Origin of the sequence: Trichococcus flocculiformis, from assembly GCF_900113645.1 — a bacterium.
Lineage (GTDB): Bacteria > Bacillota > Bacilli > Lactobacillales > Aerococcaceae > Trichococcus > Trichococcus flocculiformis.
This window is the reverse complement of sequence record NZ_FOQC01000007.1, coordinates 1-57,671: the sequence shown is the minus strand read 5'-3', so window position 1 is coordinate 57,671 and position 57,671 is coordinate 1. Positions and strand designations below refer to the sequence as shown.

51 protein-coding genes and 1 riboswitch (1 of these 52 running past the window's edge) are annotated in these 57,671 nt (G+C 45.5%); of the genes, 4 read left to right on the top strand and 47 right to left on the bottom strand.

Annotated elements, in window-relative coordinates; all coding sequences use genetic code 11:
- Together clpX and tig are read right to left on the bottom strand one after the other, a co-directional pair.
- Nucleotides 1-105, bottom strand: the beginning of a protein-coding gene (gene clpX / locus BMZ71_RS04760; protein WP_086988625.1) for an ATP-dependent Clp protease ATP-binding subunit ClpX. The gene continues 1,149 nt to the left of window position 1, outside the view; 105 of the gene's 1,254 nt are visible here — the first part of the coding sequence; it begins with the start codon at nt 103-105; the stop codon falls past the left edge of the window.
- A gap of 248 nt (nt 106-353) precedes the next feature.
- Nucleotides 354-1,634: a trigger factor gene (gene tig, locus BMZ71_RS04755; RefSeq protein ID WP_086988626.1), complete on the bottom strand. Its 1,281-nt coding sequence runs from the start codon at nt 1,632-1,634 to the stop codon at nt 354-356.
- 225 nt (nt 1,635-1,859) lie between these two features.
- On the opposite strand from tig, the gene recU reads away from it, so the two are divergent.
- Both recU and BMZ71_RS04745 read left to right on the top strand, forming a co-directional pair.
- Complete coding sequence (gene recU / locus BMZ71_RS04750; RefSeq protein WP_086988627.1) at nt 1,860-2,474, top strand: Holliday junction resolvase RecU; 615 nt, start codon at nt 1,860-1,862, stop codon at nt 2,472-2,474.
- 17 nt (nt 2,475-2,491) lie between these two features.
- The gene (locus BMZ71_RS04745; RefSeq protein WP_086988628.1) at nt 2,492-5,056 is read left to right on the top strand and encodes a PBP1A family penicillin-binding protein; all 2,565 of its coding nucleotides are present in this window, start codon (nt 2,492-2,494) and stop codon (nt 5,054-5,056) included.
- 79 nt (nt 5,057-5,135) lie between these two features.
- Here the strand turns inward: BMZ71_RS04745 and nth are convergent, their stop codons facing one another.
- From nth to BMZ71_RS04655, 18 genes are all read right to left on the bottom strand, one after another.
- Entirely contained in the window at nt 5,136-5,783 is a 648-nt protein-coding gene (gene nth / locus BMZ71_RS04740; RefSeq protein WP_086988629.1) for an endonuclease III, read from the bottom strand.
- A 12-nt stretch (nt 5,784-5,795) separates the two neighbouring features.
- On the bottom strand, nt 5,796-6,503 hold the full coding sequence (locus BMZ71_RS04735; RefSeq protein ID WP_086988630.1) for a DnaD domain protein: 708 nt from the start codon (nt 6,501-6,503) through the stop codon (nt 5,796-5,798).
- Between the two features lie 107 nt (nt 6,504-6,610).
- The gene (gene asnS, locus BMZ71_RS04730; RefSeq protein ID WP_086988669.1) at nt 6,611-7,894 is read right to left on the bottom strand and encodes an asparagine--tRNA ligase; all 1,284 of its coding nucleotides are present in this window, start codon (nt 7,892-7,894) and stop codon (nt 6,611-6,613) included.
- 43 nt (nt 7,895-7,937) lie between these two features.
- Nucleotides 7,938-9,128, bottom strand: a complete 1,191-nt coding sequence (locus BMZ71_RS04725) for a pyridoxal phosphate-dependent aminotransferase (protein ID WP_086988631.1) — start codon at nt 9,126-9,128, stop codon at nt 7,938-7,940.
- Nucleotides 9,129-9,143: 15 nt separating this feature from the next.
- Nucleotides 9,144-9,620, bottom strand: coding sequence for a cell wall elongation regulator TseB-like domain-containing protein (locus BMZ71_RS04720; RefSeq protein WP_086988632.1), 477 nt, complete (start codon nt 9,618-9,620; stop codon nt 9,144-9,146).
- A gap of 97 nt (nt 9,621-9,717) precedes the next feature.
- Nucleotides 9,718-12,465: a helicase C-terminal domain-containing protein gene (locus tag BMZ71_RS04715; RefSeq protein ID WP_086988633.1), complete on the bottom strand. Its 2,748-nt coding sequence runs from the start codon at nt 12,463-12,465 to the stop codon at nt 9,718-9,720.
- Nucleotides 12,466-12,740: 275 nt separating this feature from the next.
- A complete protein-coding gene (locus BMZ71_RS04710) occupies nt 12,741-13,217 on the bottom strand; it encodes a hypothetical protein (protein WP_086988634.1) in 477 nt (158 codons plus the stop codon).
- 111 nt (nt 13,218-13,328) lie between these two features.
- A complete protein-coding gene (locus BMZ71_RS04705) occupies nt 13,329-14,894 on the bottom strand; it encodes a CCA tRNA nucleotidyltransferase (protein WP_086988635.1) in 1,566 nt (521 codons plus the stop codon).
- On the bottom strand, nt 14,891-15,679 hold the full coding sequence (gene dapB / locus BMZ71_RS04700; protein ID WP_086988636.1) for a 4-hydroxy-tetrahydrodipicolinate reductase: 789 nt from the start codon (nt 15,677-15,679) through the stop codon (nt 14,891-14,893). Before dapB ends, BMZ71_RS04705 begins: the two co-directional genes overlap by 4 nt.
- 63 nt (nt 15,680-15,742) lie before the next feature.
- On the bottom strand, nt 15,743-16,294 hold the full coding sequence (locus BMZ71_RS04695; RefSeq protein ID WP_086988637.1) for a YpiB family protein: 552 nt from the start codon (nt 16,292-16,294) through the stop codon (nt 15,743-15,745).
- 31 nt (nt 16,295-16,325) lie between these two features.
- Nucleotides 16,326-17,609, bottom strand: coding sequence for a tetratricopeptide repeat protein (locus BMZ71_RS04690; protein WP_086988638.1), 1,284 nt, complete (start codon nt 17,607-17,609; stop codon nt 16,326-16,328).
- 202 nt (nt 17,610-17,811) lie between these two features.
- Nucleotides 17,812-18,087 (bottom strand): HU family DNA-binding protein, encoded by a 276-nt coding sequence (locus tag BMZ71_RS04685; protein ID WP_068560639.1) that lies wholly within the window; start codon nt 18,085-18,087, stop codon nt 17,812-17,814.
- 203 nt (nt 18,088-18,290) lie between these two features.
- A complete protein-coding gene (gene der, locus BMZ71_RS04680) occupies nt 18,291-19,604 on the bottom strand; it encodes a ribosome biogenesis GTPase Der (protein ID WP_086988639.1) in 1,314 nt (437 codons plus the stop codon).
- Nucleotides 19,605-19,781: 177 nt separating this feature from the next.
- A complete protein-coding gene (gene rpsA / locus BMZ71_RS04675) occupies nt 19,782-21,053 on the bottom strand; it encodes a 30S ribosomal protein S1 (RefSeq protein WP_086988640.1) in 1,272 nt (423 codons plus the stop codon).
- Between the two features lie 157 nt (nt 21,054-21,210).
- Nucleotides 21,211-21,894: a (d)CMP kinase gene (gene cmk / locus BMZ71_RS04670; protein WP_086988670.1), complete on the bottom strand. Its 684-nt coding sequence runs from the start codon at nt 21,892-21,894 to the stop codon at nt 21,211-21,213.
- 73 nt (nt 21,895-21,967) lie between these two features.
- On the bottom strand, nt 21,968-22,558 hold the full coding sequence (locus tag BMZ71_RS04665) for a LysM peptidoglycan-binding domain-containing protein (protein WP_086988641.1): 591 nt from the start codon (nt 22,556-22,558) through the stop codon (nt 21,968-21,970).
- 65 nt (nt 22,559-22,623) lie between these two features.
- Nucleotides 22,624-24,048, bottom strand: a complete 1,425-nt coding sequence (locus BMZ71_RS04660) for a RecQ family ATP-dependent DNA helicase (RefSeq protein WP_177187493.1) — start codon at nt 24,046-24,048, stop codon at nt 22,624-22,626.
- Between the two features lie 7 nt (nt 24,049-24,055).
- Nucleotides 24,056-25,126 carry a YpbB family protein gene (locus tag BMZ71_RS04655; protein WP_086988643.1) on the bottom strand — a complete coding sequence of 357 codons (1,071 nt, stop codon included), beginning with the start codon at nt 25,124-25,126 and terminating at the stop codon, nt 24,056-24,058.
- A gap of 37 nt (nt 25,127-25,163) precedes the next feature.
- On the opposite strand from BMZ71_RS04655, the gene BMZ71_RS04650 reads away from it, so the two are divergent.
- Complete coding sequence (locus BMZ71_RS04650; RefSeq protein ID WP_086988644.1) at nt 25,164-25,400, top strand: ferredoxin; 237 nt, start codon at nt 25,164-25,166, stop codon at nt 25,398-25,400.
- A gap of 113 nt (nt 25,401-25,513) precedes the next feature.
- On the opposite strand, the gene BMZ71_RS04645 is transcribed toward BMZ71_RS04650, so the two are convergent.
- The 15 genes from BMZ71_RS04645 to dnaE all read right to left on the bottom strand — a co-directional run bounded on the left by BMZ71_RS04645 (nt 25,514) and on the right by dnaE (nt 42,557).
- Nucleotides 25,514-26,086 carry an ECF transporter S component gene (locus BMZ71_RS04645; RefSeq protein WP_086988645.1) on the bottom strand — a complete coding sequence of 191 codons (573 nt, stop codon included), beginning with the start codon at nt 26,084-26,086 and terminating at the stop codon, nt 25,514-25,516.
- 123 nt (nt 26,087-26,209) lie between these two features.
- A riboswitch (FMN riboswitch) is annotated at nt 26,210-26,337 on the bottom strand.
- A 110-nt stretch (nt 26,338-26,447) separates the two neighbouring features.
- Nucleotides 26,448-28,208 (bottom strand): sensor histidine kinase, encoded by a 1,761-nt coding sequence (locus BMZ71_RS04640; protein WP_177187492.1) that lies wholly within the window; start codon nt 28,206-28,208, stop codon nt 26,448-26,450.
- Between the two features lie 35 nt (nt 28,209-28,243).
- The gene (locus BMZ71_RS04635; RefSeq protein WP_086988647.1) at nt 28,244-28,966 is read right to left on the bottom strand and encodes a response regulator transcription factor; all 723 of its coding nucleotides are present in this window, start codon (nt 28,964-28,966) and stop codon (nt 28,244-28,246) included.
- Between the two features lie 31 nt (nt 28,967-28,997).
- Nucleotides 28,998-29,735, bottom strand: coding sequence for a pseudouridine synthase (locus BMZ71_RS04630; RefSeq protein WP_068560620.1), 738 nt, complete (start codon nt 29,733-29,735; stop codon nt 28,998-29,000).
- A gap of 34 nt (nt 29,736-29,769) precedes the next feature.
- The gene (scpB, locus tag BMZ71_RS04625; RefSeq protein ID WP_068560618.1) at nt 29,770-30,390 is read right to left on the bottom strand and encodes an SMC-Scp complex subunit ScpB; all 621 of its coding nucleotides are present in this window, start codon (nt 30,388-30,390) and stop codon (nt 29,770-29,772) included.
- Nucleotides 30,383-31,156, bottom strand: a complete 774-nt coding sequence (locus BMZ71_RS04620; protein WP_086988648.1) for a segregation/condensation protein A — start codon at nt 31,154-31,156, stop codon at nt 30,383-30,385. The genes scpB and BMZ71_RS04620 overlap by 8 nt, the downstream gene beginning before the upstream one ends.
- Nucleotides 31,153-31,545: a GNAT family N-acetyltransferase gene (locus BMZ71_RS04615; RefSeq protein WP_086988649.1), complete on the bottom strand. Its 393-nt coding sequence runs from the start codon at nt 31,543-31,545 to the stop codon at nt 31,153-31,155. The genes BMZ71_RS04620 and BMZ71_RS04615 overlap by 4 nt, the downstream gene beginning before the upstream one ends.
- A 35-nt stretch (nt 31,546-31,580) precedes the next feature.
- The gene (locus tag BMZ71_RS04610) at nt 31,581-32,399 is read right to left on the bottom strand and encodes a purine-nucleoside phosphorylase (protein WP_086988650.1); all 819 of its coding nucleotides are present in this window, start codon (nt 32,397-32,399) and stop codon (nt 31,581-31,583) included.
- Nucleotides 32,400-32,413: 14 nt separating this feature from the next.
- Nucleotides 32,414-33,583 carry a phosphopentomutase gene (gene deoB / locus BMZ71_RS04605; protein ID WP_086988651.1) on the bottom strand — a complete coding sequence of 390 codons (1,170 nt, stop codon included), beginning with the start codon at nt 33,581-33,583 and terminating at the stop codon, nt 32,414-32,416.
- A 45-nt stretch (nt 33,584-33,628) separates the two neighbouring features.
- Nucleotides 33,629-34,519 (bottom strand): site-specific tyrosine recombinase XerD, encoded by an 891-nt coding sequence (gene xerD, locus BMZ71_RS04600; protein WP_086988652.1) that lies wholly within the window; start codon nt 34,517-34,519, stop codon nt 33,629-33,631.
- 29 nt (nt 34,520-34,548) lie between these two features.
- The gene (gene fur / locus BMZ71_RS04595; protein ID WP_068560606.1) at nt 34,549-35,004 is read right to left on the bottom strand and encodes a ferric iron uptake transcriptional regulator; all 456 of its coding nucleotides are present in this window, start codon (nt 35,002-35,004) and stop codon (nt 34,549-34,551) included.
- Between the two features lie 33 nt (nt 35,005-35,037).
- Nucleotides 35,038-35,904, bottom strand: a complete 867-nt coding sequence (locus tag BMZ71_RS04590; protein ID WP_086988653.1) for a CvfB family protein — start codon at nt 35,902-35,904, stop codon at nt 35,038-35,040.
- A gap of 221 nt (nt 35,905-36,125) precedes the next feature.
- Nucleotides 36,126-37,883, bottom strand: a complete 1,758-nt coding sequence (gene pyk / locus BMZ71_RS04585) for a pyruvate kinase (protein ID WP_086988654.1) — start codon at nt 37,881-37,883, stop codon at nt 36,126-36,128.
- Nucleotides 37,884-37,934: 51 nt separating this feature from the next.
- Nucleotides 37,935-38,897 carry a 6-phosphofructokinase gene (gene pfkA, locus BMZ71_RS04580; protein ID WP_086988655.1) on the bottom strand — a complete coding sequence of 321 codons (963 nt, stop codon included), beginning with the start codon at nt 38,895-38,897 and terminating at the stop codon, nt 37,935-37,937.
- Nucleotides 38,898-39,218: 321 nt separating this feature from the next.
- A complete protein-coding gene (dnaE, locus tag BMZ71_RS04575; protein ID WP_086988656.1) occupies nt 39,219-42,557 on the bottom strand; it encodes a DNA polymerase III subunit alpha in 3,339 nt (1,112 codons plus the stop codon).
- A gap of 143 nt (nt 42,558-42,700) precedes the next feature.
- Here dnaE and BMZ71_RS04570 point away from each other — a divergent pair, with 143 nt between their 5' ends.
- A complete protein-coding gene (locus BMZ71_RS04570; protein ID WP_068560596.1) occupies nt 42,701-42,880 on the top strand; it encodes a YjzD family protein in 180 nt (59 codons plus the stop codon).
- Between the two features lie 99 nt (nt 42,881-42,979).
- On the opposite strand, the gene queA is transcribed toward BMZ71_RS04570, so the two are convergent.
- The 12 genes from queA to BMZ71_RS04510 all read right to left on the bottom strand — a co-directional run bounded on the left by queA (nt 42,980) and on the right by BMZ71_RS04510 (nt 57,247).
- Nucleotides 42,980-44,008, bottom strand: coding sequence for a tRNA preQ1(34) S-adenosylmethionine ribosyltransferase-isomerase QueA (gene queA / locus BMZ71_RS04565; protein WP_086988657.1), 1,029 nt, complete (start codon nt 44,006-44,008; stop codon nt 42,980-42,982).
- Between the two features lie 16 nt (nt 44,009-44,024).
- Nucleotides 44,025-45,038, bottom strand: a complete 1,014-nt coding sequence (gene ruvB, locus BMZ71_RS04560) for a Holliday junction branch migration DNA helicase RuvB (RefSeq protein ID WP_086988658.1) — start codon at nt 45,036-45,038, stop codon at nt 44,025-44,027.
- A gap of 5 nt (nt 45,039-45,043) precedes the next feature.
- Nucleotides 45,044-45,655, bottom strand: coding sequence for a Holliday junction branch migration protein RuvA (ruvA, locus tag BMZ71_RS04555; RefSeq protein ID WP_086988659.1), 612 nt, complete (start codon nt 45,653-45,655; stop codon nt 45,044-45,046).
- Between the two features lie 166 nt (nt 45,656-45,821).
- Nucleotides 45,822-46,247 carry a peptide-methionine (R)-S-oxide reductase MsrB gene (gene msrB, locus BMZ71_RS04550; RefSeq protein ID WP_086988660.1) on the bottom strand — a complete coding sequence of 142 codons (426 nt, stop codon included), beginning with the start codon at nt 46,245-46,247 and terminating at the stop codon, nt 45,822-45,824.
- Between the two features lie 107 nt (nt 46,248-46,354).
- Nucleotides 46,355-46,960, bottom strand: a complete 606-nt coding sequence (locus BMZ71_RS04545) for a DUF937 domain-containing protein (protein ID WP_086988661.1) — start codon at nt 46,958-46,960, stop codon at nt 46,355-46,357.
- A 74-nt stretch (nt 46,961-47,034) separates the two neighbouring features.
- Entirely contained in the window at nt 47,035-49,065 is a 2,031-nt protein-coding gene (gene mutL / locus BMZ71_RS04540; RefSeq protein ID WP_086988662.1) for a DNA mismatch repair endonuclease MutL, read from the bottom strand.
- 5 nt (nt 49,066-49,070) lie between these two features.
- Complete coding sequence (gene mutS / locus BMZ71_RS04535; RefSeq protein ID WP_086988663.1) at nt 49,071-51,665, bottom strand: DNA mismatch repair protein MutS; 2,595 nt, start codon at nt 51,663-51,665, stop codon at nt 49,071-49,073.
- Nucleotides 51,666-51,698: 33 nt separating this feature from the next.
- Nucleotides 51,699-52,073 carry a YlbF family regulator gene (locus tag BMZ71_RS04530; RefSeq protein ID WP_177187491.1) on the bottom strand — a complete coding sequence of 125 codons (375 nt, stop codon included), beginning with the start codon at nt 52,071-52,073 and terminating at the stop codon, nt 51,699-51,701.
- On the bottom strand, nt 52,070-52,876 hold the full coding sequence (locus BMZ71_RS04525; RefSeq protein WP_086988665.1) for a TIGR00282 family metallophosphoesterase: 807 nt from the start codon (nt 52,874-52,876) through the stop codon (nt 52,070-52,072). Before BMZ71_RS04525 ends, BMZ71_RS04530 begins: the two co-directional genes overlap by 4 nt.
- Nucleotides 52,877-53,018: 142 nt before the next feature.
- On the bottom strand, nt 53,019-54,578 hold the full coding sequence (rny, locus tag BMZ71_RS04520) for a ribonuclease Y (RefSeq protein ID WP_068560578.1): 1,560 nt from the start codon (nt 54,576-54,578) through the stop codon (nt 53,019-53,021).
- 236 nt (nt 54,579-54,814) lie between these two features.
- Nucleotides 54,815-55,885 carry a recombinase RecA gene (gene recA, locus BMZ71_RS04515; protein WP_068560577.1) on the bottom strand — a complete coding sequence of 357 codons (1,071 nt, stop codon included), beginning with the start codon at nt 55,883-55,885 and terminating at the stop codon, nt 54,815-54,817.
- 105 nt (nt 55,886-55,990) lie between these two features.
- Complete coding sequence (locus tag BMZ71_RS04510) at nt 55,991-57,247, bottom strand: competence/damage-inducible protein A (protein WP_086988666.1); 1,257 nt, start codon at nt 57,245-57,247, stop codon at nt 55,991-55,993.
- Nucleotides 57,248-57,671: the final 424 nt, after the last annotated feature.

Sequence of the window (57,671 nt, the reverse complement as noted above, 5' to 3'; positions counted from 1 at the left end):
AATATATACATCCGGCCCCGCAATGATCTTTTTCACTTGGTCCTGAGATTTTCCGCAGAATGAACAATGTATTGTCCCGACACTTTCATCATGGAACACAATCATTCTCCTCCCTAAATACTTACTTTCCGATCCAGCAGAACTTACCAGAATCCGCCATTTTCAGTAGCGCGGCAATCCGGTTGACCGCTTTCGAACGGTTTACATCTTAACACAGAAAGGAAAAATTGAAAAAGAATATGATTCGTTTACCTAGTGGGGGTTACAGCCCGAATATATCCCTGAATATAAACAGATGGGACACTGACTATGGAAGACAATGTCCCGATCTCTTTATTCTGTTTCAACTTTTCTTATTCTTCGATTGCTGAATCAGTGATGATGCTCATCGCTTTCTTCATTTGGATATCGTTAGTCAACATATCAGAGCTGACCAATCCGCGGACACGGTCTGCATCCATGTTGTATTGTTTCGCCAACTCTTCGATTTCTGCAGCGATTTCTTCTTCAGAAACGACGATGTTTTCATCTTTGATGATTTGTTCCAACACTAGAGATGTTTTCGTGCGTACATCTGCATCAGCTTCCATTTGAACGTGCAAGTCGTGTTCTGTAGTACCTGTGATTTGGTAGTACAATTCAGGAGAGATTCCTTGACGTTGCATATCATTCAGGAAAAGATCCATTTGACGGTGTACTTCATCGTGAACCATTACGTGCGGCAATTCAACGATTTCAGCATTGTCCACGGCTTGTCTCAAAGCTAAATCCTGAACAGCTTCGTCAGCTGCAGCATTTTTGCTTTCTTCCAATTCCTTGCGGATTTTTTCTTTCAATTCGTCCAATGACTCTACTTCTTCGTCGACATCTTTTGCGAATTCGTCATCCAAAGCCGGTAATTGTTTTGTTTTGATTTCGTGTACAACTACTTTGAAAGTAGCTTCTTTTCCTTTAAGATCTTCAGCTTGATAGTCTTCAGGGAAAGTCACGACAACCTCTTTTTCTTCTCCAGCTTTTACGCCGACCAATTGCTCTTCAAAGCCTGGGATGAATTGCTTAGAACCCAACTCTAAAGAATGGTTTTGATCTTTGCCGCCTTCAAAAGCCACACCGTCAACGAATCCTTCGTAGTCGATCACAGCTGTGTCGCCAAGTTCTGCGCCTTCTTCTTTAAGCACCAATTCAGCTTGACGTTCTTGTTTTTCTTTCAAGTTGTTTTCAACATCCTCATCGGTAACGACGCGGTCTTGTTTTTCAACTTTAAGGTTTTTGTATTCTCCAAGCTTCACTTCAGGTTTCACTGTAACTTCAGCAGCGATAACCCAAGGCTGGCCTTTTTCCATGCTCTTGATGTCAATTTTTGGTTGAGAAACAGGATCCAGTCCAGCTTCTTCGATAGCTTGCGAATAAGCAGCCGGCAAAGCGCCGTTCAATGCGTCTTCGAATAAAGACTCTTCACCATAAATATTGTTGAAAACGTGACGAGGAACTTTACCTTTACGGAATCCAGGAACAGAAACGTTCTTTTTCACTTTGTTGAAGACTTTATCCATTTCTTGTTTGATGATTTCTTCTGAAATTTCAAATGTTAAGACACCATCGTTAGTGCCTGTTTTTTCCCAGTTTGCAGTCATTTACTTTCCTCCAAAAATATTGATTTTATTGCAATTAATTTGATATTGCACACTCTCCAATACTACACTAGAAAAGTGATGTTGTAAACATAAAGTGCTTAATTATTCCGTTTTCGTCCAAAAAAGACACCTGTTATCCACGCTTCAACCAATGATTTTTAACGCTTTCTTAGATTTCTTTCACCGTGTGTTTTTGGTATAATCATTCAATGGGGGTGATTGCCAGTGGCCGTAAATTATCCGAACGGCAAAAAGTTCCATGCCGAGTCGCGGTTACCGAAAACTGCAAAGAAAAAAGAATTCATATACAGCAACCGGGGTATGACGCTTGAAGAAGAAATCAACAGCAGCAATGAGCATTACCTTTCATCAGGAAAAGCTGTCATCCATAAAAAACCGACGCCTATCCAAGTCGTAAAGGTGGATTACCCCAAAAGAAGTGCCGCCGTCATCAAAGAAGCCTACTATCGTCAGTCCTCCACTACCGACTATAACGGTGTTTACAAGGGGCTATATCTGGACTTTGAGGCTAAAGAAACAAAAAACAAGACAGCCATACCCTTGAGCAACTTCCACGAGCATCAAATCGTCCATATGAAAAGGTGTATCCAACAGCGAGGAATCACGTTCGTACTGATCCGGTTTTCTGTCTTCAACCGTGTCTTCTTACTGAACAGTTCCTATTTGATTGACTTTTGGGAGAATACATTGAATAATGGCCGTAAATCGATCCCTTTGGTTTTTATTGAGGAAAACGGGATAGAAGTGGCATACGGGTTCAATCCCCGATTGGATTATCTGGATGCAGTGGACAAAATGCTTGAACGCACTATCAAATAACTTAAGAGGTGAACCACATGCCGAATGAAGGCAATCATACAAGATCACGCGCAAACAACAAACAGAAAAACGGAAAACCAAAAAGCCCTCGCAAAAGTACTGTGAAAGCAACAAAGAAAGCGAAGAAAAACGGGATGCCGCTCTGGAAAAAAATTATCTTCGGTATTTTTGCCCTAGGTATCATCGGACTCGCTTCGGGCGCTGGCCTGTTCTTCTACTACGTCTCTTCCGCCCCCGAACTGACCGAGGAGAAATTGGCCGGACCAGCAGCATCAGTTATCCTGGGTCTCGACGGCGAGGAAATCAAGACGATCGGCGGCAGCGAACAGACCCGCACGGTCGTGACAGCAGAGGAGATTCCGCAAGTTTTGAAGGATGCCATCGTATCGATAGAAGATCAACGCTTCTACGATCATAAGGGTGTCGATCCGATCCGAATCCTCGGTGCGCTGTTCGCGAATCTTCAGCAGGGCGGGATCTCGCAAGGCGGAAGCACCATCACCCAGCAATTGATTAAATTATCCTTTTTTTCAACCAGTTCCGAAGACCAGACACTGGAGCGGAAGGCTCAGGAAGCTTGGATGTCCATGCAGCTGGAACGGGAATATACAAAAGACGAAATTTTGGCGTTCTACATAAACAAAGTCTATATGTCAAACAACGTGTATGGCATGGGCACGGCCGCTGAATACTTTTTCGGCAAATCCATCACCGATGTGACGCTTGCTGAAGCAGCCACTTTGGCGGGCATGCCGCAAGCTCCTTCACTGTATGACCCAATCAACAATTCAGAGGATACGCAAGCCAGACGCGACCTTGTTCTGGACATGATGGTCGAGAACGAAAAAATTACCGCCGAAGAAAGCGCCGAGGCGAAGACAGTCCAAATTCAGGGCAGCATACTCGATCACTCCGGTGACGTCAATACATCACTGGTGATCGATCCATATATTCAGCTCGTCATCGATGAAGTCAAGGAGAAAACCGGCCTGGACGTTTACGAAGGCGGACTGACAATCACAACCAACCTCGATATGGATGCCCAGCAACGTTTGTACGATATCGTGAACACCTACGATTACATCGAATTCCCGGATGATCTGCTGCAGACCGGCGTTTCAATGGTAGATGTCAACACCGGCGCCATCCAGGCAGTCATCGGCGGACGCAACCAGAATGTGCAGCTAGGGCTCAATCGCGCCTCCACCCTCGAACGCAGTATCGGTTCGACGATGAAACCATTAGCTGTCTACGGACCGGCCATCGAATACCTGGATTACTCTACCGGTACATTGGTCGTTGATGAAGCATATAGTTACTCGGACGGCAGTGAAATCAACAACTACGACAACAAGTACAAAGGTGATCAGACTGTCCGCGAAGCATTGGTTGATTCGCGCAACATCCCAGCACTGAAGACTTTCCAGGAAGTCGGTGCGGATAATGCCTTTTCTTTTCTGCAGAAATTAGGCATTACGATCACGAACGATGGCCAAGAGTATTTGGTCGAATCCAATGCCATCGGTGGTGAAGCGACACCGATTGAGCTTTCCGCGGCTTATGCAGCCTTCGCCAACGGAGGCACATACTACGAGCCTTATACGGTTCAATCCGTAACGACTGCGGAAGGAGAAGAATTCACCTTCGAACCGAACGGAACGGAGGCGATGAAAGAGTCCACAGCCTACATGATCACCGATATGCTGAAGGACGTCATCACTGAAGGGACAGCAAAGAACGCCCAGATATCCGGTTTGCCTCAGGCCGGCAAAACAGGGACAACCAACTACACAGATGAGGAGTTGGTCGCAGTCGGCGGGACAAACGTGCCTTATGCTGCTCCGGATGCTTGGTTTGCCGGCTATTCTACAAGCTACTCCATTTCGGTTTGGGTCGGTTATGACAATTCCAAGGAATACGGAAACTTTTTGGATTACGAGACGCAAAGTCTGACGCGTGATATTTATCGTGAGTTGATGTCCTACGTATCCGAGAACACCGATTATGCCGATTGGACGCTGCCCACATCAGTCAGTCAAGTCTCGATCGAAAAATACACGGATCCGATCATGAAGCCCGGTCCAAATACGCCGAGCAACCTGATTGCCACAGAGCTTTTCGTAAAAGGAACAGAACCTACTGCCATTTCCAAGAAATATGGCGTGACATTGTTGGCGCCATCCGGCTTGAAAGCCAGCTACAATGCAGATAAAGACGAACTGACCATAGAATGGGATAAATACTCAGCCAGCGGCATCGATTCCAATGCACAAGCACAATACACAGTGACGGCAGGCGGTGCTTCCGAAGCGACAACAGATACCAAAGTCGTCATTGCTAATCCTGATAAAGGCACAATTACGATTTCCCTGATTGTTAAAGTCGGTTCAAGCACCTCACCGGCTTCTTCCATCCAGTTGACCATCGCCGATCCGGCGCAAGAATCATCCGAAGAGGATGACCAAGATGAAGACAAGGCATCAAGCGACTCCTCATCATCTTCATCATCCAGCTCTTCAGCGGAAAACGATCAAGCATCCTCCGATGCACAAGATGACGAAGAAACAAACCAGAATCCATAAAAAAAACAGCCAGCTCCCGATTTGATAAAGGAGCTGGCTGTTTTTTTGTTCCGGATGCCGAAAGCTACTCGGATCCGTTTCATTTCAAACCCAAACGCTTCTGCCCTTCCTGGCACATCGAAAGCAGGGGGCAAACTTCACACTTAGGATTTCGGGCTGTGCAATGGTACCTGCCGAAGAAAATCATCTGGTGATGGGCATCAGACCAGCGTTCCTTCGGAATCTTCTTCATCAGTAACTCTTCCACTTCCAAAACCGATGCTTTCTGAGGAGCTATGCGCAGACGTTTCGATATCCGTTCCACATGGGTATCCACCGCGATTGCTGGGATATGGAATCCGACACTCATGACGACATTTGCTGTTTTGCGCCCCACTCCGGGCAACTTGGTCAGTTCCTCAAGCGTGCGCGGCACTTCGCCGCCGAAGTCCTCCAGCAGCATTTTGCAGCATTTTTGGATATTGGCAGCTTTGGTCCGGTATAAACCGATTGTCCTGATTTCTTGCATGATCGACTCGAGCGGGGCCGCAACGAAAGCCTCGGGCGTGGAGAAGCGGTCGAACAGGCTTGGCGTAACTTTGTTGACGGAAACATCTGTTGCCTGGGCGCTGAGGAGTGTCGCAATCAACAGCTGAAACACGTTCCGGTGCAGCAATTCACATTGCGCATTCGGGAACAGCACCGCCATTTCATCCAGCGCTTCTACCGTCTTTCTTTTCGATAACATATTTCACCCCATCTATGCGTCCGCGTCAGTGTCCAGCCAATTGTACAACGGCACTTCCATCGGTGCATCCGTTCTCGCTTTTTCATCAAACTTATCCTGATTGCTTTGAGGCCGCGTCGATTGCTGTTGGACCAAATCTTTTACGCTTTTGATGTTTTTCTTCTCCCAAGCCAATAGAATGCGGTCGATGTATTTCAGGCTGTAAACGCGATTCAATACCGCTTCTTTTAGAGCTGATTCGATCAATTCGAGCGGATAGTGGTCCATATCGATCCAGCTTGCAATGGTCTGCATCTCGATGGGCGATAAGTTCCGCCCGAATTCCTGCTCGAACATGGTCATGATATTCTTCTCCTGCTGCTGGATGGGCTGCTTTTTCTCGGAACGTTCCATCAATTGAAATAGCCGTTGATAGATCGGATCCAAGGAATAGGAGTCCTCCACTTTGCCGGCGAGATCATTTTTCGTCTCCATCAAAATCATTTGCTTCTGCATCAGATTATGCAGCAAGGAAAAGACATCCTTTTCGGCAATACCCATATTTTCAGCAATCAACGCCAGATTCGGAAACGGGATGTTCTTATCGATGTAAGCTTTCAGCTGGAGCACAAAAATGAATTCTGTATCGGTAAGCCCGATCCTTTTGTAATTCTGCAGCAAAAAATTTGGAATCAGCGTCTGGCCAGATTCGATCCATTTGGTTAATTCGTTGTATGACATTATATTGATAAACTCCTTCAGAGTAAAAGGAAGCGGAACAAATAGCTGCTATTTGCCCCACTCCCATTCTGTTTTGATTGCATTCAGACTCGTGACATCCCCTGTTATTATGGGTAGATTCTGTTCAGTAGACGAGGGAACGGAATCGACTCACGGATATGTTCGGTTCCGGAGATCCAGGTAACCATTCTTTCGAGTCCCAATCCGAATCCGGAATGCGGTACTGAACCGTATTTGCGCAGATCCAGGTACCATGAATAGTCTTCCTTGCTCAGGCCGAACTTTTCTATCTGTTCGCTTAAGCGCTGATAGTCCACTTCACGTTCGCTGCCGCCGATTATTTCACCGTACCCTTCCGGAGCGATCATATCCGCGCACAGAACGACTTCCGGACGATCCGGATGTTCTTTCATGTAAAAAGGCTTGATTGCTTTCGGGTAATTTAGGATGAATACAGGTCTATCAGACTGATTTGCGATAAAGGTTTCGTGAGGCGAGCCGAAATCGTCACCCCAGACGATATCATCAAATCCGTTTGCGTTCAATAAAGCTACAGCATCGTCGTAGCTGATGCGCTCATAAGGTAATTGTGTATATTTTTTCAGCAATTCTTTGTCGCGCTCCAGCGTATCCAAGTAGATATCACAATTATCCAGCACCGACTGGACCAGATAAGCGACATATTTTTCTTGGACTTCCAGACTTTGGTCCTGATGCATGAAGGCCATTTCCGGCTCCATCATCCAGAATTCGATCAGATGGCGGCGTGTCTTCGATTTTTCGGCCCGGAAAGTCGGCCCGAATGAAAATACTTTTCCGAAGGCCATTGCAGCTGCTTCCATATACAACTGCCCACTCTGGGACAAGTAAGCTTCCTCATCAAAATACTTGGTGTGGAACAGCTCGGTCGTCCCTTCCGGCGCACTGCCGGTCAGAATCGGCGGGTCCACCTTGATGAATCCTTCTTGATTAAAGAATTCATAAGTTGCGCGGATGATTTCATTACGGATCTTCATGATGGCGTGCTGTCTGGATGAACGCAGCCATAGATGACGATGGTCCATCAGGAAATCTGTTCCGTGCTCTTTAGGCGTGATCGGATAATCTTGGCTTTCTCCCAGCACTTCGATGCCGGTTACGAGCAATTCGTATCCAAGCTTCGAGCGGGTATCTTCCTGGATAATGCCTTTGACGATCAAAGAAGTTTCTTGCGTCAGTGATTTTGCTACGTCGAACAATTCTTGGCCGACATCGTTTTTCAAAACGATGCCTTGGAAATAATGGGAGCCGTCACGAAGTTGCAGGAAAGCGATTTTCCCGCTGCTTCTTTTGTTGGTTACCCAAGCACCGATGGAAATCTCTTGCCCTACATATGCTTTCGCTTGGTCCATTGTGATAAGTGTCAATATGGTCTACTCCTTTTCCCAAAAAAGGTTACTTTTTATGGGTTTCGATAAATTTTTTGATGCGATCTACTGCTTCTGCAAGTAGTTCTTCCCTGACAGTGTAACTTATTCTGGCGTAATCAGGGTATCCAAAACCATCACCTGAAACCAACGCGACATTTGCTTCCTCGATCAGAGCCAATGTAAAGTCTTTGACTTCTTTAAACCCGCACATTTCGGCGGCTTCCTTCACGTTCGGGAACAGGTAAAAAGCTCCTTGAGGTTTGGTTACCTTAAACCCAGGGATGCTCGCTACGAGCGGATAGAAGAAGTTCAGGCGTGCTTCGAACGCTGCGCGCATTTCCTCTACAAAGTCTTGCGGTCCGGTTAATGCAGCCAACGCGCCATATTGGCTCGGTCCGGCAGGATTGCTTGTCGAATGACTGGATAGCTCAATCATTTTACTGATGATTTCCGCATTTCCGATTGCATATCCGATTCTCCAGCCCGTCATGGCGTAGGTTTTGGATATACCGTTGATGATGATGGTCTGGTTCTTGATTTCTTCTGAAAGTGAAGCGATTGAGATGGCGTTGTTCCCGTTATAAGTCAGTCGGTAGTATATTTCATCGGCAATGATCAAGACGTCGTGTTCAACCGCCCACTCGCCGATCGCCTTCAATTCTTCAGGCGTGTAGATCATACCGGTCGGGTTCGACGGCGAATTTAAAAGCAAAGCAACCGTTTTTTCGGTGCGATGTTTTTCCAGATCTTCCACAGTGAGTTTAAAGCCTTTTTCAGGTGCTGTTTCGACAAGAACGTTGACGCCGCCAGCCAGTTTGATCTGTTCGGTATAACTTACCCAGTATGGCGCAGGAACGATGACTTCATCTCCGGGATTAAGAATGACTTGGAATAAAGCAAACAAAGCATTTTTGGCCCCTTCAGTCACGATGACCTGATTGACGGCGTAAGTGACTCCGTCATATTTCTGATGATAATCCACAATCGCTTGACGCAATGGCAGGATACCGGCAGTCGGGGTGTAGTGGTTTGCTTTGTTTGATTGGATTGCTTCTACTGCGGCATTCAGAATGGAAGCGTGCGTATCGAAGTCTGGTTCTCCTACTGTCAAGTTAAGGATATCCTTTCCTTGCGCTTTCATGACGTTGACTTTAGCTGACGTCGCCAATGTAGGGGATTCGCTTATTTTATTCATTCTTTCAGAAATTTTTACCATCTCAATCACTCCAATTTATATGTTTTCTATATCTTTGAGCCATTTACCAGAAATAGCGGATATCAAATAGTACCCAATCGTATCATTTGCATTTTTGTAGGTGACTTCCCATACCGGTTCTTCGTTCTCTATCCCCAGTCTTGCCTCCAGAATCCGTTCAGGCTTCTTATCCGCCTGAGTGATTGATTTAGCTTCACTTTCGGTGACGACTTCCGCAGTGTTCAGGACAGTGGTTTCACCGCCGTCTTTTTTAATGATGACATATAATTCTTCATTGTTGCCATCGATGCCAGCCAGTGTAAAATACGTCTCTGATCCATTGTACCAATAAAAATCTTGGACTTTTTGGATGTTGGCGTTCTCCTCGGCAATGGCGGTTGCTTCTTTCTGCGCCTGCAGCATCGGTTGCTGGCTTCGGTAAAATATCGTGTAGGAACTGACGATCATCAGGAAAAGAATCACAATCGCCCCAACAATGATATTCTTCTTCACATCTTCCACTTCCTTATCTTTGTTTGAAACCTTATTGCAATCTCACCTAATTATTAATGATACCTTAAACTGCAAGCTGAGGGAATATCCCACCGCATTATTTTTTCAGAAATTCCTGAATTTCCGTCTTTATTTCATCATGATCGGCTACTTTGATCCCTACGCCCTCCGGAAGCATTAGTTGCATACGTTTGGAATAATTACTTTTGATCAATCTGTCGTCCAGGCAAATGACGACACCTCTGGCATTCCTGGAGCGCACGAGTCTGCCGATACCCTGTTTCAGACGGATCATCGCTCGCGGCAGAAATTCTTCATAGAACGCCTTCTTTCCTTGATCCTGATGGTAGGCTTGAAACGCAACACTTTCAGGGCGATGCGGGGGATCGAACGGCAGTCTGGTGATCACCAGAATTTCGACTGCCTGATCTGAAAAATCTATGCCTTCCCAGTACGAAGCCGAGCCCAGCAAGATTGCCGCATCGGCTGACATGAATCGATTGTGCATCCTTCTTCGGCTACCGGAAAATCCTTGAGCCAGTATTTCCGTCCCAGCAAATTCAGCAGATACAACATTTTTGAGTTGGTTATGGACCTCTTCGAGCAAGCGGTTGGATGTAAACAGAACTAAAGCTTTGCGCTGTTGCGGGAGTACGATTTCCCGCAACGTTAAAACAATCTGGCTGGCTGCTCGTTTATCATCCAAGCACGTAATGGCTGTAATGTCATCCGGAAGGAAAATCCGCAACCGCTCACTTAAGTTATAGGGTGAATCAAAATGCCCTTCCTGCAATTCAGCTTCACCGATTTTGTTCTTGAAATAATCAAGCGATTTATCCACTTTGAGTGTCGAACTTAAATATACTGTCCTTTTGAATCGGTCCTTGATTTTAGAATGGATTTCTCCGGAATAATCAATCTGGTTTGTTTCGATTTCCAGTGAAAGCAGATCCTTATCCCAAGCAAAGTGCAGCACATGATACGTACCTGCGCGCTCTTGGAAAAAATATTGCAGATTGACCTGTACCGTGTCCAAGTCATCCAGCAACGCCTTTGCGCGCGGCCACATGACCGGATCATTCCTCAAGCAGGATTTGTCCAGGCAACGCATCGCAGCTAGTCTGGCCTCCAGTATGTACCGGTGAATTTTCTTGTATATATTCTTCGTTCCGTTCTCAAGTTGAAAATTCTCATCAAGATAAACTTCGCCTTTTTCTCCAACCTCGTGGATAAGCGAACGCATCAATACTTCTTCTGAATAGGCACATTCCTGGTACAGTTGATCGATCGCGAATTCCAGATTGAACAAATCATAGTCCAAAGAATCGCCATTGGCATCCTTTTCTATCGCCTCCCGAAAGTCCCTCAGGAAGTAGCCGAATCGCTTCAAACGGCGTTTCAGAATGGACAAGGCTACCGTTTTTTTGTGTGCATCTTGGTAGACGCGCGGAAACTGATGCGCTTCGTCGAGAATCAAGTCTATGGACTCAGTTTGGTCAAAAATAGCCAAATCATCGATGTGATGACTCAAAAAGGAATGGTTCGTGACGATCAGACTGGATTGTTCTGCTTTTTTGTTATTGAAGGCGAAGAAATCATCATTGGCCCATTTCCCTTTTAAAGGGGCCTCGTGGCTCTCAAATGTCAGTTTTTCCCATAAGAAGTCAAAATTCTGTGCTTGGCTCAATTCGCTGATATCGCCGGATTCCGTTTCGGTCAACCAGACAAAGACACTCATCATGATCAACGATTCTCTTTTGGTGAGAGACCCTAAAGCCAAAGCAGCTAATTTCTCCAGATGGATGATATTCGTCTTACCCTTCAATGAGCTGACCTGCAACTCGAAGGGCAGCATTTTGCGCAAACGGGTTATTTCGTCATCCATGATCTGTTCTTGCAAAAGCAACGTCGAGGTACTGATGAGCACTTTGTTTTTTGGTGTAGCCTGATAAGCTGCAGGCAATAGATAGGCCAAGGTTTTTCCGATGCCAGGCGCAGCTTCGATCGCCAGATTTAGGGCTGTTTCTGCCTGGTGGAAGCTAAAAAGTGATTGCATCATCTCTAGCTGCTCCGCACGAATTTCCAGCCCTTGATTTTCCATCAACCTTACGGCCACTTTAGAGAAGTCAGTCACTTCTTTTTCTCTGTAAGCAGTCTGTTCCGAGAGTATTTCCTTTTCCTTTAACGCTAATCCATTTTTGACGTAGATTTGCTGCGGGAGCGGAGAGCGTATCTCTTTGGCGGTCTCATAACTTTCATGGAAAAAGGAGTCGTTGTCCACCTGACAATGCGCTGACAAAAAATTTAATTTTTCCAGTGTGACCAACGGTAAGTTATTGGCTTTTTTTTTCAATTGTAAAAAGAGTTCCGCAGTGGCGTGAGCATCGCTTGCGGCATCGTGGGCATTATCATGCGTCAGAACGAAGTAGTTCGATAAGTCTCCTAACCGATAGCTGGACAAGGTTGGATAAAGGATCTTCGTCAACTCTACTGTATCCATTGCGGGCAGCGAGAGCGGCGGCATACCGACTTCCCGAAGAGAACTGTCCAAAAAATGGTAATCAAAATGTACGTTATGCGCCACAAAGATGCAACCCTCCAACGTGTTGTAGATGAAGTCACATACATCTTCAAAATAAGGGGCCTCTTTTACATCCTTATTCTTGATTCCGGTCAACTTCTCAATGATATCCGGTATTTTCCTGCCGGGATTGATGGTTATATTGATTTCCTGAATTATTTCGTCGGCCTGAAGCAAGGTGCATCCGAATTGAATGATCCGATCCCCTCGTTTGAAGCTGGATCCCGTTGTCTCAAGATCGACAATGGCATAGGTTTTCTTCATAAAAATAATCTCCTAAATAAACAGAAGCTTCTCCTGTTCCGGTATTTCTTTCTGCAAGACTTTCCCTGATAATATCTCTTGATAAAAACACGAGCCTTTCCGATCGAGTCGTGCTTTGTATGCAGCTTAACCCATTATATCCTATGTCGCGGGTAATGTTACCGCATAAACGACAATTATCGGATTTTTTTGATGGCCTGCCAGGGCAGATTAGCTGTCAGATATCAAAAAAAGGACCCTTGCTTTGCCGGCAAGGACCCATTTTGTTGGATGCATTAAACGATGTCAGGATAAATGTCTTTCACATTTTTTTCCGGATCGATTACGATATATAATTTGTTTTCGGATGAAACGAATGAAGATTGGTATTCATTGTCGAATCCGTCAGTGTCCAATGCTTTGTAAGGGAAATAGATGCGGTCGACTTCAACGATGACGTCGGATTTTGGGTGATCCTCATCTTGGTACAGGATATCCATTTTTTCGATGTCTTGATGGCTAGCAACGCGATCGAACATGCCTTGCTCAAGTCCGCCCAGATTGATGTCACTTGTGTTGACGTGATCTGCTTCTTGGTGGATTTCGATACGCAAAGATTCGCAAGGATGGATTTCTTGGAAATCACTGTTTCCGATTCGACCGTAGCTCGTTGTGACTTGCTTGATCCATAAATCTCCGATATATTCACGCTTGATTGTCCATGTTTCGCCGTTTCTGAAAATAAATCTCAAACCTGTCATTACTTTTTTCATCGAAATCACTCCTGATATATTTACTTTTTGAATATATAACTATTTTATCATATTTTTTATAAAGTAGGTACAAATACCTTTCTAATGACGGAAAAAAAGTAAGTCGAGCTGCTAAAGGCTCTCCATGAATTCATTCGCGTTGACGACGGCCCTCGTGTGCTTCGCTGATGCAATTTCTTGGCCTTGTGAACGGGCTGCGCATTCGAAGAAATATTTATTTCCTCTATGTTCCGTCACTCTGACCGTCACTGTTATCTCTGCATTGACTGGAGAGGCTTTTTTATGATGCAGATCACAGTGTATCCCTACTGTGGTATCCCCTTCTGCGAGGTGCTCCTTCACGATCCCCATACAAGCATTTTCGATCATGGCCAATAATGCCGGTGTAGCCAAAACAGGCAACGTACCCGAACCGACTTCAATCGCTAAATCTTTTTTCCCGACGGTATAGTCAACTTCGAATGTCTCATCCAAATAAATCATCCTTCTTTTTGTAATGAAGTCCCTTAGTGCGAATGGGGTATTCTCCAGTCTATTGGCCAAGACCAGCGTTTTCAATTCTTCGAATATTTCACCGACGAAAGGACCGCCACGTTGGATACCCAATAATGAAAGCAACTCTTTTCCGTCCAGTGCCAAGTCTTTCAGCGTATGGATCGGCATGGAAACATTCAATTCGATCAGATTTTCACTTTGGTTCGGCAAGCCGAACCCCTCGATAATGGCTTCTATCTCCAGGGCAATTTCGATCCCTGTTTCGAACAGAAGTGGATAGTCCCAAAATTGTTGCAGCCGTTTTTTCAACGCCTGCACACCAACACGAATGTCCATGATTTCCTTACGGGAACACTTCCATTGGCGTAAAAAGGGCTCGATCATTTCATCCTTGAGATCAAGAAAATGGATCAATACAGTCCAAGCAATCGTTGTACCTTTGAATTGCAGCGGAAACAAGGCCAGGTCGATCAATGCTTTTTCCCTATTTTGTAAGCCCGGACACATCTGGAATAGACGCGTTTCCACAAAAAACTTGATCCCACCTTTGCGGTTCCTTCCGATCAGGAGTTTGTTCCACTCTTCACGCACACGCTCCACCGCGATTTTTGAAAGCAGCGGGTGGTACTCGACAATGGCTTCCTTCGTCGCCTGTTCGATTTCAAAATCCAACTGGCTGACAAATCTGGCTGCGCGCATCATGCGCAAGGCATCCTCTCTGAAGCGTTCTTCCGGATTGCCGACTGCCCTGATTAATTTGTTGGCCAAGTCCTCCTGCCCACTGAAGAAGTCTTTAATATTTCCGTGCCGATCGATCGCTATGGCATTGATCGTAAAGTCGCGCCTTTTCAAGTCGTCCTGCAGGCTGCGCACATACTCGACTTTTTCCGGTCTGCGGAATTTTTCATACTTCGATTCTGTCCGGAAAGTTGTTATTTCGTAAGTCTCCCGCTCATGTAAAACCAACACCGTTCCATGTTGGATGCCTACATCAAAAGTGATCGGAAAAATACGCTGAATTTCTTCAGGCATTGCGCTTGAGGCGATGTCGACATCCGAAATATCCAGGTGCAGCAGCGCGTCACGTACACTTCCTCCAACAAAGTAGGCTTCATATCCAGCCCGTTCAATGGCTTCAATGATCGGTATCGCTTTTTGAAATTCCGGTGCTTCTATAATCATAGGAAGTTTTCCAATCCGTAGATCAGGCGATCGATTTCCATTACTTTTCTGCAGGATAGCGCAACACCGTTCATGAAGGAGTCGCGGTCATAAGAATCATGACGGATGATCAAACCTTCTCCGGCACTGCCGAATTGCACTTGCTGATGCGCGACTAAGCCCGGCAAACGGACGCTGTGGATTTTCATGCCATGGTAATCAGCCCCTCTTGCACCTTCAATCAATTCTTTTTCTTCTGGATGACCTTGTGGATGGTCGCCTCTCACTGCGTAGATCAATTCGGCTGTTTTGATGGCTGTGCCGCTTGGCGCATCCAATTTGTTCTCGTGATGCAATTCCATGATTTCCACATCCGGGAAATACTTTGCTGCTTTTGCTGCGAATTCCATCATCAAAACAGCGCCGATCGCAAAATTCGGGGCAATCAAGCCGCCCAGACCCACTTCTTTAGAGTAGTTGGTCAATTCTTCTAGTTGTTCCGTGGAAAAGCCGGTAGTACCGATTACGGGGCGCATACCGTTTTCAAGTGCGAAACGTGTGTTGTCATAGGCTGCATCCGGTCTGGAAAAGTCAATCCATACATCAGCTTCAACTTCCTTTACCAGGGTCGCTTTGTCCCGGAATACTCTCACAGGATTACCGGCATATTGCGGCAATTCATCCAGTTGCTTTTCTGTTGCGAAAGGATCATATACAGCGACCAAAGTAAAGTCTTCCTGGCGCAGGACCATATTTGTGCAGGCGGTCCCCATCTTGCCTTTAAATCCCGAAACTACAATTTTCATTCTACACGTTCCCTTCCGTTTAACGCTGCCGGCACAATTATGCCGCGCCATATCCGCGTTTTATCAGATCATATTTTTTTCTTCCAAGTCTTTCAATTCTTTCGTGAACTTCCTGAAGCTGTTTTCATCGTATTGGATAAGCGCGATATCGATCTGCTTTTTCAGATAATGGATGCGATCCTTCACCGCCAATTTTTCCAGGGATTTGTCTACGATTTCTTCCAGATCCTTATCAAAAATTTCGGATTCTTGGAGATATGGATTGTCCTCCAAAACCCCAAAAAATGAGAGCACCTGGTAAGACTGATCAAAGAACAACTCCAGATAAAAGTCCTCTTTCCAATTCAAGCGCAAGTCATGGAATGCCTGTTCGGGATCTTCGAATGTCTTTCCGTCCTTATAGTACATGAAGGCCTCTTTCGGATTTCCGACTACCGCAAACCCCATTCCTCTGTTCGTTGTATGAACTTCCTCAATCAGATGGATATTCTTCAATAAAATCTCATGATTGAGCAGATAATTGAGTATCCAAAGAGACTCTCTGCGCTTCAATTGATAATTCTGAATAAACCAAGAAATAAAATTTTTTTTCTCCTCCAAAGTAGGATTCATCATTTTAAAACCTCCTATCCGATGGGTTGACGACTTATTGATCGAAATGATGCAGTTCATCATGGAGTTGAAGCAACTCCATATTAGTAGGGTAAAGCGCCAAACCTTGGTGAATGACTTCACTCAACTTATCCCGGTTTCCTTCTTCTCTCAGGAACGCTGCATACCCCAGCAAAAACGCCTCATTATCAGCAAAATGCGGATAAGCCGCTTCATATTCTTTGTTTGCCGAAGCGTAGTCCTCCAAGGCATTGTGGCTCGCTGCAAGCAACCAATTGTATTGCGGATCGTTGTCTTCCTGTTCTGCACGGTCAGCAATGTACGTTATCAATTCTTCGAACCTTTCTTGCTTCAGCAACAAGTTGCAAAAGGCCAAATGGATACTGGAAAGGTCCGGCTCAAGCGCTGCCGCTTCCAGCAAATTACGTTCCGCATCTTGCTCCCTGTTCAATTTCAATTGCAACTTGGCCGCTGTCGTGAAAAATTCATGCTGATAAGGGTTCATCCTGATGGCTTGTTCCACCACAGCAAGCGCTTCTTCCAACTCCAATTCGGCCTCAAGCGCATTTGCCAAGTACAAATACGCACTCAGGTAAGCATTATCCGTTTCGAGCAATTTATTAAAAATGCTGATGGCACGCGCGTATTCCTTGAGTTGGAAATAAGTGAAGCCGAGTTGGAAATAGCTGTCCGGAAAATGTTCATCAGCCGGTATGCGCTCCAGGTACTGGAGCGCCGTTTCGAATTCGCCGATAGCATTGTGACAATCGCCCAGGAAAAAATGCAACTGCGTTGCGGATGCGATTTCCCCGTTCCCGAATGCAAGCTCCTCATAAATCGGAATCGCCTTCTTGTACTCCCCGATTGAGTGGTAAAGCTGTGCCAGTGCATAATCCAATATCGGTTCATCCGGCAACAACGCCATCGCTTCAAATATTTTCTTTTCGCTGACTTCATACAAGCCCTGTACTTGGTAAGCATCAGCCATCGTCAACAAAGCCTGCGGGTACACATCACTTTCTTTATCGATCGTGAGCAGAATATCCAAAGCTTTGTCGTAGTCATCCTCATCGATGGCGATCTCTGCTAAAGCGATATTCCACTCTTGTATTTGCGGTGCTAGGTAATTCAATGCGCCATATGCCTCTTTTGCTTCACTCAAGAAGCCTAAGGCGTGCATCGTTTCTGCCAATTCGGCTAAATCAGCGCTGTTGTTCTCCAGGACGGATTGTTCAACTGATTGTTTGAACAGTTGGACAGCCGCCTCCAATTCATTCTGTTGAATGGCTTCTATCATTGCCTGTGCTTCTTTATTCATTCGTCAACTGCTCCTTCAATACGCTCTTCTTGCTAGTGCTCTTCTTTTACATTTTATCATAAAGTTCGACATCTGTATCTATTTGTTCCTCGGACCTTTCTCTGTCCAACACAGCGAACACCCTGCCCAGATTACTATCATCATTTTCCGCCAAAAAAAATAAAGCTGAGGCCCCATAAGGCCCCAACTTCATTTTCACGAATTATTTAACTGCATCTTTCAATGCTTTACCTGGTTTGAATGCAGGAATTTTGCTTGCTTCGATTTGGATTTCTTCCCCAGTTTGAGGATTACGTCCTTTACGAGCTGCACGATCACGAACTTCAAAATTACCAAAACCGATAACTTGAACTTTTTCACCATCTTTTAATGCTTCTTGAATCACTTCAAATAATGCATCAACGCTTGCTGTAACATCCTTTTTAGTCAAGTTTGTTTTTCCAGCAACTCTTTCGATTAACTCAGCTTTGTTTGCCATGTTGTCCTTTCACCTCCTTTAAAGAAGAAGAATACATGCTTTCTTTGATAACACAACAAAACATGGGAAAACTATTTTTGAGTGGTCCAAAAATAGTTCTGAAATACCGCAGTCAAATTGAAAAGATATTTCTAATAAAGAATAGCACACAAACCGTGCTACTGCAACGATTATAGTGGATTTAATGCCTTTGTGAAGGTAATTTATTTTTTTTGTCTAGCTATCAAGTGAAATGGTGTTCCTTCAAAATCGAACGAATCACGGATTCTGTTCTCAAGGAAACGCTCATATGAGAAGTGCAGTAATTCTGGATCGTTGACAAAAACAACAAATGTCGGCGGTTTTACAGCTACCTGCGTCATATAGTATATTTTCAGACGACGACCTTTGTCAGTCGGCGTTGGATTGTGTGCGACAGCATCCATCAGGACATCATTCAACAAGGATGAAGAAATACGGCGATTCTGATTTTCGCTGATTTCCTTGATTTTAGCAGGGATAGTAGATAATCTTTGTTTCGTCACAGCGGAAACATACATGATCGGTGCATAAGAGAGGTACTGGAATTCCTTACGGATTTTTTCCTCGAACTCCTTCATTGTATGATTATCTTTTTCTAAAGTATCCCATTTATTAACCAGTATGATGATTCCTTTGCCTGCTTCATGTGCATACCCGGCAACTTTTTTGTCTTGTTCCTGGATACCCTCTTCCGCATTCAGTACGACCATGACGATATCCGAACGCTCGATGGCACGGATTGCACGCATGACGCTGTATTTTTCTGTGGATTCATAGACTTTGCCTTTTTTCCGGATTCCGGCTGTATCGATCATCCGGAATTTCGTGCCTTCTTCATCAACGAACATCGTATCGATAGCGTCACGGGTTGTACCGGCAATATTAGAAACGATTACGCGCTCTTCCCCCAAAATGGCATTCACTAAAGATGATTTGCCGACATTCGGACGGCCGATGAAGCTGAAGTTGATGATATCTTCTTCTTCCGCATTCTCGTCTTCGGATGGAAAATTCGCTACAACCGAATCAAGTAGATCTCCAAGACCTAAGCCATGGCTTCCTGAAACAGGATAGGGTTCGCCCAATCCCAAACTGTAAAAATCGAATATCTCGGCGCGCATTTCCGGATTGTCCACTTTATTTACCGCCAATATGACAGGTTTATCGGATTGGTAAAGGATTCTTGCGACGTTCTCATCTGCATCCGTCACACCTTCTCTGACGCTTGTCAAAAAGATGATGACATCCGCTTCCTCAATTGCTACTTGCGCTTGCAATTTGATTTGGCTCATAAAAGGTTCATCAGTGATATCGATTCCGCCTGTATCGATGATGTTGAATGTCTTGCCAAGCCACTCTCCTTTTGCATAAATTCTGTCGCGCGTAACACCAGAGACATCATCTACGATGGATATTCTCTCTCCTGCCAGTCTGTTGAATATTGTTGATTTTCCTACGTTTGGTCTGCCTACTATGGCTACTACTGGATTTGGCATCTAACCTCCGCCTTTCTTTTCCTCTACATCACAAAACTTTTTGGGTATTTGCTCACTGTATCTGGTCTTATCAATGTTTTCATCCATGTCATTTATAACATACATCCATCAATAATAACAACAAAAAAAGGGCATGGATGGAATTCCATGCCCTCACATGTTCACTTTCCTTGCTGATTAGGCTTCAGAATCGTCTTTCAAACCCGAAAGTTTGTCGCCTAATAAATCTGCTAATGTGAAGTTTCCGTCTGAATCATCAGCTACGTATTCTTCAACTTTTTTATCTTTTTTCTCTTTTTTCTCTTTTCTTTCATCATCTGCTGGTGATCCATTAGCAGCTTTTTCTTCCAAAGCTTTGATGCTTAGAGACAGACGTTGCTCGTCTTCTTTTGCATCCAATACTTTAACTTGAATTTCCTGGCCTTCTTGAAGCACTTCATGCGGAGTCGCAATGTGTTGGTGTGAAATTTGAGAAATATGCACCAAACCTTCAACACCCGGGAAAACTTCCACAAATGCCCCAAAGCTTGTCAAGCGTTTGACAACACCAGTCAATACAGCACCGATCGGAGCTTTTTCAGCTATCGCATCCCAAGGACCAGCTAACGTGTCTTTGATGCTTAACGATACACGGCCATTTTCTTTGTCGATTGATAAGATTTTGACTTTGACCGATTGCCCGATCGCCAAAACATCTCCAGGATTCTTCACGTGCTCGTGAGCAATTTGAGAGATGTGGACCAAACCATCCACGCCACCAAGATCAACGAATGCACCAAAGTTGGTCAGACGAGCGACTGTCCCTTCGACAATGTCTCCGGCTACCAATTCATCCATCAGTTTACCTTTATTAGCTTCTTTTTCGGTTTCTACAACCGCTTTATGTGATAAAATCAAGCGGTTTTCGCTAGGTTCAAGTTCAACAATTTTGAATGTCATTACTTTACCTTTATATGAACTGAAATCTTCAACAAAATGATCTTCAACCATTGACGCCGGAACAAAACCTCTAACGCCGACATCAACAACCAATCCGCCCTTAACGACGTCTTTGACTGGCGCTTCGATGATTTCGTTGTTTTCAAATTTATCTTGGATATCTTTCCAAACGATTTTAGCATCAATGCGACGCTTCGAAAGCAAGAAACTTCCGTTTTCTTTGTCTTTTATTTGTTTGATGACAACCAGGTCCACAACGTCACCTACGTTTAGGATTTCTGTAACTTCATCGAATGGTTTTGCGGATAATTCGTTGTAAGGAATAACCCCTTCAACTCCGCCCCCGATGATTCCTACGATGGCTTGTCTATCTTGGATGCTTAAAACTTCTCCCTTGACAGTATCACCCACTTCAATGGATAATGCTTCATCCAACACATCTTGCATAGTCTGTTCAACGTTGTTGGACTCTTCTTCATTTAACTCTGGGTTTTCAATGTAATCTGACATGTAACTATTCCTCCTAAAAGTCTGCGGCAACCGATTGGCTAGGCTCCTTAACTCCCTCGCCTTCCGGCTTAGGAACTAATCCTTGACTCCATATTTTTGAAAGCGTAATACTGCATATAATCATTCTAACATTTTTGCTTAAAATCGTCTAGTATTGTTAATCCAATGTTTGTAAGGGGTTTAGTCTCACTTCGATAATGCCGAGAATCTGCTTAACGACTTCGTCGATTTCCAAATGTGTAGAGTCCAGAACGATGGCATCTTCCGCCTTTTTCAATGGTGAAACCGACCTTGTGCTATCCAAATGATCGCGGCGCTTCATGTCTTCCGTCAGTTCTTCCAAGGAAGTGGTCATACCCTTCGCTATGTTTTCTTTATATCGTCGCAGCGCTCTTTCCTCTGCAGTTGCTGTCATGAAAATCTTGACTTCCGCATCAGGCAATACGACGGTACCTATGTCCCTGCCGTCCATTACGACCCCGCCGGAGCGTGCGATACTCTTTTGGCGAGCAACCATCTCTTCACGCACTTTCGCAAACGAGGAAACCAAGGAGACGTTTTGGGTCACTTCCTCCGATCTGATCGAATCGGTCACGTCCTCATCATTCAAAAACACGCGTTGCATTTCGTTTCCGGCAGTCAAAAAAGTTATCCTGATCCCTTTCAATAACGTATGCAATGCCTCTTCATCCTGGAGATCGACTTCGTTGGATAAAGCTGCATAAGTCAACGTTCGATACATCGCACCTGTGTCCAGATAGATGTATCCCAATTGTTCCGCAACTTTCTTCGCGATGGTACTTTTACCGGCCGATGCGGGACCATCTATGGCAATATTCATTTTTTTCACATTAAACCTCCGACTTTGTTCTATCTGATTTCATTGAAAAAGCCGCCTTATCAGACGGCTTCCATTATTTAACGTTCAATACCATACCGATTTGCGCTTCTGTGCTGCTCAAACCGTTAGCCTGCATCAACTCATCCAATGTCATATTATGGTTCACAGCAATCCGATAAAGGTTATCGCCTGCTTTGATGGTGTAGGAATTATTGTACGCTCCGTTTGTTGTTGCGGGTTCTTCGACTGTTTCAACAGGCGTTTCGACCACTGGGGGTACAGTGCTGGAACTTGGCGTTTCCACAATCGTTGATTCCGGTTCTGCTTCGCTCTCAGCGACTTCACTGGATGCTTCGGGCTCTTCAGAAGATACTTCTTCGCTGCTCTCGACACTGGAACTGGCTACTCTTTTGTTGATCATCACTTGTTCAGCGCTCTTGGGTACGGGAGTATTTTGATTCTGGTTATTATAATAGATGGTTGCAAAAGGAATAATCAGAATAGCCAAAAAGAGAAACAGCAATACTTTTAATAGAGGTGCTACTTCTTTATTTTTTGTATTTCTGGCCGAACGCGAATACTGCCGGCTCTTCAGATTTTCATCTTCGCCGAATTTACGTGACCAAGGCTCTCCATTATTGCGATTGCGATTCTTTTTATCCATTCGGGTTCCTCCTATAAGTGATTCATGCTAATTGTAGCACATTTCCGTAATTTTGGGGTTAAATTTTATAAAAGAAAAAGGTCAGAAACGATTTTTTCCCAGTGTGGGACTGCCTTCGTTGGAAACGCATTCCCAAAAATTATGGTACCCACTAAAGGCGGTTCTTCTATGCCACAGTTGTCACAGCAGTGGCTAGGTTTGACCAGACTGCTTTTCCCGAAATAAGCGGAGATGTACGCACGTCTGCAATTATCGGTCTCGGCGAACCCCTTCATGCGCTTCAACAAATTTTGCTTCAATTCTCGCCGGGCCGCTATAAATTGCTTCGCTTCCTCCTTCGTGAGCTGCTGACGCAAGATGTGCTGCAGCAACGTTTGCTCAGTCGGACTGCCATAATCGGGATTGACTGCTTTATTTTTGATTGCACTCTCAATCGTAAAATCGCTAGGAAAATCACCTTGCAACATCTTCACTTTGAAGTTGTAGTCCGTTTCCGAATACAACAGGACAGCCGTACTCTGTTGTCCGTCGCGCCCTGCTCTGCCTATCTCCTGCACATATTCTTCCAACGAATTCGGCATGTGGTAATGAATCACATAGCGAATGTTCGCCTTATTGATTCCCATTCCGAAGGCACTTGTGGCGCAAATGAGGTCCAACTCATCCTGAAGGAATTGATGTTGGATGGTGATTCTGTCTTCATTTGTCCGGTCGGCATGATAGGCTTCTACGCGCAAACTTGTTTTTTTTCGGATCATGAAAGCTACCGCATCAGCTTGTGCCTTACTGGAGAAGTAAACAATACCTGGAGATGGGTATCTCTTCAAAAGCTCAAGGAGATGTTCATTTTTCTCTTCTGGAGGCATTGCAGCGACCTTATAATAAATGTTGGCACGGTCTACCGGTCCTTCAAATACGTTCAAAGCGTTCCCATCGATATGCAAAGATCCGATGATGTCACCCATCACGGCTGATGTCGCTGTAGCGGTGAGCGCCAACGTCAATGGATTGCCCAAGGCTTGTCTTGCTGCTCCCAGAAAAAGATAGTCGGAGCGGAAATCCAATCCCCATTGGGAAATACAGTGCGCTTCATCGACCACAAACAAAGCAAGCGGAATCTGTTTGAGTTGGTTCATTACGAATTGGTTCTGAAGCATCTCCGGAGAAAGAAACAAAAACTTGATTTGATCCAGGCTGCTCAGTAATTTTTGCCTTTCTTCGAACTGCAGCATGCTGTTTAATGAGGCCGTCCTTTTTTCACCCATGAATTTCAGCTGGGCGACCTGGTCTTCCATCAAGGACAACAATGGCGAAACGATAACGACCATTCCATCCAAAAGATAGCCGCTCAGCTGGTAAATCAACGATTTTCCTGTTCCCGTCGGCAATGTGGCCAACGTATGTTTGCCGGCCAAAACTGATAGAATGGGATCCAATTGGCCCTCTTTGAATGCCGGGTAGCCGAAGTATTTCTGTAGTTCTGATTTCAATTGTGCTTCATCCATATTTAACCGCAACCTCACTTCTTATTTGTATCAGCCTGGACTCGAAAAAGGTGATTTCGGGAAATACTTTTTGGATTTCCCGGTAATCAACACGTACCTTGTGTTCCACGAGTTGCTGCAGATACTGCATCTTCTCCTTATCCAAAAATCTTTGTGTAGGGAATTCCGGATAGATCAGGGCGATTTCGGCAAAGTGATCTTGGATCGTGCTCTGTTTCAATCCCCGCATCGAAATGATTTCCGCCATGCCATGCCCGTGCATGAAATATCCCATGGTCGTTTCGGCGCTGGCGGAAGCCAAGCCGTTTTCCTTTATCGTCATCTGCATGACAGAAGCAAGGACAGGAAAATTTTCCGGTTCTTTTTCCAAAGTGCCGTACAACCTCAGCCAATTTTGGTGCAGCAGTATTTTCACTTCGGCTTCCTCGAACGATAACAGTCCAGCCATTTGACCGGTCGTTTTCCTCAAGTGGTCAGCGCCTTCAAATTGCAGCACAAAGAGCCCGGCATCCCTTTCAGGCAGCCGTGACAAATAGCTACGCCATTCTTCCCCATAAGCGCGTGCAAAAGCGGCTTTATCTCCGGCCTGCTGCGTCAACAAGCGCTTCATCCACAGCTGCTCCTTCGCTTCCCGCTCAACAGGATAGTAATGTTTATTTTTGTGCAGCATTTCGGAAAGGACTTGGATCAGAAACAGCATCCGACGACGCAAAACACTCTGAACGAGGGCAAATTCCAGTTGGCTTCCTAAAGAAAAATGCGCGTGACGGCTGAAAAACTCAGCTTTCTTCGCGCTTCCTGCTTCGCTGAGCAGAAAGCCCTCGCCCTCGTTTCCGCTGATCAGTCCATCCGAAACCAAACGCTCAAGACCCTTTTTCAAGGCTGTCAGTTTCATGCCCGGCATGACAGTGAAATAGGCTTCCAGATCATATTGGCGGCACTGGAGCATGGTGGACACGGTCCGTTTGCCGATCAGGGTATAAAAAAGAGTCGCTTCCTTGATGGGGCGCCCGGTTGAAATACAATCCAAAAAAAGATACTCTATGTATGTCAAATCTTTCATATCATCACCACCAAATTTTTGTAAAGAAGGTTACTGTATGTATTATACCAAAGTAAATCAGGATAACTGCATCGCTTGTGGACTTTGCCAAATAATTTCACCGGATCTCTTCGACTACACTTCCGAAGGGATAGCTTTTACGAAAATGGATGCGAATGCGGGAAATGCTCCGATACCTGCCGAACGCTTCGAAGCGTTTCTGGCTGCCTATCGCAAATGCCCAACCGGTGCCATCTTGCGTTCAGAATCACCTTTCCCTGCAACAGAACAGTGATTCTGAACTCTCTTTGCTGCAGGGATAATCGAAAAGAGGCTGCACCCGGAATCATCACTGATTCGGATGCAGCCTCTTTTTCTTGGAAAAGCAAAATCATAAACCGCAAATTCTTACTGGGCAAACGGAACTTTATTATGCGCCAACCAAGGTTTCAACTTCGGCATCACCAAAAGGATGACCGCACTTGCGACAAGTCCTTTGATGATATTGAACGGCAAAATACCAGCCAATACTAATTCTTTGACGGATCCCATCTCAAAGTTCAAAAGATACATATATAAAGGAGTGATGATGAACCAATTGGCTATTGATAAGACAACCGTCAACACCAAGGTGCCTGTCAATAGCGCCATAATAACGGCTGTTTTTGTTTTAGCTTTATTCAATAGGTAGTAGACAGGCAAAGTGTAAGAGAGCGTCGCCAACAGACTTGCGAAGTCCCCGATTGGATAGCCCATATCCCCGCCTGTTTGAAGGTAGTGCAAAATAGATCGGATGACAGCGGAGATGATTCCGCCGGCTGGACCGTAAAGGAAAAATGAAAGCAGAATCGGTAAGTCGCTGAAGTCGATCTTCAGATACGAAAATGCTGGAATTACCGGAAAAGCGATGAACATCAGCACAAATGCCAATGCCCCAAATAGTGAAATACCGACCAATCTTTTTGTTTTGTTTTGTTGCATGTTAATAAATCCTCCCTGTTGACTGTCTCAGAGATGGGTTTCTCCAAATAGAAAAGACCCTATTCTTATCATCCTCAAATGGACACATAAAAATAGAGCCTTTGAAATTGCAATTCAAAGAAACCCCATCTTCTCCCATCCAGACTGTACTGTCGGTACTGGAATTACACCAGTTCAGCCCGCAATGTAACACTGCGAGGTCGTGGACTTTCACCACCGGTCGGGAATTTCACCCTGCCCTGAAGACGAATCATATTTATATTTGTTATTACATAAACTATAAGCGATGCAAGAGCGCTTGTCAAGCACGTTATTACGGTTTCGAGATGTTTTTTTTGAGAGTATTATCCGGCCACTCTTCTCAAACAGCGTGGAATGGAAGCCGCACCAAGAAAGTCGTCCCTACACCGGGCTCACTATGGACCTCAATTTCTCCATCATGCGCTTCCACAATTGTTTTCACGATTGAAAGTCCGATGCCAGTCCCTTTTTGCTTCGAATATGTCCGAGATTTATCATTTTTGTAAAATCGCTCGAAAATGAACGGCAGACTTTCCGCTTGGATACCGATCCCGTTATCGCTGACTTCAAAGATGACGTTGTCCAACACATCATCCATGCGGATTGTGATATGTATGAATTTTTGCCTGCGTTTGCCGATTTCGGCCGAATATCGTACCGCATTATCGATCAGATTGTAAAATACTTGATTCATTTTCTCTTCGTCGAAAGCATAAGTTTTGATGCCATCTGCAAGCTCATAAGTGAATTGGATAGCGGCTTCTTTAAAACTGTTCTCGAACCTACTTGCCAAATGATCGAAGAAATCCGCGAGATCGACATTCTGCCTGTTCAGATCAACATAACCCGCTTGCATACGAGATAGATCCAGAAGATTGTTCACCATCTTGTTCATTTCGGTCGTTTCATCCAAAATGATTTGAGCCATTTCTATCTTTTCGTCATTGCTTTCAGCGATATTGTCGATAATGGCTTCGCTGTAGCCTTTGATCATCTGCAAAGGTGTCCGCAAGTCGTGGGATACATTCGTGATGAAATCTCCGCGGATAATATCCAATTGCCTTTCGTTCGTCACATCCTGCAGCACGATCAGCACCCCAGTGGTTTTTTGCAGATCCGCTTGGATGACCGGTGTCACCTTGACGTTATAATGCCGCTGTGACCAACTGAGATCCGCTCCCGACCCGGCTGTTGTTTTGAAAGCGTACTGCACCATTTCTTTGAACTGATGCGGCATCGCTTTAGCCTCGGCATCCGGGTCAACTCTTCGCCAAAAATCCAGAAAATCTTGCCCTGGTCCGTTAACTAATTTCAATTGGAAATTCTGGTCAAAGTAGAGGATTCCAGAAGGCAACGAGTCAAACAGATGATTCAACAGTTCGCGTTCTTCCCTGTTCATCAGCATCGTAGCCTGAAGGGTCTTTCCCAACTTGTTCATGGCAGTTCCTAAACCAGAAATCTCGTCATAAGATTCGAACGTAATCCGCTTAGAAAAATCATTCCGTGAGTATTTGAAGGCGATATCCGTCATAATCCCCAACGGCTCAGCAACATTCCGGATCAGGTGCTGATAATAGATGATTGTCCCCATCAAATATACGGTCAACAGCAGTAGCGTGATACTTTTAGCGTTCAGTTGGTAGGTCTGAAATTCATCTAAATCATAACCGATGACGAGCATTCCGGATTGTCCCTGCAGCTCAAATTTATGAACAAAAACCATCAGAAGTAAAGGATTGTTTTCCTCGTCTTTGATGGTGATTCTGCTGAAATCATCTACGTTACTGTCGATTGCATCCAGAATTTGATCATTCATTAAAATATTCTCCAGAAGCAATTCGGACTGCCCTTGCAGTTCCGGGTTTTGTATGACGAAACGGCTCTGATCTGCTATTTTGATGTAATAGGACATTTCAGGATCAAACGATTGCCCAGCACTGGCTTGCGTGAGATAACCTTCAGGATCGGACATGATCGAGTCCTTATATGCGGTGATCTTTTCCTGCAGTAGTTTATTATAGGTATCTTCGATTGAGTTCACACTGATGATTGCGTGGCCGATATACATCAAAGTCATGATGGTTACAGTCAAAAAAGTCAAAAGGACCCATGATTTGAGGAATATGCTCGTCCTTCTCATTGTGCATCGTTTGCCGCATGGTCATCATTCGGAGAGAATTTATAACCCATCCCCCAAACGGTGACTATCATTTTCGAAACAGGTTTAGATTGCTTCAACAGTTTCTCGCGCAACCGCTTGACGTGCGTATCCACCGTACGTAGATCGCCGAAAAATTCGTATTTCCAGACTTCTTTCAAAAGAACTTCCCTCGTGAAAATTTTTTCCGGGGACTTCGAAAGATAAAGCAGCAACTCAAATTCTTTTGGAGTCAAATTGATGGCCACTTCGTCTACCAAAACTTTTCTGGCATCAGGAAAAATCTTCAGCATTGGGTATTCGATTGTGCTCGATTCCGATTCTGAAGGCTTGGTCCGCTTCAGGATGGCAGCGACGCGCAGCATGACTTCCCTTGGGCTGAACGGCTTCACAATGTAATCATCCGCTCCGGACAAAAAACCTTCTACGCGATTGTTTTCTTCGCCGCGGGCAGTGATCATCATGATCGGTATTTCTTTTTCCTTACGGACAACTTTCGCTACTTCAATGCCAGTCATCCCAGGAAGCATGATATCCAACAAAACCAAATCGTAATGGTTATTCAGGATCATTTCCACCGCAGTTGTACCATCCTCTGCTTCGGCTGTTTCGTAGCCATCCTTTTCCAGATAGAGTTTCAGCAGTCTTCGGATGCGCTCTTCGTCATCCACAATCAATATTTTCCCGCTGGAATTTGTCATCGTGATCATCCTCTCCCGTTGTGTAAGAAAACTACCTTTTTGATGCCTTTTCGTTGGCAAGAGCCATATTCTTAAGCTTCTCTATTTCGAACGCCTTCAGCTCTCTGTGTTGCCCAGGTTTTAGATCACCGAGGGTAAGGAATCCAAATGACTCCCTTTTCAGTTTTTCGACAGGGCAACCGATTTTTTCAAACATTTTTTTTACTTGATGATTCCAACCTTCATGAATGGTCAATTCAACGATTGCTGTATTTTTTTGGGAATTGGCCGAAATCAACTTAGCCCGCGCTTTAGATGTTTTTTTCCCGTCGATCAGTACCCCGTTCTCCAATTTGTTCAGATCAGAGCGCGTAGGGATAGAACCAACTTTAGCGACGTAAGTTTTGTCGATGTGGTATTTCGGATGAGTCAACAGGTTCGCAAACTCACCGTCATTGGTCAAAAGAAGCAGTCCAGTTGTATCATAGTCCAATCTTCCGATGGGATAAATCCGCTCCTTAACATCGAAGAAATCGGTAACAACAGTCCGATCCTTATCATCTTTCACGGATGAGAGAGTATTCTTGGGTTTGTAGAACAAGTAGTAAACAGGCTGCTCTCGATAGATCGGCATGCCGTTCACTTCGACCCTGTCATTTTTTGAAACTTTGACCCCTAATTCTGTCACCTTGTTCCCGTTTACGCTGACTGCACCAGAAGTGATCAGTTCTTCGGCTTTTCGTCTTGATGCTATTCCTGCATGAGCAATAACTTTTTGTAATCTTTCCATTTATTCACCTATTATTCTTATTTGTTTTTGTCGGTCATTCTTGTTCCGGTATGACGGAATCTGCTTTGAAAAAAGCAAGTTGGCTATCTTGATTTTCATCAATAGGAAAATCAAAAAGATCAAAAGATTCATTATCCTGCATTTGGAATAATTCATCCACATTCGGCAGATCATCAATTGTGGTCAGTCCGAAATAATTCATGAAATAGTCGGTCGTTCCGTAAATGATCGGTCTTCCCGGTGTTTCGGAACGTCCGATTTCCTTTATCAAGCCTCTCAGCAACAACCTTTGGACCAGTCCTGCTGACTGCACGCCGCGGATCTGATCGATTTCCATCCGCGTCAAGGGTTGCTTGTATGCGATGATCGCCAGCGTCTCCAGGGCAGCTTGCGATAAGTGGGTCGCGAATGGCGAAACAGCGTACATTTTGATGAGTTCCGCATACTCTCTTTTTGTGGCGAGTTGGTATCTTTTGCGGGTTTCAATGAGCGTCAAACCGGAATGGATGTTGTCGTTATGACTCGCCCGCATTTCGGTCAACAAATTTTGCGCTTCCAATGGGGTGGTCTCCAATAAAGAGGTGATCTCATCCATACTCAAGCCATCATCCCCTGCCACAAACAGCAGACTCTCCAGTGCCCCTTTTTTATTCATTTGCTAAAACTCCCATATTACGTAATATATAAATGTCTCCATAGGTGCTTTCCTGCGAAAAATTGATTTTTCTTTCTTTGACCAATTCCAGCATCGCCAAAAATGTATTCACGATCTGCGCTTTGGTCTGCACTTCAAAGAAATCCGTAAAGGGCAGCCTCTGGTCAGAATCATGCGGCAGGTTGTCCAACTTCTCCATGATCCAAGTCATCGTCTGATCCACCGTATATTGTTCCTGCTCCATTCTGGCCTGCAGCGGCTTCTTTTTTTGCAATTTCTGATACATTTTCTGAAGTGCAGCGATAAGGTCTGCAGCTGAAACTTCGCCCGGGGCAAGCGGAATCGCTTGTTGAAGCTCCTCCAGGTCCGTTGCGGGCTTCGTGAAATATAAGCCGCGCTCCTCTTCCATCGTTTTAAGCGCTTTGGCGGCTTCCTGAAATTGCTTGTATTCCACCAATTGTTGGATCAGGCTTTCCCTTGGATCTTCACCCTCTTCGTAAAATTCCTCTTCGAAAGTCACTTCTTTTTTCGGAAGCAACATACGGCTTTTAATTTCCAACAATGTCGCAGCCATCAACAAATAATCGCCGGCGATATCTAATTTCATCTCCTGCATCGTGTCTAAGTAACGCAAATATTGAAAAGTCACTTCCGTAATCGGAATATCAAAAATATCAACTTTGAGCTCTTTGATTAAGTGCAGGAGGAGATCCAATGGTCCCTCAAAATCCGGCAATATGAGGGTGAGTTCATTTTGTTCGCTCACAATGATCCACTCGATTCCTCATCACTTCGGTTCAGTTGTTTCTGGTTCCACTTGGCGATGAACGGCGCGGTTTCCAGCGTGCCATTGATTGTGCTTGTAGGGTAGTGTTGTTGCAGACCATCCAACAGCCGATGAACAATCCCTTCATTACGAAATGAAGGGGAAACGGCAATATGACGGACGAGCACCATTGCCTCGCTTATTTCCACACCTATCAGAGCAACAATATTATCAGTCACTTCATCTTTCCACAAGAAGAGCTTCCTATCAACATTTTCGATGTAGCTTTCCATTTCTGGCTTCAGCCTCGCCACATTTTTTAGATCTGTTACATAAGAAAGTAGTCCCATAGCTATTTTTTCATATGATTGATTATAAGAAATGAACACTTCGATCTCCTTCTCACTTTGTATTTACCCGTTTGTTACAGAGCAGTCAACGTATTCTTCAATAATGTTTTGAATGTTTCTTTGACTCGGGTGGTCGTTTCGACGACTTCTTCATGATTCAGGGTTGCTTGCATGCCTGAAGCTAAATTAGTTATACAGGAAATACCGAAAATGCGCAAACCTGCATGACGAGCCACAATGGCTTCCGGCACGGTGGACATACCGACAGCGTCTGCCCCGAGTACACGGCACATCCGGATTTCTGCTGGTGTTTCATAAGTCGGACCTGTCAGTCCGAGGTAAACACCTTCCTTCAAATCCAATCCCATCTGCGAAGCGACTTGTTTTATTTTCGCTTGATATTCGGCATCATAGGCTTGGCTCATGTCTGTGAAACGCGGTCCTTGCTCGGGGTCATTCGGTCCGATTAAGGGGTTTTGGCCCGTCAGATTGATGTGATCCGTGATCAGCATCAGATCTCCTGGTGTAAAGGCATAACTGATGCCACCTGCGGCATTTGTCAGCGCCAACGAGTGAACGCCCAGTTGCTTCATTACCCTTATCGGAAAAGTAACTGCTTCGAGCCCGTACCCCTCATAGAAATGGAAGCGCCCCTGCATCGCGATGACTTTTTTCCCGCTCAGATTTCCATAAACAAGTTGGCCTTTGTGCCCTTCAACTGTCGAAATCGGAAAATAAGGAATTCCTTCATAAGGAATCGCAATTGCATCTGTGATTTCTTCGGCCAACTCGCCTAAGCCTGAACCCAAAATTAAACCGAATTCAGGTTCCAATAAACCTTTTTCTTCTAAAAATTTGGCGGCTATTCGTATATTATTTTGATTATTTGTCATATCCACACACCTCACTAGTTCAATTCATCCAAAAAACTACGGCCATTTTGAGTAGCGGACACCTGAAAATTATCGGATACGGTCGCTCCGATATCCGCAAATTTGCCTTGATTCATCTTGCCGCGACCCGCCATTTTTTTCGAATAAGCCAACAATGGAACATATTCGCGCGTATGGTCTGTCCCTGGGAATGTTGGATCGTTACCATGATCTGCGGTGATCAACAGCAAATCATCATCCGCTAAAGCAGTCACTATTTCAGGGATACGCCCATCAAAGTCTTCGATTGCCTTAGCGTAACCATTCACGTCTCTGCGGTGTCCGAAGAGCGCATCAAAGTCGACAAGATTCAGGAAACTCAAACCCCGAAAATCTTTTTCCATGACTTTCAGCAACTGGTCCACGCCGTCCATATTACTTTTCGTACGGACATATTCCGTTATGCCTTGGCCGTTGTAGATATCATTGATTTTACCGATGGCAATGACATCATAACCCGATTCCTTCAAGTAATCCAGCGTTGTTTTCCCGAACGGATCCAAGGCGTAATCGTGTCGATTGCTTGTGCGGGTAAAATGTCCGGGAGTTCCGATATACGGTCTGGCGATGATCCTTCCGATCATGTAGGGATCCTCTAATGTAATCTCTCTGACATATTCGCAGATTGCATACAATTCCTCAAGCGGAATGATGTCTTCGTGGGCGGCAATCTGCAACACCGGATCCGCTGATGTGTAGACGATCAGATCGCCGGTCTTCATTTGGTGCTCACCAAACTCATCCAGAATTTCGGTCCCGCTGGCCGGTTTGTTTCCGATAATTCTCCGGCCTGTGTGAGATTCGATTTTCTGGATTAATTCTTGCGGAAAACCTTCAGGAAAAACGCGGAATGGAGACTGGATGTTCAGTCCCATGATTTCCCAGTGGCCTGTCATGGTGTCTTTACCGACGGACTCCTCCTCGAGTTTTGTATAGTAGCCAAGTGACGCGCTGTCAGACTTTACGCCGCTGAGTTCGCGTATGTTTCCCAATCCCAATGTTTCCAGATTAGGAATTTCCAGCCCAGCGACTGCTGCGATATGTCCAAGCGTATCCGATCCAACATCGCCGAACTTATCGGCATCCGGCGCTTCCCCTATGCCGACTGAATCCAAAACGATCAAATGGATGCGATTAAATTTCATGATTTTATTCCTCCCGGATCCTCAGCTTCCTTGAGCAAGTAAACTTCAAGCACGAGGATGATATTTTTGATAAATTTCTGCCATTCTCTCTGTCGTAATGTGCGTATAAATCTGGGTAGTAGAAATGTCAGCATGCCCCAATAGTTCCTGCACAATCCTCAGGTCGGCTCCGTTTTCCAGTATATGTGTTGCAAAGGAATGGCGCAACATGTGCGGAGATACATTTTTATTGATGCCGGCATCCCGCACGGTTTGTTTTAGATTTTTCCAGATTCCTTGTCGTGTGAATCCGTTACCGTGGAAATTCAGGAACAAATAAGCCGTCTCTTTCCTTCCGTGAGCCAAAGCTGGTCGACTGTCCGACAAATATTCCGAAATCCAGAAGGCGGCTTCCTCCCCCAACGGAACAATTCTTTCTTTATCGCCCTTCCCGATTGTTTGGATGAACCCGATATCCAGATGGATTTCACTCATCGTAATGTGGATGAGTTCACTGACACGAAGACCGGTGGCATACAACAGTTCCAATATGGCACGATCCCTCAAGCCTAAGACTGTTTTGACATCGGGAGCAGCCATCAAACGTTCGATTTCATCCATCGAGAGCACTTTCGGCAATTTTTGCTGTTTTTTCGGTAATTGGATGGTGACCATCGGATCGTTTTCGATTAATCCCTCTTGCTTCAAGTATTGATGGAATTTCCGGAGACTCGTGATCATTCTCCCGATTGAGGCTGTGGCCAATTTTTCTTCATTCAAGAATTGAAGATACAAAAGTACATCCGGCTTGGTGACATCTCCGAATGCATGAATCTCATTCTTTTCCAAAAAATGGCTATATTTTCTGAGGTCTCGTTGGTAACTGGTGATCGTGTTATCCGAAAGACCTCGCTCAATCCTTAAATAACGCCCGTATACATTAATTTCTTCTTCCATAACCTTTAACCCATTTCATCTTTTTGAGTCTATTTATTCCTCATTTTTTGTTGGCAATCCCGGCAGATGCCATGAAAAGTCAAACGATGATCCTTAACCACGAATTGATAGCGCGCTTCGACATCCTTTTCGACCTCACCCAACAAATCTTCGTGTATTTCCTCGATATTGCCGCATTCTATGCACAAAAGGTGATGATGGAAATGTTCATTGCTGGTCCTTCTTAAATCGTAGCGGGATAACCCGTCTTCAAACACAACTTTGTAGGTGATGTTCAGCTCCGTCAAGATTTCCAAAGTCCGATAGACCGTGGCAAGGCCAATGTCGGGATGCTTAAGCCGCAACAGCAGGAAAATTTCCTCCGCACTGAGATGCTCTTTTTCCTTTTCCAGCAGCACGCTGACAGTCGCTTCTCGTTGCGGAGTGAGCTTGAATCCTGCCTCTTGCAATTGTTTTTTGATGGTATTTAATGACAATTCCGTCACTGCTGTCGGCTCCTTTAAGGACAGGCTGAAGACCTAATCCTTTTTGATTAATTTAGTGTGTCCGTCTTCTTGGATGATCAGTCTGGCTTTCAACAAATGGCCCAAAGCCCTTTTGAACTGCGCTTTGCTGATACCAAAGTATTCTTTGATTGCTTCTGGATCACTCTTGTCCCAATAAGGCAAGCTATGCGTTGGGCTCTGCTCCAACAACACCAGAATCATGGCTGCATCCTCACTGATTGCTTCGTGAGCACGCGGTTTCAAGGACAGATTCAGCATGCCGTGTTGACTGATGCCGACAACCCGACCGCTGACGACTTCGCCCAAGCGCGGTTCAATCTCCCGCTCGGATGGGTGAATGAATCCGATGTAATGATCATCCGTCAGGATGAACGTTCCTACTAATTTCAAACGGAAGACGGTTCCGGTGACGTCCTTATTTTTCAATTCCTCACCCGGAGTACGGGAAATGGAACGGAATACCGGTTCATCAGCAATGATTCCCCAAAGACGGTCTTTACTGTCTTGCTCTAAGGCAATCAGCAATCGATCTCCTTTTTTTGGCCATAGCGCTTTGATGTCGGGCAAGTTATCCAAAGAAACCACAATTTCTTTGTCGTCAAGGCCGATATCCACAAACACGCCCAAATCTTTCCGGACTGCCACAACTGTTCCCCAGCCGTATTTTCCTACTTGGCTAGCTGGTTCTTTTAAGGTCATGCGAAGTTGCTTGTTCATGCCCTCGTATACGAAGCCTTTAACAGTGTCCCCCAATTGCAATGCTGTTTCCGATTCATCTTTATCCAATCTGTAAGTGATGCCGTCCTTCTGAACGAAGACACTCTTTTCGTTCTCGTCCACGATCACACCCGTAATGATTGTACCTAATACTTTACTCATAATTCTCCTCCAGACGGTCCTTCCGTCGCTGTATTTCTTCCATTTTATCATATCACAAAATGATTTCCAAAGTGTCGTTATCCCGCGCTTGACATATTTGTTATATTTGAGCATATTTTCCTATTTGCCGATGGAATCATCAGGAAGATAGGATTCAAACAAAGCAAAAGGGTCCGAGACTCTCGTCCCAGACCCAAAGATGCTCTCTAATTTAGTTCAGCTTAGATGGTAGTAGTTGCACCGCGGTAGATGATGCCACGACGAGAATCGATTGTGATCAATTCGTTGTCTTGCACTAATGCAGTCACATTTTCTGCTCCTACGATTACCGGAATTCCATTTGCGATACCAACAACAGCAGCATGACTTGTCAAGCCGCCAGCTTCAACGATTACTGCTGCAGCTTTTTCAAATGCAGGTGTATAGTCTTTATCGGAGTTCTTCAACACCAAGATGCAATCTTCTGTAGCTTTAGCGATTGCTTCCTCAGCTGAAAGAGCTACAACAGCTTTTCCGATGACAGATTTGTCGCCGATACCTTGGCCGGAAGTCAATTTGGTTCCGATCAATTGGATCTTCATCAAGTTTGTTGTTCCGCGTTCGCCTACTGGTACGCCGGCAGTGATGATGATCAAGTCGCCTTCTTTAGCGAATTTTTCTTCTTTGGCAACTTTTGCAGCCAATTCCATCATTTCATCAGTTGAATCAGGTTTTTCGGTTACGAATGGATACACACCCCATGAAAGTGCCAATCCACGTCTTTGACGCTCCGAGAAAGTGACTGCAACGATGTGTGATTTCGGACGGTATTTAGAGATCATGCGCGCTGTATGTCCAGATTCAGTAGCGGCAACGATTGTTTGGATGTTAAGGTTGCGGGCTGTATGTCCAACCGATTGACCGATTGCTTCAGCCATATCTGTGTTGCTGTATGCTTTCAAAGCAAATGCATCTTGTCCAACGATCGCTTCTTCCGTACGGATAGCGATTGTAGCCATTGTCGTAACGGCTTCAACCGGGTAATCCCCAGCAGCTGTTTCTCCGGATAGCATAACTGCATCAGTACCGTCAAAGATTGCGTTGGCAACGTCCCCTGCTTCAGCACGTGTAGGACGTGGGTTGCGTTGCATGGAATCCAGCATTTGAGTTGCTGTAATGACTGGTTTGCCTAAAGCGTTACATTTTTTGATCAACATTTTTTGTGCGATAGGAACTTCTTCCGTAGGGATTTCTACTCCTAAGTCACCACGGGCAACCATCAGACCTTGAGAAACTTTCAAGATTTCATCGATGTTATCAAGGCCTTCTTGGTTCTCGATTTTAGGGATGATTTGGATGTGGGTTGCATTGTGTTTTTCCAAAATTTCAGTGATAGCCAATACATCGCTCGCGCGACGCACGAAGCTCGCTGCGATAAAGTCGACGTCATTTTCGATTCCGAAGATAATATCTTCCGTATCTTTTTGTGTAATTCCCGGGAAATTCGTTTTGATTCCTGGAAGATTGACACCTTTTTTGTTTTTCAGAATGCCTGAGTTTTTGATCAAAGTAACAATTTCATTGTTCTCTCTGTCGATTTCAGTCACTTCAAGGTCGATCAAGCCGTCATCCAATAAAATATGGTTTCCGACAACAACATCGTTGATCAATTCTGGGTAAGTGATTGAGAATTTATCTTTTGTACCCTCAACTTCTGTCATGGAGATTCTAACTGTTTCGCCGGCGATCAATGACACGATACCGTCTTTCATGTTGTTTGTACGGATTTCAGGACCTTTTGTATCCAAAAGGATAGCGCACATTTTACCTGTGATTTTTGAAGCTTCGCGAATATTGACGATACGGGCACCATGTTCTTCAAAATCCCCGTGCGAGAAATTTAAGCGGGCAACATTCATACCGGCATTGATTAACTTGACGAGTGTTTCTACAGATTCACTGGCAGGTCCGATTGTACATACAATTTTTGTCTTTTTCATAGAAAATAAGCACCTCATTTTATATTTTGTAAAACGTAAGTAAACTTTTCGTTAGAAAGAAATTTCTTTGTTGATTTGGTAAAGTGACAACAATGGCAAGTGTTTTTGGTTCTCAAGCGTATCGATGATATCGTTGAAAACAACTTCATCACCCTTGACGCCTACGCAGATTCCACCTTTGCCTTCTTCCAGCATTTTAACGGCGTTGTAACCGAAAAGGCTTCCCAGTACACGGTCTTTCGCTGAAGGGGATCCTCCGCGTTGCACGTGGCCCAGAACAGTGACACGTGTGTGGAATTCTTCGAATTCGGAAAGTTTCTCTGCAAATTCATTCCCTGACATTACGCCTTCAGCCAACATGATGATTGTATGTTTTTTGCCGCGCGCTCTGCCTTCCTGGATTTCAGCAACTACTTCTTCCATTGTGAATTCTTTTTCGGGAATGACGATGGATTCCGCGCCACTGCCGATACCGGTCCATAAAGCGATGTCTCCGGCGTTTCTGCCCATTACTTCAACAACGAATGTACGGATATGGCTTGTTGCAGTATCTCTGATTTTGTCCACAGATTCCAATACTGTATTGATAGCAGTATCAAAACCAAGTGTGTAATCAGTACCCGGAATATCATTGTCGATTGTTCCTGGGATACCGATTGTCGGGAACCCTAATTTAGTAAGCGCTGCTCCTCCACGGTAAGATCCATCCCCACCGATTACGATCAGGCCATCGATGCCGAATTTCTTCAACTGCTCGATCCCTTTAAGCTGTCCTTCAAGTTTTGCGAACTCCGGATAGCGGGCAGAATATAAAATTGTACCCCCACGGCTGATTGTGTCTCCGACATCATCAATCGTCAGACGACGGAAATCTCCGGCTACCATACCTGCATAACCATAATTGATGCCATATACTTCCAAACCGTCATAAATGCCTTTGCGCACAACGGCGCGAATGGCGGCATTCATTCCTGGTGCATCTCCACCACTTGTTAATACTGCAATACGTTTCATTAGACTTCACCTCATCAATAAAGTTAAAAACTCTCAATTTCCAAAAAAAATCATGCGTTAAATATTTTTTGAATTTGTCCTTCACTATCTTATCATCTTTTTATGAAAATGTCTTTTAATTTCACGTTTTTTTGTTTGTTAAAAAAGAAACAATGAAAAATAATGGCTTCTTGTACGGAATATCGCCACATTTAGGCAAATTGTTATTACTACCGCCCGTATTCGGCTAATCCGATGCAGATGCATCCATCCAAAACGGATTAGCCGTTTTGGCAGCTTATGCTTTTATGAAAACAATATACGGATATCAACTTTTTATTTTCATTTGACAGCTACATTTTCGTTTCCAAAAACAGCCTTCAGTGATTCAAGCAATCCAATAGAAATAGCGACCCAATTTTCTGCTGATAAACGCATTGTTTGTTTGGTAATTTCATTGTAAAGGATAACAGGATGATCTCCTCGCTGATTCCCCAGCACCTGATACATTTTATTGAACAATTCAGGCTTGTTGTTTTCCGCCGTCAAACGGATAAAGACATTCTCCTTTTTTTGACCCATCATTTCCTGATAAGCTTCGGCATCCCAGATGTGCGTGACCAAAAAATTCGTTTTGTCGGCTTGTTTCGACCGCTCCAGCTTGCCTTCGACGACAAGCAACTGGTTTGTCTTCAGCAGTTTCATGAATCGGATATAGTACTCGGGGAAAATCGTGATGCTGATTTCGCCGGTACTGTCTGTCAAGTTTGCGAAAGCCATCGGATCGCCCTTCTTCGTCTGGATTCTGCGGATGTCTTTGATCAAGCCCATCGTGCGCATTTTCTTGTCGTATGCCAGCTCGGTGACGTACGCAACAGCACCATTGTTGTATAATTTGCCGAACTGGTCGATCGGGTGGCCTTTTAAAGAATGGCCCAACGCGGCTTCTTCCAAATCCAGCAATTCCAATAATGGCATTTCTTCCGTTTCGACATATTTCGGTTCCAGTATCGAAAACAGATCGATGTTGTTCCCGCTGTAATCGATGCTGTTCAGCATACCCGGCAGCGACTGCAAGAGCGTCGCACGCGAATGCCCGAAACTATCGAAAGCCCCGCTGAAGATGAGCGGTGTGATATTTTCGTTCTTCAGCCACTTCGGATGTATCCTTCTTAAAAATTGCACGAAATCCTTGTAGTACCCGTGAGCTTGGCGCTCTTTGATGATTTCCTGGATGAAATCGCGTCTGAGGCCCTTGATCCCGCCCAAGCCGAATTGAATCGTCTGCTGCTGAAGGGCAAACTTCCAGTTGCTTGTGTTGATGTCCGGATAGGAAATGCTGATGTTGCGTCTTTTCAGTTCGATGAAGTATTCCCTCATCTTATCCGAGTGTTGGTTGACGGAATTCAGCAAAGCGGCAAAAAATGCTTCCGGGAAGTGCGCCTTCATGTAGGCGAGTTGGTAGGCTATGAAGGAATAGGCCACCGAATGCGAACGGTTGAACCCGTAATTGGCGAAACGCTCGATGTAATCGTACACTTGCTCGGCTGTCTGCTCGGAATACCCTTGCTGCAGCGAACCTTCAATGAAGTGTCTTCTTTCTTCATCAATGGCTGATTTTTGTTTTTTGCCTATCGCCCTTCTGAGGATATCCGCTTCCCCCAAGCTGAAGCCGGCCATCCGTGAAGCCACCTGCATGACCTGTTCCTGATAGACCATTACCCCGTAGGTTACCTCGAGGATCGACTTCAGATCGGGATGGAGATAATCGATTGCGGCCAGCCCTTTTTTCCGCGAAACGAAAAGATCAATCTGTTCCATCGGACCGGGTCGGTAAAGCGCATTGACTGCGGCAATGTCTTCGATCGATTCCGGCCCGAGCTTGCGCAACACATTTTTTATGCCTGGGGATTCGAACTGGAACACCCCATTCGTATCCGCTTTTCGGAATATTTCGAGCGTGCGATCATCATCCATCGGCATTTCCCAAATGTTGATGCTCTCTTTGCATGCCGCGCTGGCCAACTGCACCGCATCGTTCAGTATCGTCAGATTTTTCAACCCAAGGAAGTCCATTTTGAGAAGGCCGATTTCTTCGATGTTGCCCATCGTGTATTGCGTCAGATACAGCTCGCTGTTTTTTTTCTGCAAAGGCACAATGTCCCTTAACGGATTGTCGCTGATGACGACGCCTGCCGCATGAGTGGAAACATGCCGCGGAACGCCTTCAATCTTTTCAGCTGTTTCGTACAACAAACGGTTCACATCGTTCGTGCTGATCAGGTTCTGCAATTCTTTTGACTTCTGCCTTGCCTCCGCCAGACTGATGCCCAATTGATTCGGGATCGCATTCGACCAGGCTTGCGCCTCTGCAACCGTGAGTCCGAATACCCGTGCAGTATCACGCAAAGACATTTTTGCCGCCAGCGTTCCAAATGTGGCTATTTGGGCAACGTGGTCCGAACCGTATTTATCCCGGACATAATGCAGAATATCATCCCTACGATTATCCGGAAAATCCAGATCGATATCCGGCATATTGTAGCGTTCCTTGTTCAAAAATCGCTCAAACAGCAGATTGTATTTGATTGGATCGACATGGGTGATGCGCAGGACGTATGAGACGAGCGAACCGGCAGCAGAACCCCGACCAGCTCCCGGCATGATCTTCGCTTTCCGGGCATACGCCATCACATCCCAAACGATAAGGAAGTAATCATCGAATCCCATTTCATGGATGACTTCCAATTCGTATGCCAAGCGTTTTTCATACGCTGCATCCGGGGCAGTGATCCGCTGACGTAGACCTTCTTCGCAGAGCCTTCTGAGGTATGCTTGGGGTGTCGTTCCGGGAGGCAACGGGTAGCGCGGCAGCAGTGACTGATGCAGCGGCAGCTCGATTTCAATTTCGTCGGCAATTTTCTGGGTTGTTTCAGCCGACTCGACCAAATCTGCTTCCCGGAATTTCCTTTCGATTTCTCCGCAGGACGGCAAGTAGTACGTGCCATCCAAAGTCTCCGATTGCAAATCCACTTTTTCGTTCGCTTCGATCGCCCTCAGTACACGGCAACTGAAATTATCACTCGGCTCCAGATATCTGACATCATGCATAGCTGTTGTCGGAATGTTTGTCTCCTGCGACAAAAGCAACAGTCGCGGAATGATTGGCTTCATTTTCTCGTGGAGCTGAACACCCAAATAAAAATTGCCGTGACCGAAGATTTTTTTCCATGCCAAACTGGCTGCTTTGGCGTTTTGCTGATCATCTCCGTTCAAAAAGCTTTCGATTTCCCCCTTTTCTCCAGGTGTAATCGCGATGATGCGGCTTGAATCATCGTCCAAAAGAGAAAACAATTCCTTGTCCGGAACATCTTGATTCCTGACCGTGGACAAAGCCATCAACTTTTTGTAGCCCTCAAAATCCTTCGCTAACAAGACCAGCGGAAAAGTGCGATCTTTACTGATGATTCCGGGCAAATCCAGTTGGATGCCCAGAATGGGTTGGATAGCATACTTTTTACAAAGTTTGAAGAAGTCGACTTGACCATAAAGGACATTTTGGTCCGTCAATGCGATGGCCTGATAGCCTTTTGTCTTGGCGCTGCGGACCAAATCCTCTATTCGGGTAGTCGTCTGTAAAAGAGAATAGGCACTGATAACCTGCAAATGCACAAAAGACATGTCTCTAGCCTCCTTTTTCTAATCAATACTATCATTATAGCGTACGCGTCCAAATCCAAGAAGCGAAAAAGTCGTTGGACAAGTAATGCTTGTCATCTTCAGAAAAAGTGATAAAATGAATTTCGAGAAGAGGTGTACACGACATGAAATATATTGCAATCATTTTTTGGGGGTTTATCTTAGGGCAAGTATCTGTTTATCTGGGCAGCGCCTTATCCGGCGGCAGCTATGACTTTATGATCGCAACCATGACAGGTATCTTTACCGCGCTGATCGTAGTTCTTGTTTCTGCGTTGATGCCGAAGACGGCCTCCCATAAATAACCGATAATTCTTTATAAAGACGGCATTACAATCGAAAAAACCTTCAGGGATCAATTTCCTGAAGGTTTTTTTGGCTGAACGAACCCGTTCTGTTTTTCTCTATTTGATGAACATGGCGTCACCGAAGCTGAAGAATCGGTATTTTTCTTTGACTGCGTACTCATAAGCAGCTAAGACGTTGTCTCTACCGGCAAAAGCGCTGACCAGCATGACCAAGGTCGATTTCGGCAAATGGAAATTGGTGATGATGCCCTGGACAACCTTGAATGAATAGCCTGGTGAAATGAAAATTTTGGTCCATCCACTGTCCGCCTTGATTTCCCCATCAAATTTCGTGCCGATCGTTTCCAGTGTTCGCACAGAAGTCGTACCAACCGCCACTATTTTACCGCCGTTGGAGCGGACCTGATTTAGCGCTTGCGCTGCCTCGTCCGTCAGCTGGTAGAATTCCGAATGCATTTCATGGCTGGCAATATCATCGACCGATACCGGACGGAAAGTCCCCAAACCCACATGCAACGTCAGATAGACAATCTTGACACCTTTATTGGCCACTTCCTCTAGCAAATCAGCCGTGAAATGAAGTCCGGCTGTCGGAGCAGCCGCTGACCCGACTTCTTTAGCGTAAACGGTCTGATAGCGTTCCTGGTCGTCCAATGTTTCATTTATATATGGCGGCAGCGGCATTTCGCCCAGCGATTCCAAAATCTCCAAAAATACGCCATCATATTTGAAATTCAAGATGCGTCCGCCGTGTTCCAACGATTGCGTTACCTCGGCCGTCAAGCGTCCATCCCCGAAAGAGATGACTGTACCGACTTTGACCCGCTTCCCTGGTTTGACGAGCGTTTCCCACTCGTCTCCTTGGATATTGTTCAAAAGCAGAACTTCGATATGCCCGCCCGTATCCGGTTTGACGCCATGCAGTCGCGCCGGAAGCACCCGTGTATTGTTCAACACCAGCGCATCGCCTTCTTGTAGTTCCGCCACCATGTCGGTGAAATGTTTGTCCGTGATTGCTCCAGTCTTGGAGTCCAGGGAAAGAAGCCGGGATGATGACCGATCCAGCAGTGGTGTCTGCGCAATCAGCTCTTCCGGCAAATAAAAATCAAAATCACTTGTCCTCATTGATAAAATACCTCACTTATTTTTCTGTATCATACGATATCCCCAAATGGTCGTATGCCATCGGAGTCGCTACCCTGCCGCGCGGGGTGCGCTGCAGGAAACCCAATTGGAGCAGATAGGGTTCGTACATGTCCTCTATCGTTTCCATTTCTTCACCAATGTTGGCTGCTATCGTCGAAAGACCAACGGGGCCACCATTGTAGAAACGGATCATCGTCGTCAATATTTGCCTGTCCAAGTCATCAAGCCCTTTATTGTCCACGCTTAAAATGGATAAGGCCTTATCAGCAATTTCCTTCGTGATCAGTCCATCGCGATAAACTTGGGCGAAATCGCGCACACGCCGGAGCAGCCGGTTGGCAACACGCGGGGTGCCTCTGGATCTCAAAGCGATTTCGACAGCGCCTGACTCATCGATTTTCGTGGACAAAACATCCGACGAGCGATGGACAATCTGCCGGAGATCTTCAAGGCTGTAATATTCCATCCGCGAAACGATGCCGAACCGGTCGCGCAGGGGAGCCGACAGACTGCCGGCTTTTGTCGTGGCACCGACCAGTGTGAACGGCGGCAAGGTAAAGTGGACTGGGTGGGCTGTAGGCCCTTGCCCGATGATGATATCCACATAATAATCCTCCATGGCAGAGTAGAGCACTTCTTCAACGATCCGCGGCAAGCGATGGATCTCATCGATGAAGAGGACATCCCCCGCTTCCAGTTCATTGAGCAATACCATCAGATCGCCTGGCCGCTCGATTGCGGGTCCGCTCGTGCTGTGGATCCGGACATCCAATTCATTGGCAATGACCATCGCCAATGTCGTTTTTCCCAATCCGGGCGGCCCGTACAATAGCACGTGATCCAAGGCTTCACTGCGCGCTTTTGCGGCTTGAATATAAACTTTCAGTTCATTCTTCACTTTGTCTTGGCCGATATAGTGCGCCATCATTTGCGGCCGTAATGTTTTTTCAATCAAATCTTCTGTTAGATCTTCCGTATTTCCGGAAACGATTCTGTTTTCAGCTGTCATCTATATCACCCTTTTAAAAGTAGCTTGAAAGCCGCACGAAGCACTTCTTCTGTGTTGGAATAGTTTTCCTTTTCCAATAGCGGCAGTATTTTCTTCACTTCTCGATCCGAATAGCCCAAACCGGTCAATGCTTCCAAGGCTTCCGTCAAGACAGCAGACTGTCCGCGAGTGGTTTCATGGACGGGATGCTCTTCCAGCCAATAGGTATCCGGCAGCAATTCCCCGAGTTTGCCTTTCAAGTCCAAGATGATCTGCGCAGCCGTTTTTTTGCCTACACCAGGAAATTTCACCAAATACCCCACATTATCCGTTTCAATCGCTTGGATCAGGCCTAAGTGATCATCGCTCGCCAATATCGATAAGCCACTCTTCGGTCCGATCCCAGAGACGCTGATCAATTTCAAGTACAACTGTTTTTCCGTGTAGTCCTTGAAACCGAACAGGGTGATTGCATCCTCGCGGACTGCCTGATAGATGTAAAATGTCACATCCTGGTTCAAACTTCCGGAGAACCGGAAAGGATTCGCAACCTGCAATTGGTAGCCTATGCCACCATTCTCCAGAACCACATAGAGCGGTCCCACAAAGACTAATTTACCTTTTATGTATTCGTACATCATCTGACTCCTACTCTTCATTTCCTGATTTTCATTCGGTCCTATCATAACATAAAACCGAACGGAAATGACAGCCGATCAGCCATTTATGTGGGAACAATCGTTTGGTCTGCATGAAGCAACAAAAAGTCCCAGGACCGGTAGCCATGGGACTTATCTTTGCTGACTATTCGAATAATTGTTTGTATTCAGAGTAGCCTTCCGCATCCAATTGATCGTAAGGGACGAAGCGCATGGCTGCCGAATTGATGCAGTAGCGCAAGCCGCCCAACTCCGCAGGACCGTCCTCAAAAACATGCCCCAGATGGGAATCGGCTTGAGAACTGCGGACTTCCGTGCGTTTGCGCATCAACTTACGGTCTTCCAGCTCCTTCAGAGTGGAAATCGGTTTTGCAAAAGAAGGCCAGCCGCAGCCTGCATCATATTTGTCTGCAGAACTGAACAATGGTTCTCCGCTCACGACATCCACATAGATGCCCTTTTCATAAAAATCATCGTACTCGCCGGAAAAAGGTCTTTCCGTAGCTTCGTTCTGTGTCACTTCATATTGTAAAGGCGTCAAGCGCTTCAATAGTTCCTCTTTGTTGTCCATCTTAGTATCAGACCCCTTTCTTTTCATTGCTCCAGTATATCAAAAAATGCAAAAAAGCAGAACAAAAAAGTCTTGTTCTGCTTTTTATCTGTTTATTTAGTCTTTGATCAGAACAGGTTCCCCAAAATGCTTCCCAAAATACCACCCAATCCGCCCGTAGCTGAAGGAGTTGTCGTTCCGGACTGCTTAGGAAAGAGATCGGTAATGTCGAAATTGCTTGTGGCTGTTTCTTCAGCTTGTTTGGAGAAAATGTCGGTCTGTTTGGCCACACCATCGGCATCCAATCCATCGGCATCCTTTTTGTCAGCCAACATGCCCAGAATCATTGGCGCCATGGAAGCCAAGACCGTGGCAACCTCAGATTTGCTGATGCCTGTTTGGGCAGCGATCTGATCCACGACTTTATCTTTGTCCCCGAAGGCATGATCCAATATTTTATCGCCATCATCTGTATCGACCTTCTTGAACACATCTTCAATCGAGGATACGTCTTTGGTCTGACCTTTATGTTTTTCCAATGCGTCTGATAAGGAATCTTTCCCTGCTTTTGACTCTGCGTTTTTGCTTAATGCCCGAAGGATCAAAGGAATTGCAACAACAGCCAATTTCGGCAAAATGCTTGCATCAACGCCCGTTTTGCTGCCCAAGGCCTGGATCGAACTTTCTTTGTTCAGTTCTCCCATCATTTCGGAAATGTCATTGATTTGCACCATTTTTTCCACTCCTATCTGTTATTTAACTAACCTGATTTTACAATAAATAAGCAGAAATAAGAAATGATAAGCTTTCAGTGCGGGTCCTGGATCCGCTTGAACATCTTCTCCATATCCTGGTTGGAGAACTGGATCAGCACCGGTCTGCCGTGCGGGCAATTGTAGGGGTTGTCCGTTTCGGCAAGATCGGCCAATAATTGGCGCGCTTCTTTGTCGCTGAGGAAATGATTCGCCTTGATCGAGCGTTTGCAGCTCATCATGATGGCCGTCGCTTCCCGAAGCTTTTTGATGGAGATATCGCCTTCAGCCAAAAACATTTCCACCAGTTCCTTCAGAATTTCTTCCTCTTCACCCGGCGTGAACCAGGCGGGATGCTTTTCGGCAATGAAACTGTTTTGGCCGAACGGTTCCAGGAACAGGCCCATCGATTCCAGTACCTCTCGGCTTTCCTGGATCAACTGGAATTCATTCGCAGGATAATCCAAAATGATCGGTATCAGCAAGCCTTGGAGATCGGTGGAAACCTTGCCGATTTCCTCACGATAATATTCATATTTGATTCGCTCCTGGGCAGCATGCTGATCGATGATGTAGAGGCCGTTTTCATTCTGCGCGAACAGGTAAGTACCGTGCATCTGGCCGAAAAAGTGCAAATCCGGGAACGGACGCTTGCTCGCCGGTCCCTTCTCTGCCTCCGCTTCGACTTTCTGAACGGTTTTCATGATCGGTTCTTCATGGGCAACCGGATTTTTTGGATGGATAGATACATGTGGAGCATTCGGTTCATCGTGGTCCTGCGTTGGTTGATCAGTGAACGGAACAGCGTAAACTTCTTGTTCTTCACTTGTAGGCGGCAGGCCCTCCGAAGGCGCGACTACTTCAGAACCCACAAAAGCTTGTTCACGTTGCGAATTTCCATTATGAACCGGCCCGTTGTCCCATGCTGTCTCCAAAGACCGGAAATCCTCATATTCGTTTGTCGCCGGCAGCTTCGTTTCCGTTTCTTGCACGACCTCTTGATCGAATGACCGGAAAGAGACGCTCAATTGCTCGGTCCGGACCGGTTCAGCTGGACTCGGGCGTTTGAACTTCAGATTTTCGATGCCGCTCGGAATGCGTTCTTCGGTCCGCAAAACAGCAGCGACCGCGCTCTGGATCAATTCTCCGAGTTCTTTTTCTTTGCTGATCCTGATTTCTTTTTTCGAAGGATGGACATTCACATCCAACAACAAGGAATCCGCATCCATCACAATGACAGCGAGCGGATACCTGCCGACCATCAGCTTGGATCCATAGCCATCGATGGTCGCTTTATTCAAGGCGTAATTTTTTATGAAACGCCCGTTCAGTATCAAGGTGATGTAGTTGCGGCTTGCCCGCGTCGTGTCAGGCAAACTGATGTAGCCCTTCACTTTGAAGTCCAAATTTTCGTTCTCGATCAGTTTCATCTTCTTGGCGGTCAGTGTCCCGTAAACGCCCGCGATAGTCTGGCGCAGATCGCCGTTGCCAGCCGTGTGCAGAAGTTGGTTGCCTTCATGATGCAAACGGAAGGCGATCTCCGGATGACTCAAGGCGATCCGGTTCATGATGTCGGTGATGTTCGACAATTCAGTCTGGAGGGAACGGATGTATTTCAAACGGGCCGGCGTGTTGTAGAAAAGATCTTCGACGATGATCGTCGTCCCTTTACGGGATTTGTTCGGCCTTTCTTCCTCGATGACGCCGCCTTTTATCGACAAGTAGGTGCCGCTCTGATCAGCGACAGCCGTTTCGATCGAAACTTTGGCGACGGAAGCGATACTGGGCAAAGCCTCACCCCGAAACCCCAACGAGTGGATGCGGAAAAGATCATCCTGCGTATAGATTTTGCTGGTCGCGTGCCGCGTAAAGGCAAGTTTCACCTCATCCGCCGCGATGCCATCGCCGTTGTCGGTGACCTGCACCTTCTTTAATCCAGCTTCTTCGATGAAAACATCGATCTGGGTACTGTTGGCATCGATTGCGTTCTCAACCAATTCCTTAACGACCGATGCCGGCCGTTCGATCACTTCACCGGCAGCGATTTGGTTCGTCAATATTTGGGAAAGCTCCCTGATTTTGGCCATCTTACTCACCTACTTTTTTGCGATTTCAGCAACTTTTTCCAACTGTCCAGCATCAGCATAGATTGCATCGGTGTGCAATCCTCCAGCGCCAAGTCCGACAATTCATCGAGAACGTGCTTCTCGTTCGGATGCATCGCGCTCTCCTGAAACAACGCCAATTGCTCAATTGTATCATCCGGAACAGACAAGTCCGAACCTGAATGCAGCACATGCTGTTCATTCAATGAGTCGAGGATGACCTGCGCCTCGGCAATCAATTCATGCGGCATTCCGGCCAGCTTGGCTACATGTAGGCCATAACTTTTGTCTGCAGGACCCTGCATCAGTTTATGCAGGAACACCAATTCTCCGTCTTTTTCGATTGCCCCGACATGAACATTCTTTGTCCCCGCCAAATTGTCTTCGAGTTGGGTCAATTCATGGAAATGCGTCGAAAACAGCGTTTTTCCTTTGATGGTGCGATTGATGTAACGCAGGATCGCTTCCGCCAATGCCATGCCGTCGTACGTTGCCGTTCCTCTGCCGATTTCGTCGAACAAGATCAAACTCTTATCGGTCGCGAAGCGTAATGCTTGGTTCGTTTCGACCATTTCGACCATGAATGTACTCTGCCCGGAATAGAGGTCATCAGCCGCACCAATACGCGTGAATATTTGGTCAAAGATCGGCAAATGGGCTTTCTCGGCCGGCACAAAACAACCCATCTGGGCCAGGATGACAATCAACGCAACCTGACGCATGTAGGTGCTCTTACCTGACATGTTCGGCCCGGTGATCAGCAGAATATGATTGTCCTCATCCATGGAAATGCTGTTGGGCACAAATTTGTCTTTGCCGATGACGCGTTCCACAACCGGATGGCGCCCTTCTTTGATGGACAGATTGCGGTCGCTGTTGCTCAACTCGGGCTTGGAAAAATGATAGGCTTCGCTGACATGAGCGAACGACTGCAGGACATCGATCTCCGCCACCAATTTGGCAAGCGCCTGCAACTGTCGGCTGTATCCTTTTATTTCCTCCCGCAAGGCGACAAACAACTCATGCTCCAATTCGACAGACTTTTCCTCCGCCTCCAAAATAAGCGTCTCTTTCTCTTTCAATGCAGGTGTGACGAATCGTTCGGCATTGGCGAGCGTCTGTTTGCGCTCATACGTACCTTCTGGCAACGCCGCAAGGTTCGCCTTCGTTACTTCTATGTAATAGCCAAAAATGCGGTTGTAGCCAATTTTCAGCGTTTTGATACCGGTCTTTTCTCTTTCCTCTTTCTGCAGCATCGCTATCCAAAGTTTCCCATTGTTCATCGCATCGCGGTAACGATCCAATTGCTCATGGTAGCCATCGCGGATAATGTTGCCTTCGGTGATTTGGATAGGTGGATTATCCGTGATTGCCCGTTCAATCAGTTCGATGATTTCTGGGTAAGATTCCAATTTGCCGATGACATCCTGCCAAACATCCGGTTCATCGATTGTTGCGATGGCTTGGACCAACCCTGGAATCTGCTGCAGAGAGGTTTTCAGCTGGATCAGATCACGACCGTTGATATTACCTAGCGACACTCTGGCGACCAAACGTTCCAGATCATACACCGATGTCAAAGCATCGTTGATGTCCATCCGCTCAAAATAGTGGTTGACCAGCGACTCCACTTTCCGTTGCCTTTCGAGTATGTCGCTCAGGTTGATCAGCGGCTTTTCAAGCCATTGTTTCAGCATCCGCCCGCCCATAGCCGTTTTTGTTTCATCCAGCGTCCACAGCAGGCTGCCTTTCTTCTGCTGCGTCCGGATGGATGCGGACAACTCGAGGTTGCGCCGCGCATAGGTATCCATCTTCAGAAAAGCGTCGGTTTGATAAGCAACGGCCTTTTGAAGATGTGACAGGCTGCGCTTTTGGGTATCCGAAAGATAGCTCAGCAACAAAACTAGCACATCTTTTTCCGACTGTTGCGGCAATTCCCCAACCAGATCGTGGACATCCGTTTCCGGAATCAGCTTCTCCTGGATAGAAACCAGGATTCCAAACTGTTTTTCCAACTTTTCCGTCAGGACTTCAGCTGTTTTTGCGTCCAGGACAATCTCTTTGAACGGCAACGTCTGGAGCTCGTTGAATACGCCATCTTCGTTGGTCAGGAGGGTGACTTTCAACTCCCCCGTCCCGATATCGACATATCCGAGCGCATACCCGCCGGCTTCATTTCGAAAGACACTTGCCAAGTAATTATTTGCCTTGTTCTCGCTGCCATTCTCATTCAAAAATGTACCCGGGGTAATAACCCGGACGACTTCCCGCCTCACCATGCCTTTTGTCAGCTTGGCATCCTCCATCTGTTCGCAAACGGCGACCTTGTGCCCCATTTCCACGAGTCTCCGGATGTATTCCGCCGCTGCGTGATAGGGAACCCCGCACATCGGAATCGGCTCATCAGCATTTTTGTTGCGGCTCGTCAGCGTTATTTCCAGTAATTTTGCGGCCTTCATGGCATCATCGTGGAACAATTCGTAGAAATCGCCCAAACGATAGAATAAAAACGCATCCGGATACTGTTTTTTTATGGATAGATATTGTTCCATCATCGGCGTATTTTTAGTCTTCTGTGGCATTTTTTCACCTCTATCAATATATCTCTTCAATCCTCATACTTCATCTTTTTCGACAGCGTTATCGATGCCGCGTTGGATGATGCCGATGACATTCTCCAATAGTTCGTTGGCATCCCATAAAGCTTCTCGGTATTGTTGGACTGCTATGCTGTCCTTCAATTGCTTGTTGAGGTCGGCTAATTCAGCGGCTGTTTTTTCAGCCGCTGCTGGCTTAGCATAATGTTCAAAAGCCGCGGCTTCTTTTTGTTTGCTTTTGATGGCCTCAATCAATTGTTCCAGCGCCCGATTCTCTTTTATATTTTCTTTGACCTCTTGGTAACGGGTGATTACTTCATTTTTTTTCAGTATCTCGATCAGACTATTTAATTCAACTTCTGTCGGACCTTCGATAGGTAGTTCTTGGGTCAATAGAATTCCCCTCCAAATGGACGATCTTCATTGATCACGATGTTTTCGATTTTTACGCATTTGCCGGTCTGGTCATTGATTTCAACGTAGCAGCCTGAGAGCAGTTTTCGGCCTTTTTCAGGTACTTCGTGGCGGATCGGCAATTGCGTCAGAAATTTCTGGATGATGATTTCTTTTTCGACACCCAAAATGCTGTCATAAGCCCCGGTCATTCCAGCGTCTGTCAGATAGCCTGTCCCGTCAGGCAAAATGCGCGCATCATTTGTCTGCACATGCGTGTGCGTGCCGACCACAGCCGATACGCGACCGTCCAAATACCAGCCCATCGCTTGTTTTTCGCTGGTTGTTTCGGCATGAAAATCGACAAAGATGCAATTCGTTTCTTTGCGGACCTGCTCAAGGATGTCATCCGCTTTTCGGAAAGGATCATCCAGACTATTCATGAAGACGCGTCCGTGCAGGTTCACCACAGCTAATTTCAATTGATTCACTTTTATGATCGTCCAACCGATGCCAGGAGTCCCTTCCGGGAAATTAGCGGGACGGATCATCTTGTTGGCTGTTCCGATGAATTCGAATATGTCACGGTTATCCCACGTATGGTTCCCCATGGTGATGACATCGACACCGGTCTGCAAAAATTCTTTATAGATTTTTTCCGTTATGCCTCTGCCGCCAGCTGCATTCTCTCCATTTACGATGGTCACTTGCGGACGATAATGTTTCTTCAGTAGTGGAAGTGTATCCTGCAGCATCTGTCTGCCGATTGAACCTACGACATCTCCAATAAATAATACTTTCATCTTCAGCCTCTTCTCTCAATTCTAGTCTTTTTATAGTAACATATTTTGACTGTTTCGATAAGCCGTTGCACCCTTGTCCAGCAAACAGTATGGTCATAAAAAGCAAAAAACGGGACAAAAAGCTGTCCCGTTTGGTTTTTCATTATTTGGCATATTCAATTACTCTTGTTTCGCGTATAACCGTAACCTTGATGTGTCCCGGATAATCTAGTTCTTCTTCGATTTTCTTTCTAATCTCACGAGCTACACGTATAGCTTGAGAATCGTCAAGTTGGTCTGGCTTGACCATCACGCGGATCTCTCTACCTGCCTGGATAGCAAAACTGCTTGCCACACCTTCGAAACTGTTTGCAATTCCTTCCAGTTTCTCCAAACGGCGAATGTAGTTTTCAAGAGATTCGCTTCTTGCGCCCGGACGAGCAGCAGATAATGCGTCAGCAGATGCGACCAATACTGATATGATTGAGTTTGCTTCAACATCGCCATGATGGGAGGCAATTGCATTGATCACAACCGGATTTTCTTTGTATTTCTGAGCGATTTCTGAGCCGATTTCAACGTGTGAACCCTCTATTTCATGATCGAGAGCTTTTCCGATATCATGCAATAACCCTGCACGTTTGGCCAAATTGATGTCTTCGCCTAGTTCTCCAGCCATTACACCGCAAAGTTTTGCGACTTCGATGCTGTGATTCAGGACATTTTGCCCATAACTAGTGCGGAAATGCAGACGACCCAAAATTTTAATCAGATCAGGATGCAAAGAATGGATACCAACTTCAAAAGTTGCTTGTTCGCCGATTTCTCTTATGCGCTCATCCATATCCTTACGGGCTTTCTCAACTGCTTCCTCAATTCTTGCAGGATGGATGCGTCCATCTTGGATTAATTTCTCCAAAGCCATTTTCGCAATTTCTCTTCGGATAGGATCAAATCCGCTCAATACGACCGCTTCGGGCGTATCGTCGATGATCAGGTCAATACCTGTCAAGGTCTCCAAAGTCCGAATGTTTCTTCCTTCGCGGCCAATAATCCGGCCCTTCATATCATCGTTAGGCAAAGTAACTACTGAAACCGTTGCTTCCGAAACCAAATCGGCCGCACTTCGCTGAATTGCCTGCAGGATAATGTTTTTCGCATTACGATCTGCTTCATCTTTCGCTTTTTGGTCAGATTCTCTGATCATGACCGCAATTTCATGCGACAGTTGATTTTCTGTTTCGTCCATGATGATGTGTCTTGCTTCCTCACGGGACAATGTAGCGATTCTCTCCAGTTCATGCTGTTGCTCTTCCACCAATGCTTGAATGCGATTTTCCTCAGAAACTAAAGCGTTTAGTCTTTTGACAAGATTATCCTCTTTTGACTCGATAGATTGCTCACGTTTCGATAAACTGGCATCTTTTCTATCCAAATTTTCTTCTCTTTGGATCAATCGATTTTCTTGTTTTTGAACCTCACCGCGTCTTTCACGCAATTCATCTTCTATTTCAGAGCGGTATTTGTGGTTCTCATCCTTCGCCTCTAACATAGCTTCTTTTTTCGTTGTTTCTGCTTCTTTACGAGCGTCTTCAAGAATTTGGGAAGCGGTATTTTTGGCACCAGCTATTTCTTTTTCGTGATTCGATTTTCGATATAAATATCCGACAACGACACCAACAATTAAAGCTATGATAGCGAAGGCTAAAGTCCATATATCCATAGTTTCACCTCCGTATCTATTTAATTTTGTTGTCAAAAAAATGAATAAAAATTGATTTTACAATGTGCAGAATGAAGCGATACACATAAATTCATTCTAAACGTAGAATACTGACATGTCAACGATAAAACGGTAACATCAACAAAATACATGTTTTTCTGTTCCAATGTTGTCCTTTTTCGTCTAAAAAAAGAAAGAGGCCTGGATTTTTATCCCGGCCTCGTTGAAAACATCGTTTACTCGTCCAATAGATCGATCGATTCAATCATTTCGTCTTTTTCTTCTGCAATTATCTCTACAGCCTTTTTGTCACCTATGCCATATTCATCCCGAACAAGTTTCTCGATTTCAGCCCGCATTTCTGGATGCTCCAGCAGGAATTTTTTGGCATTTTCGCGACCCTGCCCGATGCGTTCCCCTTTATAGGCATACCAAGCGCCACTCTTGTTGACGATATCTTTCTCTGAAGCCATATCGATGATTTCGCCGACTTGAGAAATGCCTTCGCCGTACATGATGTCCACCTCAGCAGTTCTGAATGGCGGCGCAACTTTATTTTTGACTACCTTAATTTTTGTGCGATTACCCATGATCTCTGTTCCGCTCTTGATCTGTTCCGCTCTTCTGACTTCCAGTCGGATAGTAGCATAAAATTTAAGCGCTCTACCCCCGGGAGTCGTTTCCGGATTACCGAACATGATACCGATTTTCTCGCGGACCTGATTGATGAAGATGGCAATCGTTTTTGTTTTGTTGATCGATCCGGACAGTTTCCGTAAAGCCTGGGACATCAGACGCGCTTGCAGACCCATATGGGAGTCTCCCATTTCGCCTTCAATTTCAGCACGCGGAACCAATGCGGCAACCGAATCGATGACCACAATGTCGACAGCACCTGATGAAACCAATGCATCAGCGATTTCCAGACCTTGTTCACCTGTGTCCGGTTGGGAAAGCAGCAATTCGTCAATATCCACACCCAAAGCCGCAGCATATTTTGGATCCAAAGCGTGCTCAGCATCAATAAATGCAGCAACGCCGCCCTTTTTTTGTACCTCAGCAATCGCGTGGAGGGCGACTGTTGTCTTACCTGATGATTCAGGACCGTACACTTCGATGATACGGCCTCTAGGATAACCGCCTACTCCCAACGCAACATCAAGCGCCAATGAGCCACTTGGTACAGTGGAAATTTTTGTGTCCACTTTTTCCCCAAGTTTCATGACAGAACCTTTCCCAAAGTTTCTTTCTATCTTTTTCAGAGCCTCATCCAAGGCTTTTTGTCTATTATCATTTAAATTAGCCATCAATTGTTTCCTCCAAGCTTTCATTTGCATGCATTAACACCACAACGTAATACTATCCTTTTCTGTGTAAAAAAGCAAGAATAAAGTGAACAGATGTTCGTTTTTTTATCTTTCTAAATCAGAATCCATCAAATGCCGCCTGATCATATCAAATCCCTGCAGGACGGTTTGCTCCCTGTTCCCGAGACGATCGCGGGAAAATCGAAAACCTTGGACGGCGGTCGGTCCATTTTTTTTGCTTAAGGCAATCCACACCGTCCCGGCCGGCTTATTCTCCATTTGATCAGGTCCGGCTACGCCTGTGAACGAAATGGCCAGATCGGTGTCAAACAATTCGCGCGCGCATTCCGCCATCGCAACCGCGCACTCCGGGCTCACCATTCCATAAGTTTCTATGACATGCTCCGGAACGCCAAGAACCCGTTGTTTCGCCTCAGCTTGATAAGATACGATGCCTCCCGCGAAGACCTCGCTTATGCCAGGAACTTTGACAAGTTCCGATTGAAAAAGCCCTCCGGTCAAACTTTCTGCTGCACTGAGGGAGCTTTTGCTCTCCAAAAGTTTCTTTCCTACCACTTCAGCCAAGCTTGATTCGTCGCCGTCACCGTAATGGTGTTCACCGACGATCGCCAATATTTCCGCTTTTGTTTCATCCACTAACTTTTCGCATACCGCCTCTGTTGCGGCATTTGCGGTGATTCTCAAGGTCACTTCGTATTTCCCGGCATAGGGTGCTATCGTAGGATTGGTCTGATTGCGGATCATTTCATCCAATAGCGTTGTCAAGGTAGATTCACCGATTCCAAAAAAGCGGAGGGTCTTCGATAAGATGACTTGCTGATCTTCATATTTATCGGACAGGAATGGCGTCACGGATTGCCGGAACATTTGCTCAAGTTCTCTTGGCGGGCCCGGCAACAGCAGGTAACCCTTCTCATTTTTTTCAATATAGGTACCGAGCGCCTGTCCGATTGGGTTTGGGAAGACTATACCGTCCCTGAATACCAATGCTTGACGCTCATTGTTCTGCGTCATGCTTCTTCCAGAGCGTTCAAACCATTGCCGGATATGCATCAATCCAGTTCTATCCATGACAAGCTCTTCCCCAAGATGGTCCGCCACCGTCTGTTTAGTCAAGTCGTCTTGAGTGGGGCCGAGTCCTCCTGTGAAGATCAACAAGTCGCTTCGCGATTCAGCAATTTTGATCACTTCTTTTATTTTCCCCGGATTATCTCCGACAACTGTCTGGAAATACGAGTCGATGCCCAAACCGGTCAATTGCTTGGCGATGAATGCCGCATCCGAATTCACTATTTGCCCCATCAACAATTCCGTTCCGACTGAAATGATTTCTGCATTCATATCTGATCCCTCACATCCATAGTATTCGCTTAAATACAACAAAAAATTCAATTGCATAAAAAAGATAAAGAAAGGCTTAATTGCAATATCAAATGCATAAAAAATTTTAAAAACCTTTATAGACAGCGAATTACTCAATAATCCAGTATTACCAATGCTTTGAAGCCATTGACGGCAGGGAGTGTTTCATCCCTTATCATTTTTCGGGTGAGTTGTTGGTGGTTCTGACTCAAGTGGATAGGTTGGCTGAGTCAAGAGAAGGAGCGAAGCGGCTCTTGACTCAGCTAATCTGTTCTCTTATCCTATAGAACCAACAAAACACCTTAAGCTGCTTGTAAATCGGCCAGTTCTTCCTGAAGGCGTTCTGCAGGTGTTGTATAGCCCATTATTTTTCTTGGTCTGTGGTTGATCGTATCGGTTACTT

Excerpts from the sequence above, each read along its gene's own strand:
- queA (WP_086988657.1), bottom strand. The coding sequence starts at position 44,008 with ATGAGGACAAGTGATTTTGATTTTTATTTGCCGGAAGAGCTGATTGCG.
- ruvB (WP_086988658.1), bottom strand. The coding sequence starts at position 45,038 with ATGACAGCTGAAAACAGAATCGTTTCCGGAAATACGGAAGATCTAACA.
- pfkA (WP_086988655.1), bottom strand. The coding sequence starts at position 38,897 with ATGAAACGTATTGCAGTATTAACAAGTGGTGGAGATGCACCAGGAATG.
- dapB (WP_086988636.1), bottom strand. The coding sequence starts at position 15,679 with ATGAAAATTGTAGTTTCGGGATTTAAAGGCAAGATGGGGACCGCCTGC.
- BMZ71_RS04510 (WP_086988666.1), bottom strand. The coding sequence starts at position 57,247 with ATGAATGCAGAAATCATTTCAGTCGGAACGGAATTGTTGATGGGGCAA.
- BMZ71_RS04665 (WP_086988641.1), bottom strand. The coding sequence starts at position 22,558 with ATGGATAAAAAGAATCGCAATCGCAATAATGGAGAGCCTTGGTCACGT.
- BMZ71_RS04635 (WP_086988647.1), bottom strand. The coding sequence starts at position 28,966 with ATGACAAATTCCAGCGGGAAAATATTGATTGTGGATGACGAAGAGCGC.
- scpB (WP_068560618.1), bottom strand. The coding sequence starts at position 30,390 with ATGAATAAAAAAGGGGCACTGGAGAGTCTGCTGTTTGTGGCAGGGGAT.
- tig (WP_086988626.1), bottom strand. The coding sequence starts at position 1,634 with ATGACTGCAAACTGGGAAAAAACAGGCACTAACGATGGTGTCTTAACA.
- mutL (WP_086988662.1), bottom strand. The coding sequence starts at position 49,065 with ATGGCCAAAATCAGGGAGCTTTCCCAAATATTGACGAACCAAATCGCT.
- der (WP_086988639.1), bottom strand. The coding sequence starts at position 19,604 with ATGCCAAATCCAGTAGTAGCCATAGTAGGCAGACCAAACGTAGGAAAA.
- BMZ71_RS04545 (WP_086988661.1), bottom strand. The coding sequence starts at position 46,960 with ATGGTGCAAATCAATGACATTTCCGAAATGATGGGAGAACTGAACAAA.
- xerD (WP_086988652.1), bottom strand. The coding sequence starts at position 34,519 with ATGGAAGAAGAAATTAATGTATACGGGCGTTATTTAAGGATTGAGCGA.
- BMZ71_RS04590 (WP_086988653.1), bottom strand. The coding sequence starts at position 35,904 with ATGAGTAAAGTATTAGGTACAATCATTACGGGTGTGATCGTGGACGAG.
- asnS (WP_086988669.1), bottom strand. The coding sequence starts at position 7,894 with ATGGACCAAGCGAAAGCATATGTAGGGCAAGAGATTTCCATCGGTGCT.
- nth (WP_086988629.1), bottom strand. The coding sequence starts at position 5,783 with ATGTTATCGAAAAGAAAGACGGTAGAAGCGCTGGATGAAATGGCGGTG.
- BMZ71_RS04695 (WP_086988637.1), bottom strand. The coding sequence starts at position 16,294 with ATGATGAATCCTACTTTGGAGGAGAAAAAAAATTTTATTTCTTGGTTT.
- BMZ71_RS04715 (WP_086988633.1), bottom strand. The coding sequence starts at position 12,465 with ATGAAGAAAACCTATGCCATTGTCGATCTTGAGACAACGGGATCCAGC.
- BMZ71_RS04710 (WP_086988634.1), bottom strand. The coding sequence starts at position 13,217 with ATGAAAAAAGTAATGACAGGTTTGAGATTTATTTTCAGAAACGGCGAA.
- BMZ71_RS04745 (WP_086988628.1), top strand. The coding sequence starts at position 2,492 with ATGCCGAATGAAGGCAATCATACAAGATCACGCGCAAACAACAAACAG.
- BMZ71_RS04725 (WP_086988631.1), bottom strand. The coding sequence starts at position 9,128 with ATGGTAAAAATTTCTGAAAGAATGAATAAAATAAGCGAATCCCCTACA.
- cmk (WP_086988670.1), bottom strand. The coding sequence starts at position 21,894 with ATGAATATTGCCATAGATGGTCCCGCATCGGCCGGTAAAAGTACCATC.
- deoB (WP_086988651.1), bottom strand. The coding sequence starts at position 33,583 with ATGAAATTTAATCGCATCCATTTGATCGTTTTGGATTCAGTCGGCATA.
- BMZ71_RS04650 (WP_086988644.1), top strand. The coding sequence starts at position 25,164 with ATGTATTATACCAAAGTAAATCAGGATAACTGCATCGCTTGTGGACTT.
- BMZ71_RS04525 (WP_086988665.1), bottom strand. The coding sequence starts at position 52,876 with ATGAAAGTATTATTTATTGGAGATGTCGTAGGTTCAATCGGCAGACAG.
- rpsA (WP_086988640.1), bottom strand. The coding sequence starts at position 21,053 with ATGTCAGATTACATTGAAAACCCAGAGTTAAATGAAGAAGAGTCCAAC.
- BMZ71_RS04685 (WP_068560639.1), bottom strand. The coding sequence starts at position 18,087 with ATGGCAAACAAAGCTGAGTTAATCGAAAGAGTTGCTGGAAAAACAAAC.
- BMZ71_RS04735 (WP_086988630.1), bottom strand. The coding sequence starts at position 6,503 with ATGTCATACAACGAATTAACCAAATGGATCGAATCTGGCCAGACGCTG.
- BMZ71_RS04655 (WP_086988643.1), bottom strand. The coding sequence starts at position 25,126 with ATGAAAGATTTGACATACATAGAGTATCTTTTTTTGGATTGTATTTCA.
- BMZ71_RS04645 (WP_086988645.1), bottom strand. The coding sequence starts at position 26,086 with ATGCAACAAAACAAAACAAAAAGATTGGTCGGTATTTCACTATTTGGG.
- BMZ71_RS04705 (WP_086988635.1), bottom strand. The coding sequence starts at position 14,894 with ATGATTATAGAAGCACCGGAATTTCAAAAAGCGATACCGATCATTGAA.
- rny (WP_068560578.1), bottom strand. The coding sequence starts at position 54,578 with ATGGATATATGGACTTTAGCCTTCGCTATCATAGCTTTAATTGTTGGT.
- BMZ71_RS04690 (WP_086988638.1), bottom strand. The coding sequence starts at position 17,609 with ATGAATAAAGAAGCACAGGCAATGATAGAAGCCATTCAACAGAATGAA.
- mutS (WP_086988663.1), bottom strand. The coding sequence starts at position 51,665 with ATGCCACAGAAGACTAAAAATACGCCGATGATGGAACAATATCTATCC.
- ruvA (WP_086988659.1), bottom strand. The coding sequence starts at position 45,655 with ATGTACGAATACATAAAAGGTAAATTAGTCTTTGTGGGACCGCTCTAT.
- BMZ71_RS04610 (WP_086988650.1), bottom strand. The coding sequence starts at position 32,399 with ATGACAAATAATCAAAATAATATACGAATAGCCGCCAAATTTTTAGAA.
- dnaE (WP_086988656.1), bottom strand. The coding sequence starts at position 42,557 with ATGTCTTTTGTGCATTTGCAGGTTATCAGTGCCTATTCTCTTTTACAG.
- BMZ71_RS04570 (WP_068560596.1), top strand. The coding sequence starts at position 42,701 with ATGAAATATATTGCAATCATTTTTTGGGGGTTTATCTTAGGGCAAGTA.
- recA (WP_068560577.1), bottom strand. The coding sequence starts at position 55,885 with ATGGCTAATTTAAATGATAATAGACAAAAAGCCTTGGATGAGGCTCTG.
- BMZ71_RS04630 (WP_068560620.1), bottom strand. The coding sequence starts at position 29,735 with ATGGAAAGATTACAAAAAGTTATTGCTCATGCAGGAATAGCATCAAGA.
- msrB (WP_086988660.1), bottom strand. The coding sequence starts at position 46,247 with ATGGACAACAAAGAGGAACTATTGAAGCGCTTGACGCCTTTACAATAT.
- pyk (WP_086988654.1), bottom strand. The coding sequence starts at position 37,883 with ATGAAAAAGACAAAAATTGTATGTACAATCGGACCTGCCAGTGAATCT.